A 57,671-nucleotide genomic window follows, 5' to 3' on the forward strand; every position below is an offset into this window, starting at 1 on the left:
GCGGCCCCACCATCGCGGCGAGCAACCGCGTGCGCAGCGCCAGCGCCGTGGCGCGGGGTTCAGCGCGCATGGGCAAGCGAAGGGCGATGCGTAGGCCGGCGCTCGCCGGGCGCGTCGCAATGCGGGTAAGCGGTGCGCACGCGTGCCTCAGCCGGCATCGAGCAGGTAACCGACGCCGCGCACCGTGCGGATATTGGGGCCGTCGGGCAGCAATTTGCCGCGCAGCCGCGTGATGTTGACCTCGATCGCATTGGGGCCGACCGGCTCGTCGAAGCCGAACACCTCGGCCTGCAAGGTTTCGCGCGTGACGATCTGCCCCGCGCGCGTCGCCAGCGCGTCGAGCACCGCCCATTCGCGCCGGCGCAGGTCGAGCGGGCGCGCGCCCACGCGCGCTTCCGCGCTGGAACGGTTGAGGACGAGTGCGCCGACGCTCAGTTCGGGCGTCGGATCGCCGCCGCGCCGCCGACCGAGCGCACGGATCCGCGCCTCGAACTCCTCGGGCGCGAACGGTTTGCGCAGGTAATCGTCCGCACCCAGGTCGAGCCCGCGCACGCGGTCGTCGAGCGCGTCGCGCGCGGTCAGCATCAGCACCGGCACGCGCTCGCCGCGCCGGCGGAGCGCCTGGAGCACCGCGAACCCGTCTTGCCCGGGCAAACCGACGTCGAGCACGACGAGCGCGTAGGGCTCGCCCTGCGTGACCATCAACGCGTCCTCGCCGCTGGACACGTGATCCACCGCATGCCCCGCGCCGCGCAGCAGTGCCACCAGGCTGCGCGCCAGCGCGGCGTCGTCCTCGACGATCAGGATGCGCATCGCGGGGCGTGAAAGGTTGCTGACAGGTTACGGGCGTAGCGCATGGTGGCGAGCTTACCCGAACGCAGAGGCGGGAAGCGAGAGGAGCTTTGGAATGCGTTTTCTCTTCTTTCTGCTGTTGTTCGCCGCCGCGCTGCCGGCGCGGGCGCAGCGTCCCGCCAATTACCCGCGTTCCTACGACGCGTTGATCGCCGACGCGCGGGCGGAAGCCGCCGTGCGCATCTACGGCAATGCCGATGCCGCGGCGATGGCGCCGGTCGTGGCCGCGTTTCGCCGCCGTTATCCCGGCGTCGCGGTCCGGTATTTCGATCTCGAATCACGCGAGGTGTTTCGCCGCGTGCTGCTCGACCGTCGCGCCCGCCGCGCCGGTGCCGACCTCGTCTGGTCGTCGGCGATGGACCTGCAGGCCAAATTGATCAACGACGGGTACGCGCAAAGCTACCAGAGCCCGGAAAAGCCCGCGCTGCCCCCGGCGGCGGTGTGGAAGAACATGGGCTACGGCGTCACCGCCGAGCCGGTCGCGATCGTGTACAACAAGCGGCTGGTGCCGCGCGCCGCGGTGCCGCGCACGCACGAGGCGCTGGAAGCGTTTATCCGTTCCAGCAAGGCGCGCGTTGCGACCTACGATCCGGCCCGGTCCAACGTCGGCTACCTGTATCTGGCGGAGGATTACGCGATCACCCGCGACACCCGCTCGCTGATCGGCGCGATCGCGGCGACGCGCCCGCTGCTCGCCGCCACCACCAGCCCGATGCTCGACGCGGTGGCGGACGGGCGCGCGGCGATCGGGTATAATGTCGTCGGCCCCTACGCGCTGACGCGGGCGAAGCGCGATCCCCGGATCGGCGTCGCGTTCCTGCGCGATTACACGATCTTCGCCTCGCGCATCGCCTTTATCGCGCGCGATGCGGCGCACCCGGCGGCGGCGCGGCTGTTTCTCGACTTCCTGCTGTCGCGCACCGGGCAGACACTGCTCGCGCGCGAGTGGCTGCTGCCGATCCGCCGCGACGTGCCCGCGCCGCACATGGCGCCCGAGCGGATGCGCGCGATCCGCGTCGGCCCGCAATTGCTCGTCAACCTCGACACCATCAAGCGCCGTCGCTTCCTGTCCGACTGGGACGCGATGCTCACGCAAGGAGCTTCTCAGTGAACCCGTATCGAAGCGGCTGCGCATTGCTCGCGCTCATCGCCGCGACCCCCGCGCTTGCCCAAACGCCCACGCCCCCGCCCACGTCCGCGCCCACATCAGCCGACCTGGCGGCGCTGGTCCGCGCGCAGGCGGCGGAGATCGCGACGCTGAAGGCGCGGCTCGACCGGCTGGAGGCGAACGGCGCCCCCGCGCTTGCGCAGGTCGCGCCCGATGCGACCGCACCCGCGGCCACGACGCCTGCCGCGACCACACCGCCGGTGCAGGTCGCGCAAGGGACGGTGACGCGCGGTCGCCCCAATGTCACCTCGCCCTACGCGCCGCAGCTGGTGCCGCCCGGTCCCGCGGAGCGCGACGTGGCACGCGCGCGCGAGGCGAACTCGGCCGGCGTGACGACCGAATGGGGATCGGGCCTGCCGGTGTTCCACTCCGCCGATGGCATCTACACCTTCAAGCCGCGCGGGCGCATCCTGGCCGACGTCAGCTCGACGTTCGGATCGCGCAGCGACACGCGCAACATCACCACGACGGGCATGCGCGCGCTGCGCCTGGGTGTTGAGGGCGGCGTCGGTGCGCACTTCTTTTACCAGTTCGAGACCGACTTCTCGGAAAACGAGGTCGACATCGTCACCGCGTTCATCGGCTGGCGCAACCGCATCGCGCCCGGGCTCGACTATGACGTGCGCGCCGGCCACCTGTTCAACGATCGCGCGTTCGAGGGCTCGACCGGGTCGGACTCGACGCCGTTCATGGAACGCAGCACCGTGTCGACCGCGATCATCCCGCAGCGCGGTTTCTACGGTATTGGCATCATGCCGCGCTTGTTCTGGAAAACCGGCCACGCTTCGCTGACCGTCACGGGCGACCGCGTCGACGGCAACCAGGCGGTCAGCGACAGCCGCACGATCCTGGCGCGCGCGCACTGGAATCCGATCAAGAGCGAGACCGGCGTGCTCCACCTGGGATTGTGGGGCTTCGATGAGTCGCTGTCATCGGCCGCGACGACGCTGACGCGCAACACGGTGATCGGCGGGCGCTTCAACGGCGCGCTGCGCGTCTCCACCGGACCGCTGCTGGGCGGCACCGGCACCACCGGCTACGGCGCCGAACTGGGCGGTTATGCCGGCCCCGTCTGGGTGATGGGCGAGGCCGGGCGGCGCAACGCGCGGCTCGACGGCGGTCGCCCCGATTTCGTCAGCAAGGCGTGGAGCCTGTCGGGCGGCTGGTTCGTCACCGGCGATCTGCCGCCGTACAACCCGCGGCTCGGCAGCTTCGGCCAGCCGCGCGTGCTCGATCCGATCTTCGAGGGTGGGTTGGGCGCGATCGAGCTGACCGCGCGCTACGAGGATCTCGACTACACCGACCTCGTCACCGGCGGGCGCGGCTGGGCGGCGACGGTCGGCGCCAATTGGTACCTGAACAGCTTCACCCGCATCCAGGTGAACGCGATCCACTGGAACACCGACAACCGCGTCGGCGCGGTCACCGGCGCGGACAACGGCCAGACCGTCAGCACGCGCGTCGCCGTCACCTTCTGATCCATCGGGAGCCTCACCCATGAACCTCGCCTTGTTCGGCTTCCTGATGGTCGCCACCTTCATGACGCTGATCATGACCAAGCGGATGACCCCGCTGGTCGCGTTGATCGTCGTCCCCACCGCCTTTGCGCTGATCGCCGGCTTTGCCGCAGGTCTCGGCGACATGATGATCGACGGGATCAAGAACCTCGCGCCGACCGGGGTCATGCTGTTGTTCGCGATCCTGTTCTTTTCCACCATGACCGACACCGGGCTGTTCGATCCGCTGGTCAACCGATTGCTGCGCATCGTTCACGGCGATCCGCTCAAGATCCTGATCGGCACGGTCGCCTTGTGCGCGATGGTCAGCCTGGATGGTGACGGGTCGACCACGTACATCATCACCATCGCCGCGCTGCTGCCGCTGTACAAGCGCTACGACATGAATCGGCTGTATCTGTGCTGCCTGTTGATGACGACCAGCGGCATCATGAACCTGACGCCGTGGGGCGGCCCGACCGCGCGCGCGGCGAGTGCGCTGAAGCTCGATCCCGCGACGCTGTTCCTGCCGCTGATCCCCGGCATGATCGCCGGGCTCGCCTTCCTGGTGGGCCTCGCGATCTGGTTCGGCCGCAAGGAGCGCGCGCGGATCGGGCACGTGCAGGCGAACGAGCCCGCGACCTTCACCGGCATGGCAGTGTCGCAATTCCCCGAAGCACGCCGGCCGCACCTTCGCTGGTTCAACGCCGCGCTGACGATCGCGCTGCTCGCGGGCCTCGTCTCGGGCATCCTGCCACTGTCGGTGCTGATGATGCTCGCTTTCGCGGTCGCGATGATCGTCAATTATCCGCAGGTCGCCGAGCAGAAGGAGCGGATCGCCGCACACGCGGGCAACGTGCTGTCGGTCGTGTCGCTGATCTTCGCCGCGGGCATCTTCACCGGCATCTTGTCAGGCACCGGCATGGTGGAGGCGATGAGCAAGGAAGTGGTCGGCATCATTCCGCCAGCACTCGGGCCGTACATGGCGCCGATCGCCGCCGCCTTGAGCCTGCCGTTCACCTTCTTCATCTCCAACGACGCCTTTTATTTCGGGATGCTGCCGATCCTGGCCGAGGCGGGGGCGCACTACGGGGTCGAGCCGATGGCGATTGCGCGTGCGTCGTTGATGGGTCAGCCGGTCCACCTGCTCAGCCCGCTGGTGCCGTCGACCTACCTGCTGGTCAGTCTCGCGGGGATCGACCTGGCCGATCACCAGCGCTTCACGCTCGTGCCCGCGATCCTGGTGTGCGTGGTGATGACGATCGTGAGCATGCTGGTGCTCGCCTTCCCGCTGGTGGGCTGAGGCGATGAACGAGCTGTGGCAGCACGTCGTCGTCGACTTCGCGAATATCGGCACGCCCGCCGCGCTCGCGGCTTTCGGCCAGGTGGTGGTGATCGACGTGCTGCTGGCGGCGGACAATGCGATCGTCGTCGGCGCGCTCGCCGCCGGGCTGCCGCCCGCGATGCGGCGACGCGTGATCCTGATCGGGGTCGCGGCGGCATTGTTGCTGCGCGTCGTGTTCGCGCTGCTCGTCACGCAATTGCTGCAAGTGACCGGGCTGGTGTTCGCCGGCGGCTTGCTGCTCGTCTGGGTCGCGTGGAAGATGTGGCGCGAGCTGCGCGCCGATGCGGGCGAGAGCGGGGAGCCGCTCGCCGCCGCCGCGCCGCGCCGGTTCTGGTCCGCGGCCGGGGCGGTCGCGGTCGCCGACGTGTCGATGAGCCTCGACAACGTGCTGGCGGTGGCGGGCGCGGCGCGCGACCATCCCGGCATCCTCGCGGTCGGGCTGATCCTGTCGGTCGCGCTGATGGGCCTCGCCGCCAATCTGCTCGCGCGCGTGATCGAGCGTTACCGGTGGCTCGCCTATGTCGGCCTGCTGGTGATCCTGTTCGTCGCCGGGCGGATGATCTGGGAAGGATTGTCCGATCCGGCGCGTGGCGTGCTGGCCGCGCTGGCGTGATCACCCGCCGTCCCGACGGCGACGCCGCGCGCGTCGTGCTGCGGTTTCTCGCCGCATTGCTGGTCGGGGCGGCGGGCGGCGCATCGTTTCACGCGGTCGGTGCGCCGCTGCCTTGGGTGCTCGGCTCGATGGCCGCCACCGCGGTCGCCAGCATCGCGCATTGGCCGATCGCCGCGGGTGCTGCGACCCGGCGTCCGATGGCGGCGGTGATCGGCGTGGTGCTGGGCAGTTCTTTCCACCCCGGCCTGTGGAGCCTGGCGCGCGACTGGTGGCTGCCGCTCGCGCTGCTGCCGGTGTTTCTCCTTACCGCCGGCCTGTTGTGCGTCGCCTGGTTCCGCCACGTCGCGAAGTTCGATCCCGCCACCGCTTATTTCGCCGGCATGCCCGGCGGGATCGCGGAAATGGTGCTGATGGGCGGTGAGCGCGGCGCGGACGAGCGCACGATCGGGCTGATCCACGGCGCGCGCATCTTTCTGGTGGTGTTCGCGCTGCCATTCGTGATCCGCCACGTTCGCACACCCGCGGCGGCGGTCGCGCTGCCGGTGACGGCGGCGGATGCCTGGCCCAGCCTCGCGCTGCTGCTGTGGGGCGGGGGCAGCGTGATCGCGGGGCTGGTGATCGGTCGCGCGTTGCGGCTGCCTGCCTGGCACCTGATGGGTCCACTCGCGGTCAGCGCGGCCCTGCACGCGAGCGGGGTGACCGACTTTCGCGTGCCCGCCTGGCTGCTCGCCGCGGCGCAGGTCGGGTTGGGCGCGACGATCGGCTGCCGTTTCGCCGGGCTGGAGTTGCGCGCGTTCCTGCGCATCCTGCTGCTCGCCGCCGGATCGACGCTGATCCTGCTCGCGCTCACCTTTGCCTTTGCCGCCGGGATCGCGCGGGCGACCGGGCTCGACCCCGCGCTGCTGGCGCTCGCTTACTCGCCGGGCGGGTTGGCGGAGATGAGCATGGTCGCGCTCAGCCTGTTGCTCGAACCCGGCGTCGTCATCGTCCACCATCTCGCACGCGTCGTCCTGGTGCTGGTCGCCGCGCCGCTGCTGTTTCGCACCAAAGAGGAAACACGATCATGAACCGCCGAACGGAGCCGTTGGTGCTGTTGCCCGCAATGGGCTGCGACGGGCAATTGTGGGCGCGGCAGGTCGTCGACCTGGGCGACATCGCGCATCCCGAACTGGGCGACCTGACGGTCGACGACACGCTGGAGGCGATGGCGGCGCGCGTGCTTGCCCATGCGCCGCCGCGCATCGCGGTCGCGGGCGTCAGCCTGGGCGGCTATGTCGCCTTGGAGATGATCCGCCAGGCGCCCGAGCGTGTCACGCGCGTCGCGCTGTTCGCGACCCGCGCGTCGATGCAGGTGCGCCCGCGCACGGTCGGCGAACAGGGTATGCTGGCGACCGCGCCGCATGCCGACCCGATGCTGAGCGGACTCGTCAGCGGTCCGGTGCAGGCGATGGCCGAGCGCGTCGGCGCGCACGTGTTCGAGCGGCAGCAGCGCGCATTGCTCGCCCGCCCCGACATCACGCCTGCGATTGACGCGGTGCGCGTGCCGACGCTGGTGGCGGTCGGCGACCGCGACCGCATCTGCTTGCCCGACGACGCGCGCGCACTGGCCGAGCGTATTCCGCAGGCGCGCTTCCACGAGCTGCGCCACTGCGGTCACCTCGCACCCATCGAGCGGCCGGGCGAGGTCACCATGTTGCTGCGCGGGTGGTTGCAGGACGCGCCGGCCGGCCGGAGCACGCGCTAGCGCGCGGCGGGCAGGTCGATCGTGGCCGAGGCAGCGGGATCGTCGCGCAACGCGAGCATTGCCTGGCCTGCGTGGGGAACGTCGATCGACGCGCCGGTGAAGCCGTCGGGCACGGCCACGCCGGCGACGCTGCGCAGCAGGAACAGCCCGCTGCCGCTCAGCGTACACGTCGCCCCCGTGCAGGTGACCGCGCGCAATTGCGGCAGGCGGACGAGCGTGGCGAGGGTGCGCCAGTCGCCCGCGACCTCGCCGCGGCGCACCCGGTAGTCGAGCGTGCCGTGCGCCGCGTCGCCGAGCGCCGCGGGATCGAGCGTCGCGAGCGCCACCGCTGCGTCCTGCAACCGCAGCGGCAGGTTTACGCTGGTCGCGCCCGCCCGGACCTCGACAACATCGCCCGCAGCGAAGCTGGTGCCCGCGTCGGCGCGCAGCGAGAAGGTGACGCGCGCGTCCTGCGCCACCAACGCGTCGCCGCGCAGCCGGATCGGCACCGCGCGCGTACCCGGCTCGACCGAGCGGCTGATCAGCGTTGCGGCCGGGCGCGGGGGCGCGACCTTGACCGCGACGACCGAACTGCGTCCGTCCGCCAGCGTCGCACGCCCGGTGAGCGACTGGCCGGCTCGGAACGGCGCCGTCCCTGCGTCCGCCGGCTCCGCGTCAAGCGTCAGCCGATCGACCTTTCCGTCGCGCGTGAGCGTGCCGGGGCGGAACGTCGTGCCGCCGACGTCGAGCGCGGCGACCTGATCGAGCCGCGTTCCGCTCAACACGCCCGCGCGATCGCCCTCGTGCAGCACGAAACCGTCGATCCGGCTCGCCTCGGCATAGCCCCGCAGCGACAGCCGCTGCGGCTCGGCCATGCCGTAGCTGCGAATGCTGAGCACCAGCGGACCCGGCTTGACGTCACTCAGCGGCACCTTGAGTGCGAGCGCGTCGCCCGTCACCTCGAACGGCACCGCGCGTTCCAGCCCGCCTTGCTCCGGTTTGTCGCGTTGCAGGCGCACCTCGGCGACGCAATCGGCCGCGCCGCCGGTCAGCGTCAGCGGCGTGTCGCGTCCGACCACCAGTGTCGCGTCGCCTGCGCTCCACGCGGCGGCGATGGGCGACACGAGCCTGAACTCGGGTCCCGCGAACGCGGAGAAACCCCACGATCCGTGCAGCCGCCCGGTCATCGCCGCGTCGGGCGTCATCGCGGGCCGTTCGTCGGTCACCACGAAGCCGCCGCGGCTCGCATCGGCGGTAACGGGCAGGTCGACCGCGCCCGCCTGCGTCTCCACCCGCAGCCGCATGTCGCGCGCATAATGGGTGGAGAACACCAGCGGCGCGCCCGTCACCGGCAACAGCAATCGCGGCCGCGCCAGGCACAACGCGTCGCGCGTGCCCGCTTCCAGCGGCGGGCGGGCAGGGGGTGATACCGTCGGCAGTGCGGTGACCAGCACCGACTGCGGCTTGCGGAACGACGGCACCGTGTTGAGCAGCAGGTCGGTCGCATCGCCGTGCTGCACGTTCAGCGCGGGTATGAACTGCAATTGCGCCGACTGGAACGCCCCCAGCATCCGCGCCAGATCGCGGAACACGCCGATGTACGCGCTGTAATAACCATAGCCCGCCTGCGGTGTGGCGGCGAGTTGCAGCGCGATGTTGGCGGGCGCGCCCGACAGCGTTTGCGCGATCGAGCTGGTCTGCGCATCGGCGAGCACCGCCGCGCTCTGCCCCAGCGTCAGACAGGCGGCGCGCGGGTCCTCGCCGGGTTGCAGGCAGGTGGGGTCGAGCTTCACCGCCAGGCTGCGCGCCAAGACCGGCGAGAGCTGCGCGACCTCCTCCGCCGAGCGCTGGCGCAGCCGCGACACGAACGCCTCGAGCCGGGTACGGTCGAGCATTGCCTGATTGAGGTCCTGCGACGCGCGCACGAACGCGCCGGGGCGCTGGCGCACTGCCGACTTGATCGCGGAGAAGGCGCCGCCGGTGTCGGGTACCAGGAACACGATCGCCTGCTGCGCGCCCGCGGGCACCGCGACGTCGATTGTCGCTTCTTTCGGCTTCCAGGTGCGCGCTTCGGTCAGCCACGTCTCGGGCGGCGGGTTGGTCGCGCCGCGCAGGAAGGCGAGCACCATGCGGTAATGCGCGCCCTGATCGACGGGCAGCGCGGCGGACACGCGCAACCGGTCGCCCGCCGACAGATTGGGCACCTGCGACAGCGGCAGGGTGGCGCCCGCGTGCGTGACCGTCACGCGCAGCGACGGGCCGGTCAGGTCGAACGCATTGCCCTGCGCCGCGGCAGGTGCGGCGGTGAGCAGCGCGGCGATGGTCAGACACGAGTGGAGGAAGGAGGCCACGCCGCCGCTTTAACCCGCACGCGCCGCCGCGCAATCACATGCTGGTGACGACACCGTGTGCGGCGAATAGTTCCTCCGCCGCGTCGACACTCGTCCCGCTACCCAGCGGCATCGCGATCGCGCGCGCGTGATCCTTCAACACCACCGCCTCGAACCCCTCGCGCCTTGCATCCAGCGCCGACCAGGCGACGCAGAAATCGTAGGCCAGCCCGACGAAGACGCAGCGCGTCACCCCGCGGTCGCGCAGCGCGCCGGCGAGCCCGGTGCGCGTCGCGCGATCATTCTCGAAGAAGGCGGAGTAGCTGTCGACCGCGGGGTTGCTGCCCTTGCGCACGATCAGGTCGGCACGCGCCACCGCGTCGGCGATCGCCGGGTGGAACTCGGCGCCGGACGTCCCTTGGATGCAGTGGTCGGGCCACAGCACCTGCTCGCCATAAGGCATCGCGATCGTCTCGAACGGCTGTCTGCCCGCGTGACTGCTCGCGAACGACGAGTGGCCGGCCGGGTGCCAGTCCTGTGTCACCACGACGTGCGCGAAGTCACGCGCGAGTGCCGCGATCGGGGCCATCACCGCGTCGCCGTCCATCACCGCCAGGCTGCCGCCGGGGCAGAAGTCGAGCTGCGGATCAATGACGATCAGCGCGTCGCTCGCGGCGGTCATTTGAACCCGACCACTGCGTGCGGCACATAGGGCGCTTCCAGTCGCGCGATCTCGCTTTCGGTCAGCCCTACCTCCAGCGCGGCGATCGCGTCGTCGAGGTGCGCCGCCTTGGACGCGCCGACGATCGGCGCGGACACCTCGGGTTTGGCGAGCACCCAGGCGAGCGCCACCTGCGCGCGCGGCACGCCGCGCTCCGTCGCGATCTTCGCCACTTCCTCCACGACGCGCCGGTCGGCATCGGCGGTATGCGCGTAAAGGGTCTTGCCGAACTCGTCGGTCTGCGACCGCTCGGTAGTGTCGTCCCAGTCGCGCGTCAGCCGCCCGCGCGCCAGCGGGCTCCACGGGATCACGCCGACGCCTTCCGCCTCGCACAAGGGCAGCATTTCGCGCTCCTCCTCGCGGTAGAGCAGGTTGAGGTAGTTCTGCATGGTGGAGAACCGCGTCCAGCCGTTCGCGTCGGCGACGTGGAGCATGGTCGCGAACTGCCACGCGTACATCGACGAGGCGCCGATATAGCGCGCCTTGCCCGCCTTCACGACGTCGTGCAGCGCTTCCAGCGTTTCCTCGATTCCCACGTCATGGTCGAAGCGGTGGATCTGGTAGAGGTCGACGTAATCGGTGCCGAGGCGGCGCAAGCTCGCGTCGATCTCGGTCATGATCGCCTTGCGGCTCAGCCCTGCGCCGTTCGGACCCGGCCGCATCCGGCCGTGGACCTTGGTCGCGATCACTACCTCCTCGCGCCGCGTGAACTCCTTCAACGCGCGGCCGACGATCTCTTCCGAAGTGCCGTCGGAATACACGTTGGCTGTGTCGAAGAAGTTGATCCCCGCCTCGACCGCGCGGCGCAGGATCGGGCGGCTCGCTTCCTCGTCCAGCGTCCAGGCGTGGTTGCCGCGATCGGGCACGCCGAAGGTCATGCACCCCAGGCACAATCGCGACACGTCGAGGCCGGTCTGGCCGAGCTTGGTGTAATCCATCGTCGTCCTCGCTTGATCGTGGGTGACCCACGCCGATCGCCCGCACCAACCGGTCGGGTTCACGCACTCAACGGTTGAACGGCCGAGTGGTTCGCCCGCACCGCGACAAGGTTAGTAACGGTAACGCAGCTCCGCGCGTCCGCCGGGCGGCAGCGTGACGGTCCAGGTCGCGACGCCGTCGACGCGGGTCAGCGCGGGGTCGTCGCTCTCGATCGCCTGCCCGGCGGTGCCGATCGGCACGTCGAGCACGGCAGGCGTGCGGCCGGCGTTGCTGGCGCGCAGCGTGGCGTCCTTCGACACGGTTGTTACCTGTTCCACCAGCACCTGCGCGCTGGTGCCCGCGGCGATGCGGAACGTCTCTCCCTCCGCACGGTCGTTCAGCGCGCCGAGCCCGAGCAGCAACCGCTCGCCGCCGGCTAGCGCGTAGGTCGCGGTGCTGCCCGACGGCAGCGCAATGCCGAGCCCATCGTCCTTGCTGTTGCGCACGCGCAGCACGATCGCGGTCGGCGACGGACCAAAGGTCTGCCACGGCGAGACGTTGCGGCGATACCGCCGCTCGAACGGCACCCCGGTGCGGGCGAGCAGCGCGACCTGCTTCTGCCCGTGCGGCGACACCGTCACGGCCTCTGGCACGCGGTACAGCTTCAGGTCGCCCAAGTCTTCGGGCGGCGGCGGGGGAGGGGGCGGCGCAGGCGGCGGAGGTGGCGGCGGCGGCGGCGGCGGGGGTGGCGCAGACGCGAACAGGCGCGACCCCGTCACCACGATCTCTTCGGCCGGCTCGAACTCTTCTTCGCGCAAGTCCGACGTGGTGGTGCCCAGCGGGTAACAGCGCAGCGACAATGCCCCTACCGCCTGCTGCAACGCCGGCGTGACGATCCGGTTGAGCCGCCCCGCCACCGCCGACACCTCGGCCAGCGCGAACGTTTCCGGGTTGGCGTTGGCGAGCGTCAGCCACGCGAACAGGTCCAGCGTGCGGCCACCCGCCGCCACGCTCGCGACGTAGCTCGCGCGCCAGTCGAAGCCCGAGGCGAGATAGCTCAGCCGCACCGTCACGGTGCGCGCACTCGCGCTGGTAGTGGCAACGCTCAGCACCGGCTTGCTCGACAGCCGCGCCGGCACCCCCGCGAACGTCACCCGCTCGGCCAGGCCCGAACAGCGCAACGTCTCGATCCCCGCCGGCGTGCGCAGCACCACGCCCGGCTCCGGTCCGGCGACGATCGTCGCCTGCTCGCTGGTGGTACGGCCAGTCGCGCGGTCGGTGCGGGTCAGCGTCACCTGCCGACCCAGCGTTCCGTCGACCAGCGCGGCGGGCGACAGCAGGCGCGCGTCGCGGTTCTTCTCCACCACGCCGCCGGGCAGTCCCTCCGCCACCGCGCTGACCGGCACGATCCCCTCGGCCACGCCCTCGAATCGCACCACCGCGCGCCCGCGCGGCAGCCGCACGCGCCGCGTCTCGGTCACCAATGCGAAGCCGCCGAGGTAGCGCAGGTCGATCGCGCCGCGCGCGTAGGGCGCGCGGTAGACCGTCAGCGCGACGCGATCGGGCGCGGGCGAGGTCACCACCACCGGGGCTGGTGTTACCGAGGCTGGTGCCGCTGGGGTCGGCGTTGCCTGCGCACCCGCGACGCCTGGCAGCAGCACGCCGATCAGCGTCGCTAGGCTGATTGCGCTCGCGAGCAGTGACGAGTGCACCGGCGGGTATCGCCGCTGCATCAGTAGCGCGTGTCGAACGTCGCGGTCACCACCGCCTCCCCGTTGGCGGGCACCGGCACCTGCCACATGGCGCTGTTGGCGTTCGGGCGCTCGCTCTTGCGGTTTTCCTCGATCACGCGCGTGTCGGACCATTCCAACCCGTTCTGCACCAGGTCGACCGTCACCGCCTTCGCCCGCGCGTTGGTCAGCCGGTAACGCACCTGCGTGCGCCAGCGCGAGCCGGAGATATGCGTGCGCGACAGCGTCGTCGGCTGCACCTTGACGTCGAACGCGTCGCCGGTCGGCAGCGCGATCGTCGAGCCCTGCGGCGTGTGGTCGATGCGGTTCTCGCCGATGAACTGCGGCTGGCCGCGGGCGTCGCGGACGTAGACGCGCACCACCCCGGCGGGCAGCGCGTCGCCCAGCCCCGCCGCGCCCGAATTGGCGAAGCGCAACACACTCTGCGCGCTGCGCGGCTCCTCGCTGCTGCCGAGCCACGCGTTCTCGAACCGGTAGCCCGAACTCGCGCTCGCGCCCTTCACGTCGAGGAAGCTGACCTGCTTGGTCTGCTTGTCGGCGATCGTGGTGCGTTCGGCGAGCGGGTAAAGGTAGAAGTCGCCGAGCTGCTCGCGCGTCGACGTCTCGGTGCCCGCCTGCATCCGGACCGCGCGGCGCGGGCGCGGCTGGTAAGTCTCGCCGTCGTCCGCCCCGCCGACCTCGCCCGCGACCAGCAAGGTGCGCGCGTTGTTGAACGTCGTGCCGCTGGTGTTGCGCAGCGTGACCCAGCCCTGCACGTCGATGCGGCCGCTCTTGTCGTCGAACAGCGCAACGTAATCGGCGCTCCACCCGAGCCCACGGCTGAGATACGACAGTCGCGCGGGCCGCGCACCGGCGCGCGTGCTCGCCAGCGTCACCGACAGGGTCGGGCGCGCGCGCAGACTGTCGGGCACGCGGTCGAACACCGCGCGCACGGGCAGACCGTCATCGCGCAGCACCTCAATCCGCCCCGCGATGTCGAGCACCACGCCGCCGTTGACCGCCAACACCCGCGCGCGCTCGCGCGTTTCCGCGCCGGTTGCGGGGTTGGTGCGCACCAGCGTGATCGTCTCGCCGACCGCTTTCTCCATCAAACTCGACGGGCTGAGCAGGTCGAAGTCGAAATTCTGCTCGACGATGGTGGCATCGGGCACGGTCAGCGACACCGTCTCCGCGCGGATCTGCGCCGACACGTCGGGGAAGTCCTGCCGCACGCGTCCGTTGGCGAGGGTGAGCGTCCGCACGTCCTGCACCAACGCGACATCATTGTTGTAGATCGCCACCGACACGTCACCTTGCGCACTGCCCGCGGTCGGTGCGGCGGCGGGGGGCGGAACGGTTGCGGGCGGCTGCTGCGCTTGGGCGATCAGCGGCCAGGCCAACACCACCGCACCCGCCCAGATCGCCCGCATGTCGTATACTCCCCCGTGTCGGTGGTATCATGCGAGGCTTTGCCGGGCGGCGCAATCGCGGGCGTGCCAGTGTTACGTTGGCGAAGCAGCGTGCCGCTACCCCACCGTCATGCCGGACCTGATCCGGAATCCCGCTCTCTTCAACCGCCCGGAGTAGAAGCGGGACCCCGGATCAAGTCCGGGGTGACGAGAAGGGGAAGGGAGCGCTGCCTTCGGAGGGCAGCGCTCCGACGTCACCTAGTGATTGTCGCGCGGCAGGCCCGCGGTCTGCGCGATGCGCTGAAACTGTTCCGCGCCTTCGAGGATCGCGCCGGTGTTGAGCTGGCCCACCACCGCGCGCTGCATCGCCTGCCACGGCGTCTGCGAGGCGGGATAGGCGAAGCCGCCGGCTTCCTCCAGCGCGCGCCGCCGCTCGGCCAGTTCCTCGTCGCTGACGAGCACGTTCACCGTGCCGGCGTTCAGGTCCATCCGCACGCGGTCGCCGCTGCGGATCAGCGCCAGCGCGCCGCCCGCCGCCGCCTCGGGGCTGGCGTTCAGAATCGAAGGCGAGGCCGAGGTGCCCGACTGCCGCCCGTCGCCGATGCACGGCAGCGCGTGAACGCCCTCGCGGATCAGATAGGCGGGCGGGCGCATATTGACGACCTCTGCCGCGCCCGGATAGCCGATCGGCCCCGCGCCGCGCATGAACATCAGCGTGTCGGCGGTGATGCCGGTTGCCGGATCGTCGATGCGGTGGTGATAATCCTCCGGTCCGTCGAACACCACCGCCGGCCCCTCGAACGCATTCGGATCGTCGGGGTTGGACAGGTAACGTTCGCGGAACTCAGGCCCGATCACGCTGGTCTTCATCACCGCGGCATCGAACAGATTGCCGCGCAGCACGATGAAGCCGGCTTCCTCGACCAACGGCTGCTCGAACGGCCGGATCACGCGCTCGTCCTCGATCGGCACGTCGCGGCAATTTTCGCCCATGGTACGGCCGTTGACGGTCATCACGCCTTCGTAGATCAGCCCGTGGCGCATCAGCTGCGCGACCACCGCGGGCACGCCGCCGGCGCGGTAGTAATCCTCGCCCAGATACTCGCCCGCGGGTTGCAGATTGACCAGCAGCGGCACCTTGTGGCCGTGCGTCTGCCAGTCGTCGAGTGCCAGCTCCGCGCCGACGTGACGCGCGATGGCGGCGAGGTGGATCGGTGCATTGGTCGACCCGCCGATCGCCGAATTGACAACGATCGCGTTCAGGAACGCCTCGCGCGTCAGGATGTCGGAGGGCTTCAGATCCTCATGCACCATGTCGACGATGCGCTTGCCGGTGCGCCACGCCACCTCCTGCCGATCGCGGTAGGGCGCGGGGATGGCGGCCGAGCCGGGCAGCATCATGCCCAGCGCCTCGGCGAGGCTGTTCATCGTCGTCGCGGTGCCCATCGTGTTGCAGTAACCGGTAGACGGCGCGGACGACGCGACCAGCTTGATGAAGCCCTGGTCGTCGATCTCGCCCGCCGCCAGCATCTGCCGCGCCTGCCACACGATCGTGCCCGAACCCGTGCGCTCGCCCTTGTGCCAGCCGTTGAGCATCGGCCCGACCGACAGCGCGATCGCGGGCAGGTTGACGGTGGCGGCCGCCATCAGCAGCGCCGGGGTCGTCTTGTCGCAGCCGGTGGTCAGCACCACGCCGTCGAGCGGGTAACCGTAGATCGCCTCGACCAGCCCCAGATACGCCAGATTGCGGTCGAGCCCGGCGGTCGGACGCTTGCCCGTTTCCTGGATCGGGTGAACCGGGAATTCGAGCGCGATGCCGCCCGCCTCGCGGATGCCCTCGCGCACGCGCTCGGCCAGCACCAGGTGATGCCGGTTGCATGGGGACAGGTCGCTGCCGGTCTGCGCGATGCCGATGATCGGCTTGCCCGAGCGCAGTTCCTCCAGGCTCAACCCGAAGTTCAGGTAGCGTTCGAGGTACAGTGCCGTCATGTCGATGTTATCGGGATTGTCGAACCACGCTCTTGAGCGCAGCGTGCGGGCAGGCTTGTCGGTCATCGGAATACTTTCGCGGAAAACGGTTCGGATCAGCGCGCGACGGAGACGCGGTAGATCATGCGGTGATGGTACGGTTTGCCGGGCGCGACGCGCGCCGACCCGAAGGCGGGCTGGTTGGGCGTGTCGGGGAACAGCTGCGGCTCCAGCGCGACGCCGTCGCCCATGCGGTACAAGTGCCCGCTCTTGCCCACCAGCGCGCCGTTCAGGAAGTTGCCGGTATAGACCTGCACGCCCGGCTGGTCGGTCAACACCTCCAGCACGCGGCCCGAGCCCGAGTCCTCCAGCCGCACCGCCAGCTTGGGCTCCGCGGTGCGTCCGGCGTCGAGTACGAAATTATGGTCGATCCCGCGCCCGGCGACGATCTGCGGATCGCGTCCGTCGCGCACCACCTCGTCGATCGCGCGGGCCGTGCGGAAGTCGAACGGCGTGCCCGCCACGGGCGCCAGCGCGCCAGTCGGGATCAGCGCGGCGTTGACGGGCGTGTAGCGGCTCGCCGCGATCGTCATCCGCTGCGCCAGCGCGCCGGGCTGACCCTCGCCGGCCATGTTGAACAAGGCGTGATTGGTCATGTTGACGATCGTCGGTGCATCGGTCGTAGCATCAAAGTCGATGGTCAGCGCACCGCGGTCGTCCAGCGAGTAGGTGACGGTGACGTTGAGCGTGCCGGGATACCCCTGGTCACCCGCCGGGCTGGTCAGCGTCATCGCGACGCGCGCGATGCCGTTCTTCTGCGACACGTCGCTGATCCGCCACACGCGCTTGTCGAACCCGGTGGTGCCGCCGTGAAGCGAGTTGGTCTTGTCGTTGAGCGGAAGCTGAACCTGCTTGCCGTCGAGCATGAAGCGCCCGCCCGCGATGCGATTGGCGTAACGCCCGACCGTCTGGCCCCAGAAGTTCGGCCGATCGATGTAGCTCTTGGCATCGTCGTAGCCGAGTGTGACGTCCGCGATTCTTCCCGCGCGGTCGGGCGCGTTCAGCGCCTGCAAGGTCGCGCCCAACGTGATGACGCGCGCGCTGACGCCGTTCTTGCCGGTCAGCACCACCGCCTCGATCCGCGTGCCGTCCGACAGCGCACCGAACGCTTCGCGCTTCGCGGTCGCGGCCTGCGCGGCAGTGACCGAGCGACTTGCGAGTAGGGGAAGCGCGCACGCGGCGGCCACAAAACGGATGAACAGGCGTGCGTTCCGGCGCATAGGATATCCCCTCCAACGACGTTGACGCGCCGCTTCGGCTTTATATAGTCGGACAAACACAGCCGGAGCAACCGCCACTTCGCCCCGGTCAAGAGATGTTCACAGGAGAGGTTCATGGCAGTTACGCCGACCGCGGTGTCGAGCGCAGGGGGTGCGGCGATGCACGGCACCGCAGGTTCGACGAGCTACCGTCCCGCGCTGACCCTGCTCGCCAGCCTGTTCTTCATGTGGGGCTTCATCACCGTCATCAACGGCACGCTGCTGCCGCACCTGCGCAGCGTGTTCGAGCTCAGCTATTTCCAGGCCGCGCTGATCGAGAGCGTGTGGTTCATCGCTTACTTCGTCGCGTCTATCCCCTCGGCCAAGCTGATCGAGCGGATCGGCTATCAGAGATCGCTCGTCACCGGGTTGCTGGTCATGGCGGCGGGTGCGCTCGGCATGATCCTGGCCGCCAGCCTGCCGTCCTACGGCATCACGCTGCTGATGCTGTTCGTGATCGCCAGCGGCATCACCTTGTTGCAGGTCGCGGCCAACCCGTATGTCGCGGTGATCGGGCCGAGCGAAACCGCCTCGTCGCGGTTGAACTTGGTGCAGGCGATGAACTCTGCCGGCACGATGCTCGCACCATTGTTCGGTGCCTATCTGATCCTCGGCCGCTCCAAGGGCGGCACCGCGAGTGCCGGCACCGTGCTGACCCCGGCGGAGCGGCTGGCCGACGCGCAATCGGTGATGCTGCCTTATGCATTGGTCGCGGGCGTGCTGATCGTGCTCGCGATCGTGATCGCGCGTTTCCCGCTGCCCGCGATGGGCGCGGCGACCAGCCGGTTGGCAAAGGAGGAGCGGCGCGGCCACTCGCTGTGGCGGCACCGCAATCTGGTGTGGGGCATCCCCGCGATCTTCATCTACCTGATCGCGGAAATCGGCGTCGGCAATCTGTTCGTCAATTTCGTCAGCCGCCCCGACATCGGCAACATGACCAACGAGCAGGCTGGGCGCTACCTGACCCTGTTATGGGGCGGGATGATGGTCGGGCGCTTCGTCGGCTCCGCGATCATGCAGAAGGTCGACGCCGGGCTGGTGCTGGCGGTGTTCTCGGTCGGCGCGTTCGTGACGATGGCGGTGACGGTGGTGGCGAGCGGACCGGTGGCGATGTGGGCGTTGATCGCGGTCGGGCTGTTCCACTCGATCATGTTCCCGACGATCTTCACGCTCGGCATCAAGGGGTTGGGTCCGTTGACCGAGGAAGGCTCGGGCCTGCTGATCATGGCGATCGCGGGCGGCGCGTTGGTTGCTGTGCAGGGCTGGCTCGCCGACGCTTATGGGTTGCAGGAATCGTTCATCCTGACCGCGATCTGCGAACTCTACATCCTGTTCTACGCGTTGTGGGGATCGAAGCCGGTGGTGTCGGGCGCACCCGCCGCGCGTTGAACCGGTGTCGCGCGGCCGGCCAGCGCGACTTCCTTGACGCGCCGGGTGCCACGTGCGACCCGGCGCATATATCTTGTCTGACTTAATAGGTGAGCGATGCAGATCACGGGCGCAATTCTGGTCGGCGCGAACGACCGCACCGGCGGTTCCACCTTCCAGGCGGTCGACCCTGCCAGCGGTGAAACGCTGTCCCCTGCCTTCCACGAGGCGTCACCCACCGATGTCGACGCCGCCTGCGCGCTCGCCGCAGAAGCATTCCCGACCTTTCGCGATCTCGCCCTCGACGTGCGCGCCGCGTTTCTGGAAAGCATCGCCGAAGAGATCGCCGCACTAGGCGATGATTTGATCGTCCGCGCGATGGCCGAGAGCGGCCTGCCGCGTGCGCGGTTGGAGGGCGAGCGCGGGCGCACGATGGGGCAGTTGAAGCTGTTCGCGTCGGTGCTGCGCGAGGGCAGCTGGATGGACGTGACGATCGATCCCGCCATGCCCGACCGCGCGCCGCTGCCGCGCCCCGATCTGCGCCGCCTGAACGTCGCGCTCGGCCCCGTCGCGGTGTTCGGCGCGTCGAACTTCCCGCTCGCCTTCTCGGTCGCGGGCGGCGACACCGCCTCCGCGCTCGCCGCCGGTTGCCCGGTCGTCGTCAAGGGGCACCCCGCGCATCCCGGCACCGGCGAGCTGGTCGCGCGCGCGGTCCGCGCCGCGGTGGCCAAGGCGGGGCTGCCCGCGGGCGTGTTCTCCTACCTGCCGGGTACCACCAACGAACTGGGCGGTGCGTTGGTCGCCGATGCGCGGATCAAGGCGGTCGGCTTCACCGGCTCGCGCGGCGGCGGCTTGGCGCTCGTGAAGATCGCGAGCGAGCGGCCTGAGCCGATCCCGGTCTATGCCGAGATGTCGAGCGTCAATCCCGTCGTCCTGTTCCCCGCCGCCGCGCGCAATCGCGGTGCGGCGCTGGGCGAGGCGTATGTCGCGTCGCTGACGCAAGGAGCCGGGCAGTTCTGTACCAACCCCGGTCTCGTCATCGCATTGGAGGGCAGCGATCTCGCCGCGTTCGAGGCATCGGCCGCCGCCGCGATGGGCAAGACGCCCGCCGGGCAGATGCTGACCCCTGCGATCCACGGCCTTTACAGCAAGGGCGTCGACGCGCTCGCCGCGCACGCTGCCGTCGAGACGGTCGCGCGCGGCCCGGTGGGGGAGGGCGTCAACCAGGCGCAGGGCGCGATCTTCGCCGCCAGCGCCGACGCCTTCGCGAGCGATCCCGTGCTCGGCCACGAGGTGTTCGGCTCGTCCTCGATCGTGGTGCGCGCGCGCGACATGGACGAGGTCAAGCGCATCATCCGCGGGCTGGAGGGGCAGTTGACCGCAACCGTGCTGTTCGACGAAGAGGACGAGGAGCTCGTCGCCGAGATCGTGCCGCTGCTCGCCGAGCGGTCTGGGCGCGTGCTCGGCAACGGCTGGCCGACCGGCGTCGAGGTTAGCCACGCAATGGTCCACGGCGGGCCGTTCCCCGCGACCAGCGACGGGCGCACCACCTCGGTCGGCACGCTGGCGATCGCGCGCTTCCTGCGCCCGGTCTGCTATCAGAATTTGCCCGACCGCGTGCTGCCGCCCGCGCTGCGCAGCGACAACCCATACGGCGTCGCGCGGCGCGTCGATGGAACAATGACGCAGGCCTGACACGGCCTGCGAACGCGCCGGCTGATACGTGAATGGAGAGGATGGCATGACGCTTTCGCTGGTTCAGTTCCGCGCGTCCGGCGCCGTACGCGGCGTCGCGTTGCTGCACGACGGCGCGGCGCGCGTGGCTGAGGGGGCGGAAACCGTGCTCGAACTGGCCGAGCGCGCGCTCGCCGCCGGGCAGACGCTGGCGGCGACGGCGCAGGCCGCGGCGGGCGCGGCGATCGACCTTTCCACCGTTACCTTGCTCGCGCCGATCGACCATCCCGACAGCGCGCACCTGCTGCTGACCGGCACCGGCCTCACCCACCTCGGCTCGGCCGAGGGGCGCGACAAGATGCACCGCGCGATCAACGACGCCGCGCAGCAGACCGATTCGATGAAGATGTTCCTGATGGGCGTCGAAGGCGGCAAGCCCGACGGCGAGGCCGTCGGCGCGCAGCCCGAATGGTTCTACAAGGGGGACGGAACGTCGCTGGTCGCACCCGGCGACGCGCTGCCGTCGCCCGACTTCGCGCTCGACGCGGGCGAGGAGCCGGAGATCGCAGGCGTGTACCTGATCGACGCCGACGGTACGCCGGTGCGGCTCGGCTATGCGCTCGCCAACGAATTCTCCGACCACGTGACCGAGCGCGGCAATTACCTGTGGCTCGCGCATTCCAAGCTGCGCCCGGCGGCACTCGGCCCCGAACTGCTGCTGGGTGATCTGCCGCACCACGTCGAAGGCACCAGCCGCATCGTCCGCGATGGCGAGACGATCTGGGAGAAGCCGTTCGTGTCCGGCGAGGCGAACATGTCGCACGCCATCGCCAACCTGGAACACCATCACTTCAAATACGCGCTGTTCCGGCGTCCCGGCGACCTGCATGTCCACTTCTTCGGCACGGCGACGCTGTCGTTCAGCGACGAGGTGCGCACGCGCGACGGAGACGTGTTCGAGATCGAGGCCGCGCCGTTCACGCTGCCGGTGCGTAACCCAATCGGCCGCGCGCGCGACGTCGCCGCCAGCGCCAACGTCCGCGTCAGGGCGCTATAGGCCAATGACGATCCGCATCGCCATTGTCGGCCTGGGCAAGATCGCGAACGACCAGCACATTCCCGCGATCCTCGCTTCCGACGCGTTCGAGTTCGTTGCGGGTGCCAGCCACGAGGGCAGCTATCCCGGCATAGCGATGTTCCGCGACGTGGACGAGCTGCTCGCTGCCGACGTGCGCGTCGACGCGGTCGCGATGTGCCAGCCGCCGCAGGTGCGTGTCGACGCCGCCGCCAAGGCGATCCGCGCCGGCAAGCACGTGCTGCTCGAAAAACCGCCTGGTGCGACGCTGGCCGAGGTCGAGGCGCTGGTGCAACTGGCGAAGGGCGCGGGCACCACGCTGTTCGCCGCCTGGCACTCGCGCTTCGCGCCCGGCGTCCACGACGCGCGCGCCTGGCTGGCCGAGCGACGCATCGATTCCGCCCGGATCGTGTGGAAGGAGGATGTCCGCCGCTGGCATCCCGGACAGCAGTGGATCTGGGAGCCGGGTGGGCTGGGCGTGTTCGACCCCGGCATCAACGCGCTGTCGATCGCGACCGCGATCCTGCCGAACCACTTCTACCTCGCCAGCGGCACGCTGGAGGTGCCCGCCAACCGCGCCGCGCCGATCGCGGCCGAGCTCAACATGGTCGGCATGAACGGCGAGCCGGTTCACGCGGTGTTCGACTGGCGACAGCAAGGGCCGCAGACGTGGGACATTGTGGTCGAGACCGACGACGGGACGCTTTCGCTGACGCACGGCGGCGCGCAACTGGTGATCGACGGCACCGCGCGCGAGGTCGGACCCGAGCGCGAATATTCCGACCTCTACGCGCATTTCGCGCACCTGATCGCGCAGGGGCTAAGCGACGTCGACCGCACCCCGCTGCGCCTCGTCGCCGACGCCTTCATGCGCTGCCGCCAAGTTCAGGTCGACGCGTTCGAGGATTGAGTATCGCTTGCCGCACCCATGCGGCATAGCCGGGAGCATGGCAGGACGTTCGGTCGTCCCCAATCCGTCATCCCGGACTTGATCCGGGGTCCCGCTTCTTGGTGGTGCAGCACCTGATCGTGGATCAAGTGAAAGGATCGAGCATCGCATTGGGTACGGTGCAAAGTGCGACATCTCCGGCCATGCCTTCAGATCCAGACCCATACCCAGACCTCGCTTCTTGCGTCATCCGGAACTCGATCTGTAAATCCTACTCGATCGTACCGTCGCAGCGATCGTGTCCACGGGTGACGGGAGCGTGCGTCGCGCCGGCCGAACAGCCTCCCCAACCAAGCCGCCTCAGCGCGCCATGGCGGTGCGCGTGTCGGCGAGCGCCAGGTCGACCAGCACGCGCATCGCTTCGCTCGCGGCGGCCGCGTCCTGCGCGGCGATCGCGTCGAACACCTTGACGTGGTCGGGAATGGGGTTGCGCGGTAGCGCGCGTTGCCGATGCTTGAACTGCGTGGTCCAGTTCACCGCCGCACCGATGCTGGCGCTGAGCACGATCAGCGCGTCGTTGCCGGTGGCGCGCAGCACCGCGCGGTGGAAGTCGCGGTCGCCCGCGCGCCCCGCGTCGGTGGCGAGCGTGTGGCGGCGCATCGCCGACAGCGCGTCCTTCATCAGTTTCAGGTCCTGGCGGCTGCGGCGTTCCGCGGCGAAGCCGGCCGCCGCCGGCTCCACCACCGCGCGCAATTCAAACAACGACCGCACGAACTGCACGTCGGGCTCGCCGGTGAACACCCAGGCGAGCACGTCGGGGTCGAGCAAATTCCAGCGTTCGCGCGGCAGCACGCGCGTGCCCGCCTTGGGCCGGCTCTCCACCATGCCCTTGGCGGCGAGCACCTGCATTGCCTCGCGGTACGCGCTGCGCGACACGTTGAGCGCTTCCGAAAAGGCGACCTCGCCGGTCAAGATGTCGCCCGGCGCATATTCGCCCGAGACGATCGCGGTGCCCAACTTGTGTGCGATCGCGCCGTGCAGGCGGCGGCCGGTGCCGCGCGGCGTGCGCGCGCCGGCGGCGGCGACCGCCGTCATCCCGGTGTCGTCACCCGTCACGCCATCTCCCCCGTCTTCGCTCGCCATGCACGCTCCCGGCTCTTGTTGGCCGAACTGTAGCAAGCCCGGTCGGCGGGGGTAACAGCAATCGTTGAGCGAGGCGGAGGCTCGTTCGCGCTTGCCATCGCCGTGCTGCTCGTCCTGAATGCCGCGTCGCGGAGCGGATGGGGCACCGGCGCGTTTCGTGAACGCCAAAAAGGGAGTGAAGTGTGCGTATCACCTGGGGAAAAGCACCGGCGATGGTGTTGCTGCTGGCCGGTTGCAGCGTCGAGGTCGCGCCCGACAATCAAACGTCCGCCAACACTAGCGAGCCGGCCGGTCCTGCGCGCTGGAGCGACGCGACCACCGAGCAATTGCGCGACGCGATCAACGCGCGCGGCGCACACGGGCTCGACCAGATGGCGTTCGACGCCTCGGCGAGCGACGAGGCGGGGCTGACCAAGCAGGCCCTGACCTATGCCGCCGCACTGGCACGCGGTGCGACCGACCCGACCAAGCTGTACGAGGTGTACACCGTGCCGCGGCCTGACCCCGACCTGCGCGCCGGGTTGGCAGGGGCGCTGCGGTCGGGCGACGTGCGCGGCTGGTTGAACAGCCTCGCCCCCGCCGACGACAATTACCAGCGCTTGTCCAAAGCCTATGTCGCGCTCCGCACCGATCCGGCCACGCGGCACGCGAACATTCCGGTGACCGGCGACGCGATCAAGCCCGGCGCGACCGATCCGCGCATCCCGACGATCGCGCGCGAACTGGTGATCCTCGACTATCTCGACGAGGCAGCGGCACAGGGGCAGCAATATACGCCCGCGATGGTGAAGGCGGTTCAGGGCATCCAGGCCGATTACGGCATGAAGCCCGATGGCGTGATCGGCGAGGAAGCGCTGGCGATCCTCAACATGTCCGACGTCGACCGCGCGCGCGCAGTGGCGGTCGCGATGGAGCGGCTGCGTTGGCTCGAACGCACCCCGCCCGCGACCCGGATCGACGTCAATCTGGCCGCAGCCCGACTGACCTATTGGCGCGACGGCAAGATCGCCGACAGCCGCAAGGTGGTGGTCGGCGAGCCCGACACCGAGACGCCGCAGCTCGGATCGCCGATCTTCCGCCTGGTCGCCAACCCGACCTGGACCGTGCCGCGCTCGATCCAGGAAAAGGATCTCGCCAGCAAGGGCGCCGGCTATCTGAAGGCCAACAACATGAAGTGGGAGAACGGCTGGATCGTCCAGCAGCCGGGACCCAAGAACTCGCTCGGCCTGGTCAAGTTCGACATGCAGAACGACCATGCGATCTACCTGCACGACACGCCGGCCAAGGCGCTGTTCGCGATGATCCAGCGTCAGCGCAGCCACGGCTGCGTCCGCGTCGAGGATGCGCTCGGTTTCGCCGAGATGCTGGCGCGCGACGGCGGCGTGGTCGACGAATGGCACCAGGCGCGCGGCACCGGCAAAGAAACGTTCGTCAAGCTGCCCAAGCAGATCCCGGTGCGGATGCTCTACCAGACGGTGTTGTTCGACGACGCGGGCGGGCCGATCGTGCGCAACGATCCTTACGGCTGGGACGACCGCGTCGGCGCGGCGCTCGGCTTCAAGGCCGGCCGCGCGCTGCGCGTCGAGAGCGGCGCCACCGACGTCGGTCCGTGATCGCGGCGAGCCGCGCCGTTCACCGCGGCGCGGTTCGCAGCGTCGCCGATCTGGCCTGATCGCGGTCGAGGACGTTGGGGGCAGGGCGTCCGATCAGATAGCCCTGCACCTGGTCGCACCCCCAGCGGCGTAGGTCGGCGAGCTGCGCTTCGGTTTCCACGCCCTCGGCGACGATGCTCGAGCGCATGCTGCGCCCCAGCCCGATGATCGCGCGCACGATCGAGGCGGATGGCGGATGATCGCGCATCGCGGCGACGAAGCTGCGATCGATCTTGATCGCGTCGAACGTGAAATCCTGCAGGTTGCTGAGCGACGAATGGCCGGTGCCGAAATCGTCCATCACCACGCGCGCGCCCTGTGCCTGCAACGCCTGCAACGTCGCGAGCACCGCGTCGCGTTGATAGCCGAGCAGCGTCGTGCTCTCGCTCACCTCCAGCTCGATGCGGGACAAGGCGATGCCGTGCGCGGCCGCCGCACGCTCGATCTGCGCCGCCAAATTGGTGTCGCGGAACTGCAACGGCGACAGGTTGATCGCCAATGACAACGACCGATCCCAATCGGCCGCGGTGGCAAGCGCGCGCCCGATCACCCAGCCGCCGATCGGCGTGATCAACCCCGTCGACTCGGCGATAGGGATGAAGGTGGCGGGAGCGATCTCGCCCATATCGGGGTGACGCCAGCGCAGCAGCGCTTCGTAGCCGGTTATCCGCAAACTCGCCGCATCGGCGATCGGTTGAAAGACGAGGTGGAGCTGGTCGCGCGCGAGCGCTTGTTCCAAATCGCGCGACAGCCGCAGCCGCAGGCTCTCCTCCTCCTGCAACCGCGCGTTGAAGAAGCGCGCGGTGTGCCGCCCGTCGTTCTTGGCGCGGTACAAGGCGATATCGGCGCGCTCGTAGAGATCGTTGCCACGCTCCCCCGCGTTTGACAGTGCGACGCCAACGCTCATGCGCAGCGCGGGCTCGTCACCGATCGCGCTCGCCTCGGCTTCCTTGAAGATGCGCGCGAGCAACGCTTCGGCGGCGGCGGGCTGCGCGGCGGCGACCTGGATGATGGTGAATTCGTCGCCGCCCATGCGCGCGACCAGATCGTCGCCGCGCACGCTGCTCGACAACAATCGCGCCGTGCGTTTCAGCGCCCGGTCGCCACCGGCGTGGCCCAGACGATCGTTGATCGCCTTGAACCCGTCCAAGTCGATCGCGAACACCGCCACCACGTCGCCGGTGCGCGCGCTGCGCGCCAGTTCGTGCGCCAGCCGGTTCTCGAACAACAATCGATTGGCGAGGCCGGTCAGCATGTCGTGGTGCGCCAGGAAGTCGGCGCGCCGTTCGGCGGCGCGGCGGCTTTCCACCGCGTCGCGATATTCGGACAATCCGCGCGCCAGATCGCCCAGTTCATCTCCGCGGGTCAGTCCCGGCACGTCGGCCTCGCTGCTGCCGGCGCGGAAATCGCGCAGTCGCGCAGCGATCAGGACGATCGGCCGGAGCAGGTGGCGCCGCAACCATGCGCTCAGCGCAGCAATAATGGCGACGATCAACAACCCGCCCAGCAGCACCGCGACGATGTTGCGCCAGCTCTCGCGCCCGTTGCGTTCCGCCGCCTGCCGGATCGCGCGGGTCAGCGCCTCGCGCGTCAGGCTGCGGCGTGCTTCCAACGTCTTCAGCGCCGCCACGAAGTGCGGCATCGTCTCGGCGATCATGGTCGGGCGATCGCGCGCCACGGCGATCAGCGTGTTCGACACCGCGGCAAAGGCATGGGCCGCATCCTGCGTTTGCGCGATCAGCGCCGCCTCGGCCGCATTACCCGCGAACGGCACCGGCAGCGCGGACAGTTCGGCGAAAGCGGCGGTCTGCCGCGTCAGCGCCCGCCACCGCAACGGTGGCAGCACGACGCCGTGCTCGGCCGCGCGCGTCGCGTCACCGATGACCAGGCGCAGACGCTGCTGCGCCTGGTCGTGCCGGCCCTGGGTGTGCAATGCCTGGCTCAGGCGTGCGATCTGCATGTCGGCGCTGTGCACCGCCCGGCCAACCGTGAAGCCGGTCGCGAGCACCAGCAATGCGAGCACGATAACGGTCGCGCAGGCGATCGAAACTCGTGCCGCAATCGATAATCGCACAGGCTGCTCCTCAAGCAGCCCTTTGCCGATGAACCCTTACTTTTCGGTTAGAAGCACGGCTGGAGCGGTGCGACCGACCCCAGCCGGCGCTTCATTGTACGGAAAGAAACGCGCCGATCGGGCGCGCGACCTTTGCCGTCAATCGTCACCGAGCAGCGAGGATTTGCGCGGGATCGTTTCATCGCTCGGTTGTCCCTTGTCGAGCGTGTCGCTGGGGCGGCGCGCGTCGCCGTCGCGCTGATGCTCGGTCGAGATGTTGGGGCGGTCGGTCTCGGTGGTCGGCTTGATCGCGTCGTCGTCCATGATCGATGATCCTTTAAGCGTCTGCGCCATCAACGACGTCGCCGGCCGCCACGTTCCGCACAGGGGATTGCGAAGCCGCCCGCACCGCCGTACACGCCGTCCAACGCGTCGCGCAGGCGACGGGCGCTTAGCTCAGCTGGTAGAGCGGCTCGTTTACACCGAGTAGGTCGGCGGTTCGAACCCGTCAGCGCCCACCACCATCGCTTCCATACAAGCGCCGCCGACCCGATCGCGGGGCGCAGGACTTCGCAGCGGTGTTCAGAATAGCCGTTCGTTGGTGTTGCGTTCTCGACAATGGGGTCACGTGGTCGGCTACGGTCCGGCAAGCGCACCCAACTTAAAAACGTCCGAAGTGACTCGCAGGTGGCCAACCGTGCAACCGTCGCCCGCGGCGCCGTGACATTCGGCAGGCGCGCGCGGCAGGTTCGATCCGAATGCCGCGCCGCTCGTGTTCGCGTCGGCAATCTTCCTGGCGCTGGTACTCGGGCGCTCCTTGATGGGGTGCGCCATAACCACCTTGGTGCGCTTGTCGTGGAGGACCGATATTCCGTCACCGCGATCAATCTGGCTTGCTGATGCTTGGCAACAAGGTGCCGAACGGGGGATTGGCCTCCGCGCCTTCCCCTTGAGCGAGAAACGTTTCCGGGTGGAACTGCTCGTCGCAACCTGCACGCTCGACGGTACGCACGAGTTGCACCATCCCGCGTCATTGCGAAGATGATGGCCGGCACGATGATATTGCGCGGACCCATCGCGCCGACGTTCACGCCCGGTACGCTTTATCGACCAGTACCGCGAGGCTGATCCTGGGCGGGATGACCTGACCGAGCTTGTCCTCGGTCGCGACGCTGATCTCGTCCTGAGCGGCGCAACACCCCCCGGCCAACGCTCGCGATGCGGGTGTGCGAGGCTGTCCTACACGCCACCACCCATGCCAGCCGCGCCGCACGAACAGGCACGGGGAAGCGACATGCGCGAGTTGGTGGAACAGGTGATAGACGCGAGCGGCCGCCGCAGCGCGCTCCCGCCGGGCACGCGCCTGCGCGGGCGCAGCGTGACGGTCAACGTGGCGGAATCGCCGCTGGCGTGGCTCGCCGCACGCGGGCTGGTGTCGCCGCGCCAGAGCGAGGCGGGGGAGCGATTGCGGGTGGACTATGAGATGGCGGCGATCGCGCCCGCCATCACGATGCGCTGGGAAGCGCGCGTCGACGGCGGCGGCGCGGGCAGCGGCCTCTCGCCGGCCGAGCGGAAGGTCGCGGCCAAGCGCCGCTTCGACGCGGGCGTGGCAGCGGTGGGGCGTGGTTTGTCCGACATCCTGTGGCGCGTGATCTGCGCGGGCGAGGGCCTGCCCGCCGCTGAGCGCGCGCTCGGCTGGCCAGCGCGCAGCGGCCGACTGGTGCTCGGGCTGGCGCTAGACCGGCTCGACGACCACTATGGGCTGCATTGAGGGGCTGCACCAGGCGGCGTAAAGACGACCGCGTGAGAGCGGTGTAGGGCCGGGCGTGGGGCAGGGCGCAACCAATAATGCGCGAGCCGGTTGTCCGTTCACGCCGGCAGGAGCCGCCATGCCCGCCGGCACGATCGACCGCGCTCCCGTCACCACTTGCGCGACGGTCGCCGTCACGTTGGACATACCCGCTGATGCTGCGCTGAAGCGGTGTGAGAGCAAAGCTGGAGAGCGCGGCTCCGAGCGTAGGGCGCGACCAACCCGGTTCGAACCGGTTGGCCGTGGACGCCGATAGGCGCGCCAGCCCCACCGCCGCCGCAATGATCGCTCGCGCCTCGGTCGCCGCTTCCGCCACTGCCGCCATCGCCACAGGCATACCCGCTGACGCCGGTGCATTGAGGCGGCGTGACGGCGATGGCGCAGGACGCGCGGCGTACAGCGCGGCTTCGGGCGCAAGGCGCAACCAACCCGGCTTGAACCGGTTGCCCGTTCACGCCGATAGGAGCCGCCATGACGCCTGCACCCACCACCGCCGCCACGACTAGCGTGGCCGTCGTCATTGTTGCCGGGCGCCCCCGCTGATGCTGGTGCGCTTCACCAAATGCCACGGGTCGGGCAACGACTTCCCGCTGGTCGATGCGCGCGACTGGCACCTCTCGGACGACGATTGGGCGCGGCTCGCGCGGGTGCTCGCGGCGCGCGATGGGCCGGTCGGCGGCGACGGCATCCTGGCGCTGGTTGCGGGCGACGGCAGCGCCGCGTTCGGGATGCGGATGTTCAACACCGATGGCTCGGAAGCGGAGACGTGCCTGAACGGCCTGCGCTGCGCCGCGCGCGCGGGCTTCGCCGCTGCCGAGGTCGAGACTGCCACCGTCCGCCTCAAGACCTCGCACGCGCAGGTCGAGCACGTGGGCGATCTCGCACCCGGCGTCTACACGGTGGCGGAAACCGCCAGCCCGGCGTCGCTCGTGACCGCCGACTGGCCGATCGCGGGCGTGCCCGAACGGTTGATCGACGCACCCATCGCCGCGCTGCCGACCACGCGCTCCTTCACCGCCGTATCGATACCTAACCCGCACCTCGTCGCGTTCGTGGACACGATCGACGAGGCCGAACTCGTCGCGATCGGTGAGCGGTGCGAGGCAGCGCCCGACTGGCTGCCCAACCGCGCCAACGTGTCGTTCGTCGAGCACCGCGACGCCGACACCTTGTTCGTGCGCACCTTCGAGCGCGGCGTCGGACTCACCAACAGTTGCGGCAGCGCGATGGCGGCATCGACCTACGCCGCCTGCCTGACGGGGCGGATCGAGTTCGGCCGGACGATCACCGTGCTCAACCGCGGCGGGCTGGTGCGCGCGCGTGCCGAACTCGACGCAACCGTGACGCTGCACGGCAACGCCACCTGGGAATGGGACGGCGAGGTCGAGGTCGATCTTTCCGCCGAACGCGCGGGCGCGGTGACGGTGATCCGCCGCTACGACAATGAGATCGCGGCATGGCGCGCGGTCGCCGACCAGGCGCGCGGGGGAGGCTGACGCAGCGGCGGCTGCGGCGTGGGCTGGTCCAGCTAGTGCGGTTTGGGCTGAGCCCGCCGCGAGTGCAGTTTGAACAAACCCCCCGCGATAACGGTCTACGCTGACCCAGGTGCGAGCGCGGCGTGGGTCGTTCGAGAGGCGAGCGCACTCTAGGCGAACCCAGTCGCTATTGTAGTCCGCGCCTAGCGAGCGGCGCCATTGCCCCCATCTCGTCATCCCGGGCTGAGCCCGGGATATTGCTGCCTTCCCGCTCGACGACGGCGCGAGCAACCAAGCAATCGTTCGCCCAGCCCGCACGACGCTCGCTGTCCTACAGCGTCACTGAAGGGTACGGTATCGAAGCTCTTTCTCATCGCTAAGCCACCCGACGGCAGAGCCCCACCCGCGACGCGCACGGGCCTAACCTTAGTCTGACCTTCCGCGCCAACTATTGCGAACAAAGACGTTCCCGCCCGTCATCCTGGACTTGATCCGGGATCCCGCTTGCACACCCGCCGAACGGCCAGGCAGAACTCTGAGACAAGACGCGGGTGCCACGACCTACCCGACCGCAAACGGTCGAAAACAGCGGCAGCCAACTAGCCCGACACGATCCGCACGCTCCTGCGCGCGACCGCATCGCCCAGCCACGACACGTGCAGCGCGACACAATGGCCTAACCTTAGCCTAACCTTCCGTTCGCGCGGGCGCTTCCCGCCTCGATCGGCGAGCGACAACGCGTTGGCCTGACCTTCGCCGTCCTTTCCGAACGCTCCGGTGCGCGGCATCCGCCTCAATTCGACGCGTGGCGATGCCTTGGTCTCACCTTAGCGTGACCTTTCGGTCGCACAGGCGCGTTGCCCCGCTTCGCTCCAGGGAACGACCCCGCATTGGTCTAACCTTCGCCGAACCTTCCAGTCGCGCAGGCACACCGCTCCGTCTCGACTCGGCGAACGGCACCGCGCCCCACCCTTAGCCTCACCTTCCAAGCGCGCTACGCCGGCCCTTGCGCGGCGGCGCGGTTCGGGCATGTTCGCGCTTCGCCTTCGATCATGGAGCCTGCCTTGCGTTCGACCACCGCTGCCTTTGCCGCTCTCCTCGCGACCGGCGCGCTGCTGCTCGCCCCCGCGCTCCAGGCGCAGGATCGGCCGGTGCCCGCCGCCGATGCCGCCAACCGCGCCTTTACCGGCAACGATTTGTTCGGGCTCCAGATGGCGGGCGATCCGCAGATCAGCCCCGACGGGCGCACGATCGTCTACGTCCGCCGCTCGGGCGACGTGATGACCGATCGGATGCAATCGTCGCTGTGGCTGGTCGACGTCGCGAGCGGCCGTCAGTCGCCGTTCGCTGCCAGCGGCTCGTCGCCGCGCTGGTCGCCCGACGGCACGCGGATCGCCTATGCCGCGGGTGACGGCGACCACAGCCAGTTGTTCGTCCGCTGGCTGGCGACCGGCGCCAGCGCGCGGATCACCGCACTGCCGGGCGATCCGGGCGCGCTCACCTGGTCCCCCGACGGCCGCCGGCTCGCCTTTACCGCGACCGTGATGGGTGACGGCGCGAAGCTGGGTCGCGCGCCCGACAAGCCCGAGGGCGCGAAATGGGCCGAGCCGCTGCAGGTGATCGACCGCATCACCTACCGCGCCGATGGTCCCGGCTACATCAAGCCGGGTCGTGACCACGTCTTCGTCGTCGCCGCGGACGGCGGTGCGGCGCGGCAGTTGACCTTCGGCGGCTACGACGATGCCGGCCCCTTGTCGTGGAGCGCGGACGGTTCGCGCATCCTGTTCGCGGCAATCCGCGGCAAGGACGCCGACCGCCGCGTCATGGACAGCAACCTCTACGCGGTCGACGCTAACTCGGCCGTGCTGACGCAGCTGACCACGCGCGACGGCCCAGACGCTTCCCCGCGCTTCTCGGGCGACGGCTCCCGCGTCGCCTGGCTCGGTTTTGATGACAAGCGTCGCGGCTACGAGAACAGCGAAATCTGGGTCGGCGATCGCAACGCCGCGGGCGGTCGCTCGCTGACCCGCGCGCTCGACCGCTCGGTGGAGGACGTGCAGTGGGTGGGCAACACGCTCTACGCGACGTACGACGACCGCGGCATGCGCAAGGTCGCGCGCGTCGGTGAGGGCGGCGGCATGACCGTGCTCGCCGACAATCTGAAGGGCGGCGGGCTCGACCGGCCGTACACCGGCGGCGACTTCTCGGTCTCGCGCGGCGGGGTGGTCGCCTATACCGGCGGCGATGGCAGCGCGCCCGCCGACATCTGGGTCGCCTCGGGCGGCAAGCAGCGGCGGTTGACCAACCTCAACGCGACGATGCTGGAGGCAAAGGCGCTGGCACCGATCCGCAAGCTCGCGGTCACCGCGCCCGACGGTCGCGCGATCGACGCCTGGCTCGCGACCCCGCCGGGCTGGCAGCCGGGCACCCGCGTGCCGCTGATCCTGGAAATCCACGGCGGGCCGCACTCGGCCTACAGCCCCAGCTTCGCGAGCGACATGCAACTCTACGCTGCGCACGGCTACGCGGTGTTGTGGACCAACCCGCGCGGCTCGACCAGCTACGGCGCCGAGTTCGCCAATCTGATCGACAAGGATTACCCCAGCGCCGACTATAACGACTTGATGGCCGCGGTCGACGCTGCGATCGCCGACGGCACCGCCGACCCCAACAACCTGTTCGTCACCGGCGGGTCGGGCGGCGGCGTGCTGACCGCGTGGATCGTCGGCAAGAACAACCGCTTCAAGGCCGCGGCGACGCAGAAGCCGGTCATCAACTGGATCAGCGAGGCGCTGACGATGGACGCGACATTGTTCACCTCGCGCTATTGGTTCAACAAGCTGCCGTGGGAGGACCCGATGGATTATTGGCGTCACTCGCCCTTGAGCCTCGTCGGCAACGTCAAGACGCCGACGCTGGTCGTCGTCGGCAGCGAGGATTACCGCACGCCGGTGTCGGAGGCGGAGCAATATTATGCCGCCTTGCAAATCCGCGGCGTGCCGACCGCGCTGGTCAAGGTACCGGGTGCGAGCCACGGCGGCTTCACCGCGCGGCCGAGCCAGTCGGCGGCGAAGGCGTCGGCGATCCTCGCCTGGTTCGATCGCTATCGCGGGACGGGCGCGCCGGGGCAGGCGACGCCCGCGCAATGAGGTGAGCGGCCCGACGCTATAGGTGGGGCAACACCTGATCGGAGACGCCCCAACCCGACAGCGCCGGCGCGTTGGCGCGCGCGATCAACTCGGCCGCATCGCCGACGTGCCAGTTCGCCGCGGTGTCGAGGTCGCGCAGCTCGCTCCACGTCACCGGTGCCGCGACCGGCGCACCGGCACGGGCGCGCGCCGAATAGGGCATGATCGCGGTCGATCCGCGCTGGTTGCGCAAATAGTCGATGAAGATGCGCCCCTTGCGCTTCGCCTTGCTCATGGTGGCGACGAAGCGGTCGGGATCGGCCTGCGCCAATGCCTTGGCAAAGCGCTCCGCGAAGTCGCGCACTGCGGGCCACTCGGCTTGTGGGGTGAGCGGCACAACGACGTGGACACCCTTGCCGCCCGACAGCAACGGAAAGCTGGCAAGCCCGATCTCGCCCAGTTGGTCGCGCACGAACTCGGCCGCCTTCTTGGTATCGGCGAAGGCGAGCCCCTCGTCGGGGTCGAGGTCGAAGATCATCCGGTCGGGCCGCTCTAGCGCGTCGACGCGCGATCCCCAGCCGTGGAACTCGATCGTCCCCATCTGCACGCAGGTCAGCAGCCCGGCGGCATCGTCGACCCACAGATACTCCTCGCTGCCGCCGTCCTTCTCGGGAATAGCGACCTTGTGCACGGCGTCGCCGAACGAGCCGGCGTCGTGCTTCTGGAAGAAGCATTGGTTCGCGCGTCCCTGCGGGCAGCGCACCAGGCTGATCGGGCGATGCCCGCTCCACGGCAGCATGATCGCGGCAACCGCGGCATAGTAATCGGCGAGGTCGCCTTTGGTCACTTCGGCATCAGGATCGATCACGCGATTGCGGTTGGTGATCGCGACGTTGGGCGCTGGTGTTTCGGCAACCGACTGGGGCTGTTCCAGCACGACCTCGCGCGCGGACTTGTCGCCGCGCAGGCCCAGGAAGCTTGGATGGCGCAGGAGACCGTCGGGCGTCGTCTCGGTAAAGGCGATCTCGGCCACCAGGTCAGGCTTAACCCATTGCGCGCCGCGCACGGTCGCGCGTGGCGCGTCGACCGGCGCGGTCTTGCGCGCGCGGGTGTCGAGCTTGGCGCGCAGCTCGGTCATCAGCGCCTGCGTGAAGCCGGTGCCGACCTTGCCCGCGTAGCGCAGCTTCCCGTCCTCGTGCACGCCGAGCAGCAGCGACTTGAACCCGCGCTTCTTGTCCGAGGGTAGCCAGCCGACGATCACGAATTCCTGCCGCCGCGTGCACTTGATCTTGAGCCAGTCGGACGTGCGCCCAGCGCGATACGGCGCGTCGGCGCGTTTCGACACCACGCCCTCCAGTCCCTCGGCGCACATCCCGTCGAGCAGTTGCTCGCCGCTGCCGACGACGTGCTCGGCATAGTGCAGCCGCGCGTCGTCGCCGATGATTGCCTGCAACCGCGCCTTGCGCGTCGTCGTCGGCAGCGCGCTCAGATCCTCGCCGTCCTGCGCGAGAAGGTCGAACGCGAACATCGTCATGTCGCCGCCCGACGAGATCGCGTCCTTGAGCGTCGAGAAATCGGGCCGCCCGTCCTTGAACGCGACGATCTCGCCGTCGATCAGCGCGGAAGTGACATCGAGCGTGGCAGCGGCCTCGGCGATCCCGAGAAACTTGTCGCTCCAGTCGAGCCCGTTGCGCGTGAACACCTTGGCCGTGCCGCCCGCGACCGCGATCAGCGCGCGGTAGCCGTCATATTTGACTTCGTGCAGCCACGCCGATCCGGTCGGCACGGCGTCGACCAGCGTGCACAGTTGCGGCTCGGTGAAGGCGGGCAGAGTGGCGGATTTGGTCGCCTTCTTGCGCACAGGCTTGCGCTTCTTGGGCGCCTTCCCTTCCGCGATTTCCTGCATCGTGCGCCCGCTCGACACGCTGGTCAGCGCGGTCTCGACCAAGGTGTCGGTGCCGCCTGCCTCCGCGTCGCCGATCTTGCGCAGCAGCCAGTTCTCGCGCTTTTCCTTCGCGCGTGGTTTCAGCCGGATCAGCAGCCACTCGCCGCGCATCCGCTCGCCCTCCAGCACGAAGTGGAGGTGCCCGGCGTCCAGATCCTTCGCGCTCTTGCCCTTGATCGGCGACCAGGTGCCGCGGTCCCACAGCATCACGGTGCCGCCGCCATATTCGCCCGAAGGGATCGTCCCCTCGAACGAGCCGTAGTCGAGCGGATGGTCCTCGGTCCTGACCGCCAGCCGTTTCTCATTCGGATCGAGGCTCGGACCGCGCGTCACCGCCCAGCTTTTCAGCACGCCGTCGACTTCGAGCCGGAAGTCCCAGTGCAGCCGCGTCGCGTCGTGCTTCTGCACCACGAAGCTGTTGCCGTGACCTTTCGCCAGCGTGCCCGCGGGCTCGGCGGTGCGCGTGAAGTCGCGCTTGGCATTGTAGCGGGCGAGGGGATCGGCAGCGGCCATCGCGACGTCAGGCGCGCTTCTTGGCCGGGGCTGGCTTTTTGGCCGCCGGCTTCTTGGCAGCGGGTTTCTTTGCTGCGGGTTTGGCCGGTGCCTTTTTCACCGGCTCGCCGCCTGACTTGCCCTCCATCGACTTCTTGAGCGCCGCCATCAGGTCGACGACGTTGGAGGCCGAACGCCCGCCCTCATCCTTGTCCTCGATGATCTTGGTCTTGCCCTTCGCCTTGCGCTTGCGTTCGATCAGTTCCTTCAGCGCGTCGACGTAGCGATTGTGGAACTCCTGCGGATCGAACGCCGCGGTCTTGCGGTCGATCAGCGCTTCGGCGAGGTCGAGCAGCTCGGGGTCGGGCTTGGTGTCGGCGATCTCGCGGAAATAGCCCTGCGCCTTATTGACCTCGTCGGCGTAGCGCAGCGTCTCCAGGATCAGCCCGCGCCCGCACGGTTTCAGGCTCACGATATATTCGCGCCCGCGCATCGCTAGCTGGCCAAGCCCGACCTTCTTGGTCCGCCTGAGCGCCTCGCGCAGCACGATGAACGCTTCCTCCGCCAGATCGTCGGCGGGCACGACGAAATAGGGCTTTTCATAATAAAGGACGTCGATCTCCGATTGGTCGACGAATTGCGTCAGCTCGAGCGTCTTCTTCGACTCGAGCTTCACCGCGTCGATCTCGTCCTGTTCGAGCAGGACGTACTCGCCTTTCTCGACCTCGAACCCCTTGATGATCTCGTCGGCGTCGACCGGGCCGATGCCCGGCGCGACCTTCTCATACTTGATCCGCTCGCCCGACGGCTCGTGGATCTGGTGGAACGCGATCTGCGCGCCGGACTTGGTGGCGGAATAGATCTCGACCGGGATCGAGACGAGCGCGAGGCGGATCTGCCCCTGCCAGTAAGCGCGCGCGGCCATGTTCCACCTCTGTCATTTGCGTAAGCGATTCAAATCACGGGCGAAGGAGTCGTTCCGCGTGCCTGATGACGCGGATGTTCCGCACTGATGCAGGTTGCGCTATGGGGGGCGGATGAGTGACGATCCCTTCGCGCTGTTTGACGCCTGGTATGCCGAGGCGCAGGCGAGCGAACCCAATGATCCGAATGCGATGGCGCTCGCCACCGCTGATGCCGCCGGTCGTCCGTCGGTGCGGATGGTGCTGTTGAAGGGCCACGGCCCGGACGGCTTCGTGTTCTACACCAACCGCGGCAGTCGCAAGGCCGAGGCGTTGGCCGAGAACATGCAGGCGGGGCTGCTGTTTCACTGGAAGTCGCTGCGCCGCCAGATCCGCATCGACGGCTCCGTCAATCTGGCGAGCGACGCGGAGAGCGACGCTTATTTCGCCACGCGCGGCCGCGACTCGCAGCTCGGCGCCTGGGCATCCGACCAATCGCGCCCGCTCGATGCGCGCGAAACGTTCGAGGCGCGGTTCGAGGAGATGAAGACGCGTTTCGACGGGCAGGATGTGCCGCGTCCGCCCAATTGGGGCGGTTACCGCGTGACGCCCGAGCGCATCGAATTCTGGCAGGACCGCGCGCACCGCCTACATGAACGCCGCCTGTTCACGCGAGAGGGTGACGGGTGGAGCGAAGGATTGCTGTTCCCATGACCGAGAGCGAACGCCGCCGGGTGATCCCGATTGCGATGCGCGCCGCGCTGGCGAGCGTCGCGATGGCGCTGAGCCTGCTCGTCGTGAAGGGCTATGCCGCGTGGCATACCGGATCGGTCGCGATGCTGGGGTCGCTCGCCGATACCGGGCTCGACCTGCTCGCCAGCTTGGTGACGCTGTATGGCGTCAAGCTCGCCGCCGAGCCTGCCGACCACGACCACCGTTTCGGTCATGGCAAGGCGGAGGCGCTGGCGGCGCTGTTCCAGGTCGTGCTCATCACCGCCTCGGCGATCGGCATCGCGTGGCGCGCGGTGGAGCGGTTCTCTAGCCCGCAGGTCAACGAGGATGCGGGGCTCGGCATCGGCGTGTCGGTGCTGGCGATTGCCGCGACGCTGGTGCTGCTCGCCTATCAGCGCAGCGTGATCCGCAAGACCGGCTCGGTCGCGATCCTGGCCGACAACGTGCATTACCAGTCCGACGTGCTGTTGAACGTCGCGGTGATCGCGGCGCTGGTCCTCGACCAATATGTCGGTGTGAAGGGCGCGGATCCGGTATTCGGCATCGCGATCGCCGCCTGGCTCGTCTGGGGCGCGTTCCAGGCGTCGAGCCAGGCGATCGACATGCTGATGGACAAGGAATGGTCGGAGGATCAGCGCTCGGCATTCATGGAGGTCGCCGCGCGCCAGCCCGGCATCCGCGGCATCCACGATTTCCGCACCCGCCGCGCGGGCAGCCACGACTTCGCGCAATTTCACATGGAGGTCGACCCCGACCTGACCGTGCGGCAAGCGCACGACATTGTCGAATCGGTCGAGATTGCGCTGCGCCGCACCTTCCCCAAGGTCGAGACGCTGATCCACCTCGATCCTGAGGGGCATGAGGATACCGACAATCCGCTGGTCGAGGCCGAGGCAACGCCGCACTGGTTCGGCAAGCGGCTGTAAGAACCCTGTCGCCGAGCGGCTGTAAGGACACACAATGCGCATCCCCTTCACCCAGGTCGACGCCTTTGCCGAGGAAGCCTTCAAAGGTAATCCCGCGGCGGTGATGCCGTTGACGAAGTGGCTCGACGACGACACGCTGCTCAAGATCGCGGTCGAGAACAACCTGTCCGAAACCGCCTTCCTCGTTCCCGACACGAGCGGCGAGGCGGATTACGAGCTGCGCTGGTTCACGCCGGGCGCGGAGGTCGCGCTATGCGGCCACGCGACGCTGGCGAGCGGGCACGTCGTGCTGTCCTCGGATACCGACCGCGCGAGCGTCCGCTTCCGCACGCGCCAGGCCGGCGTGCTCGAGGTCGCGCGCGACGGGCATCGTTACGCGATGGCGCTGCCTGCCTGGGCGCCGCACGCGAAACCACTACCCGAGATTGTCGCGGGGCTCGAACTGCCTGATGGGGCGGTGCAGGAGACGCTGTGGCACGACAAGGGCTACGCGCTGGTGGTGGTCGAGAACGAGCGCCAGGTGCGCGACTGCGCGCCCGACATGCGCGCGCTCGCCCCGCTCGGCCCGTACGTCATCATCGTCGCCGCGCCGGGCGAGACGACCGACATCGTCAGCCGCGTCTTCGTGCCTGCGTTCGACATCGACGAGGACCCGGTGACGGGCAGCGCGCACGCGGTGATGGTGCCTTATTGGGCCGAGCGGCTCGGGCGCGACCGGATGAGCGCCTATCAGGCATCGGCGCGCGGCGGGCGGCTGTTGTGCCGGTTGGAGGGCGACCGTGTCGTGCTGGGCGGCGCGTGCGTGACCATTATCGAAGGTACGTTCCTGCTGCCGTGAGGAGGGCGGCAGGGTCTAGCACGCTCCCGACAGCTTAACCCAAACGTCCCGATACGAGGAAGGCCAGATCCCACAGGATCGTGCCGCTTCCGCTCCGACCTTCGTGGTCCATGCCGCGCTCGAGTTCATCCACATCTATCTCGTCGGCGCGTATGGCGCCGCACGCGATCATGCGCGGCAGCATGATCCGCATCAGCATCGGCAGGAAAGATTCATGCCACGGCTGGATCAGCACGCCCTCGCAGCGGGCATGATCGATCTGGAAACCGGCACCGCGGATGAGGTCGGCCAATCGATAGCCGATCGCCACGTCACCCTGCTCCGCCGCGATCGTGCGCCACATCAGCTCGTAACACCGTTGATGCATCGGCAATGCGGCGAGGCCCGTCGGCAGATCGGCGCGGGCATGTTCCTGAAATGCCAGGATCGTGTCGCGCTTCGCCAGTCGCGCGAGCCGGTGCAGCGTTGCGGCGGCATCGGGCAGGTACATCAGCACTCGTCTGCCGACGATGGCGTCGAACGAGCCGAGGTCGGGCAAGTCCGTGCTCAGATCGGCAAACTGATAGCGGAGCGGCGCGCCCGTCGCATCCGCCGGCGTAGCTCGTGCCGCCGTCAGTGCCGCTTCGCTGCTGTCGATCCCGATGACCTCGCCGTCCGGGCCGGCCAGCGCCGCCACCGTTCGACTGAGATCGCCGTTGCCGCACCCGACATCGAGCACGCGCATGCCCGGCGTGATCCCGATCGACGCGAAGAAGCGTGCACTCGGCGCATTGGCGGGGTTGGCTGGTGCGAACTGGCTATGTGACATTGTTACATGATAGCCGGCGCGCAAGCGGCAGACAAGTCGCGATCCCTGTGACGCAGGGTCTCGGCCGAGCGTCACCGCTCGGTCAGATCGACCATCCGTTCCGCGGTTACTCCACCTTCAACTGTTGCAACACGAACGCCTGCCATTCCGCTGCCTGGCGATAACGCTCGAACCGGCCGGACTTGCCGCCGTGCCCGGCTTCCATGTTGACGCGGTAGAGCAGGGGATTGGTGTCGGTCTTCATCTCGCGCAGGCGGGCGACCCATTTGGTGGGTTCGTAATATTGCACCTGGCTGTCCCACAGCCCGGTCGAGACGTACATCGCCGGATACGCCTTTCTCGCGACATTGTCGTAGGGCGAGTAGCTGAGCATGTAATCGTAGAAGCGCTTGTCCGCCGGATTGCCCCATTCGTCATATTCGTTGGTGGTGAGCGGGATCGAGGCGTCGAGCATCGTCGTCACCACGTCGACGAACGGCACCTGCGCTACGAGTACCGCGTAATCCTGGGCTGCGAGGTTGGCGACGCCGCCCATCAGCAGCCCGCCGGCGCTGCCGCCCATTGCGGCGACGCGGCCGGGCGCGGCGTATTTCTGCGCGACCAGATACCGCGTCACGTCGATGAAGTCGGTGAAGCTGTTCTTCTTGTTGAGCAGATGCCCCTGATCGTACCAGTCGCGGCCCATTTCCTGTCCGCCGCGGATGTGCGCGGTCGCGTACACAACGCCGCGGTCGACCAGCGCGAGATTGCCGGCGCTGAACCCCGGATCGCTCGATATGCCGTAGCTGCCATAGGCATATTGGAACAACGGCGCGGTGCCGTCGCGCTTCACGCCGCGACGGTACAGCAGCGACACCGGCACGCGCGTGCCGTCACGCGCGGTCGCCCAGACGCGCTCGGTAACGTAATTCGCCTTGTCGTAGCCCGGTACCGGCTGGACCTTGAGCGTGCGGCGCTCGCCCGTCCGCGCGTTGATCTCGAAGGTGGTGGCAGGGGTGACCATCGAGGTGTAGCTGTAGCGAACCCAGGGCGTGTCCACTTCCTCGTTGACCGACAATCCCATCGTGTAGGCGGGCTCGTCGGCGGCGACCGGGATCGACTTGCCCGCGTCGGTCAGCAGCCGGACGCCCTTGTTGCCGCCAGCGCGCTGCTCGATCGCGACGAAGCCGGCGAACGGCTTGAAATTCTCGATAAAGGTGGTGGTGCTGGCGGGCACGAGGTCGCGCCACGCCGCGGTGCCTTTCGCCGCATCGGCGTCGGCAACGGTTGCGAGCTTGTAGTTCTTCGCGCCGCCGGCATTGGTGCGGATGATCCAGCGGTTGCCGAGGTGGTCGGCCGAGTAGCGGAACTCGCGTGCGCGCGGGGCGACGACCGCGAAGGCGGTCGGGCGGGCGGCGGGGGCGCAGCGCTGTTCGTCGCTGACGGTGCTTTGCAGTGCGATGCAGATATATTGGCGGTCGCTGGTCTGGCCGACGCCCATGTAGAAGCTGTCGTCGCGTTCCTCGTACACCAGCCGGTCGGCGCTGGCGGGCGTGCCCAGCACGTGCGCCTTGACCCGTTTCGACAACAGGGTGACCGGGTCCTTCTCGACGTAGAAGATCGTGCGGCCGTCGGCTGACCAGACGAGGTCGCCCTCGACGTTGGCGACGCTGTCGGCGAGCATCCGCCCGGTGGCGATGTCCTTTACCTTGAGCACGTATTGGCGGCGGCCGACCGTATCCTCAGCCCAGGCGACGCGCGTGTTGTCGGGGCTGACCTGCCAACCGCCGATCTGAAAGAAGCTGCGGCCCTTCGCCATCGCGGGCTGGTCGAACAGCGTCTCGGGCGCAGCGGTCGCCGCACCCTTGCGGCGGATCACCACCGGGTAATCGGCGCCCGCCGTCCAGGTCGTCTGATACCAGTAACCGTTCTCGCGATAGGGGACCGAATTGTCGTCCTGTTTGATGTGCGCGATCGTCTCGGCGTAGAGTTTCGCCTCCAGCGGTTTCAGCGGCGCGAGTTGCGCGTCGGCATAGGCGTTCTCGGCCTTCAGATACGCCAGCATGTCGGGGTTCTGGCGCTTGTCGTCGCGCAGCCAGTAATAATCGTCGGCCCGCGCGCCGTGCGGGGAGGTGACCTGATAGGGGCGCTTCTCCGCGCGTGGCGGCTGCGGCGCTTGCGCGAGCGCGCCAGTCGATGGCATCAGCCCGGTCGACAGCATCAGCATCGTGCCGGCGAGCAGCAGCTTCTTCATGGTAATCCCTCTCGTGTCGCCGCGCACGATACGAGCGCGTGAAGCCAGCGCAAGGGGCAGGTGCGGTGGTCATCTCGACCTCCGTCATCTCGGATCAGGTCCGAGGTGACGTAACGAGGGGTCGCTCAGCCGCGCCGGCGCGCCTGGGCGTAGGTGCCGAGCACGCGCACCCATTTCGAATGAAACCCAAGTTCCTCCATCGCGCGGTCAAAACCGGGCTCGCCGGGTTTCCCCTCGACGTCGCAGAAGAATTCGGTCGCGGCGAAGCTGCCGCCGCGCTGGTAGGACTCCAGCTTGGTCATGTTGACGCCGTTGGTCGCGAACCCGCCCATCGCCTTGTAGAGCGCGGCGGGCACGTTCTTCACCTCGAAGATGAAGGTCGTCATCCACGTCGCCTCACCCACTGGTGGACGGCCGCCGCGCGCAAGCGTGACGAAGCGGGTCATGTTGTGGTCGGCGTCGGCGATGTCGCTGGCGAGCAGGTTGAGCCCGTAGAGCGCGGCGGCGCCCGGCGGGGCGAGTGCCGCGACGCGCGGGTCGGCCAGTTCGGCGACGATCGCGGCGGCACCCGCGGTGTCGGGATAGTTCACCGGCTGGATGCCGTGCGCCTTCAACCAATGGCGGCATTGGCCGAGCGCCTGCGGGTGGCTCATCGCCTCCGCCACCTCGTCGCGGGTGCCGACGCCCATCAAAGCGTGGCGGATCGACAGAAAATGCTCGCCGGTGATGACCAGTCCCGATTCGGGCAGCAGAAAGTGGATGTCGGCGACGCGGCCGTGCAGCGAATTCTCGATCGGGATGATCGCGCAATCGGCCTGGCCCTGCTTCACCGCGTCCAAAGCATCGTCGAACGAGAAACACGGCAGCGGCAGCGCGTCGGGAAACGCCTCGGTCACCGCGACGTGGCTGTTGGCGCCGGGTGCACCCTGGAACGACACCGCGCGCTCTGGCTCGGCGGCGGCGGCGGCGATCATCGCGTCAACGATCGGGCGGGCGGGGGCGGCGTAGTTCTGCATCGGCGTCGCGGTCGCGGGTAGGGCGCGGGGGCGCAGCGCTCAAGTGCGCTTGCAGCGCCGCAGATGCTTTTCTATGGAATGACCACAATTAGGGGCGGTTTCAGAACATGGACGATCGGAACAACACGATTGCGGGCTGGGTGCTGGCGGGCTGCGGTGCGGCGCTGGGGCTCTCGATCGTGGGCGGCATGATCTTCCACGGCGAGCGTCCCGAGAAGATGGGCTATGCGATCGAGGGCGTCGAGGAAGCCGGCGGCGGCGGTGAGGCGAAAGCCGTGCCGATCGCGTCCTTGCTGCCGACCGCGGACCCGGCAAAGGGCGCCGAGGTGTTCAAGAAGTGCGCCGCCTGCCACACGATCAACCAGGGCGGCGCGAACGGCGTCGGCCCGAACCTGTACGCCACGCTGGGCGAGGGGATCGCGCAAGGGAAGGGCGGCTACGCCTTCTCCGACGCATTGAAAAGCGTCGGCGGCAATTGGGATTTCGAGCGCATGAACGCGTGGCTGACGTCCCCGCGCAAATTCGCCAACGGCACCAAGATGACCTTTGCCGGTCTGTCCAACCCCGAGGACCGCGCCAACGTCATTGCGTACTTGAACCAGCAGGGATCGAACCTGCCGCTGCCGGCCGCACCCGCGCCGGGTACCGATCCGGGCGCGAACGATGCCGCGGTCGCGAATGTCACCGACGCGGTGAAGGGCAACACTGCCGACATCGCCAATACCGGCACGCCGGCGTCGGGCGCGCCGTCGATCGATCCGAATGCCAAGAAGGACAAGGATCTGGCCATCATTCCGCCGACCGGCGAACGCTGAGCCGAACGATGCGCCGCCGGCCGATGATCGCAGCGGCTGCCGACGTGACAGAGGCGGCGACGGCGAAGATCGGGACGGTACGCGGCCGGCGCGCCGCGCATGTGGCGATCGCGGTGGCGCTGTTCGGCCTGCCGACCGCGGCGGGCGCGGACGAGTTGCAGCAGCGATTGCTCGCCGGGATGCAGGCGACGCGCGCCGACGGCTTCGCGTTTCGGCAGACGACCGCGATCGAGCGGACCGGTGCGGCGCGCAAGACGTTGGTGGAGCAGTTCGACCCGCGCCGTGCGGCGGCCGAGCGCTGGTCGCTCATCTCGGTCGACGGGCGCGCGCCGACCGAGAAGGATTTGGCGGGGTGGCGCAAGATCAAGCGCGAGCGCGTGCCGTCCTATGCCGAGAACGCGAAGTGGTTCGGAACGCCCGCGACGCGCGTCGACGCTGACGGCGTGACCACCTATCGGTTCGCGCGCCTGCCGGCGGGAACGCTCAAGATCGGCTCGCACGATGCCTCGGCCGACGCGCAGGCCGAGGCGGTGGTGAACATGCGTGGCCGCGTACCGTTCGTCGAGCGAGTCCGTTTCGTGACGACCAAGCCGTTCCGCATGATGCTGGTCGCGTCGGTGCAGGCGATCACGGCCACCGCGCGCTACGCCGCGCTGCCGAGCGGCGCCGTGGTGCCGGCCGAGGTCGCCAGCCGCACCACGGGCTCGCTGATGGGGAAGTCGGGCGTGCTGACGACGCAGACGACGTACGCGGACGTGCAGCCGGTCAGGTGAATCTGCTCCCCTCCCTGACCAGGGAGGGGCTGGGGGTGGGTAGGTTTGGTGGGCAACCGCCGTGTTCCGCGTCAAGCCGACCCACCTCCGACCCCTCCCTTCCAGCGAGGAGAGTAGGTTGCGCCCGCGTTAGCTTCGGGCGCTGCTCACCTTACTTCGGCGCGTTCTTCTCCTGCCGCTCGCGGTAGAATTGCTGCACCACCGCCCAGCCTTCCGCCGCGCTCTCGACATAGCGAAAGATGCCGAGGTCGCGCTCCGAGACGACGCCCTCCTCGACCAGCGCGTCGAAGTTCACCACCCGCTCCCAGAACTCGCGCCCGAACAGCAGCACCGGCATCGGTTCGATCTTGCCGGTCTGGATGAGCGTCAGCAGCTCGAACAATTCGTCGAACGTGCCGAACCCACCCGGAAACGCCGCCAGCGCGCGCGCGTGGAGCAGAAAGTGCATCTTGCGCAGCGCGAAATAATGAAATTGCGTCGACAAGGACGGCGTGACGTACGGATTGGGCGCCTGCTCGTGCGGCAGCACAATGTTGAGCCCGATCGACTCGGCATGGACGTCGGTCGCGCCGCGGTTGGCGGCTTCCATGATCGAGGGGCCACCGCCCGAACACACGACGAAGTGGCGCTTCCCCGCCTCGTCGCGCGGGAAGTTGGAGCAGAGCTGCGCGAGTTCGCGCGCCATGTCGTAATATTTCGACTTGGCGACCAGGCTCTCGGCAATGCGGCGGCTCTTGTCGTCGGTGGCCATGTCGAGCAGCGCCTGCGCCTTGGCGGGCTCGGGGATGCGCGCCGAGCCGTAGAAGACGAAGGTCGAGCCGATATGCGCTTCCTCCAGGATCAACTGCGTTTTCAGCAGTTCGAGCTGGAAACGGACCGGGCGCAAATTCTCGCGCAGCAGGAAGTCCATGTCCTGGAACGCCAGCTTGTAGGCCGGACTCTCGGTCTGGGGAGTGGAGACGCTCTGTGCGGCGGCGTCGGCGTCTTGCTTGGCGCGCGGGAAGACGCGGCTGGGTACGCGGGTTTCTGTCATCCCGGGGCGATAAGCCGCACACGTGACGGCTGCAAGACGCCCGCGCTGTCAGCTGATGCGGAAGGCGCGAAACGGCGAGCCGGCCGGCAGCGGCACGGACTCGAGCCAGTCGAACGTGCGGCCGTGCGCGAGCTGGTCGTAGAAGCCGCCGCGCGCCTTGGCGCGGTAGTTGGTCGATTCCGCCATGTTGGGGCAGACCAGCAGCAACGTGGCACCGTGCCGCCGCATGATCGCGCGTGCCTCGGCGGGCGAGCGGCTGAAGGCGTGCTGCACGTCGAGGATCGCGTCACCGTTGCGGTGGTACGGCCCTGCGATCGCGTCGTGGTGCGTCAGCGTGATGAGGCGTGGGCCGAGGTCGACGAAGGTGAACACGGTCTGGCGCGGAAGTGCGTTCAACGAGCGCATCGCGGGGATCGTGAGGCAGCGCCCGGTCGCGCGGTTGACGCGCGTGACATAGGCGTTGGGGCGGTCAATCGGCAGGTAGCGGACCGCGAGCGTCATGAACCAGCCCGAGACGAGCACATAGGCCATGCCTGCGGCGGCGAGCTTCGCCGGCCACCAGCGCGGCGATGCGATCCACGGCAGCATCGCGAGCGCCAGCGCGACCGCGCCGGGCACCGCCATCAACTGCGCCGCCGGACCCGCGCGCGCCTGCCACAACAGCATGAGGCATGAGAACGCGGTGAACAGCGCGACGCAGGTCCACCCTAGCAACGCGGGGGTGCGGCGCGCGCGCCAGGTGGCGAACAGCGCTCCGATGAGCCCGATGATCGGCAGCGCGACGATCGGCGCGGCACTGCGCAAGGGGTGCTGGTAGATCGGCTTCGCCTCGCGCACGTTGGCGAGCCAGCTCTTGTACAATTCGGGCGCGACCTGTTCCGGGCGCCCGAGGCATTGCGGGAAGGCGAGCGCGAAGAAGCTGGCGACGGCGGCGCCGGCAGCGAGCGCGGCGACGATGCGGACCGCGCGGCTGCGCGGCGACCAGAAAGCGAGCGCGAGCAGCAATGCCGCGGCGACGGCGACGGTCGACAGGTACACCGGGGTCAGCGCGTCGCAGCGCATCACGCGATTGGCATAGGAGGCGAAGCCTGCGAACCCCGCCGCGGTGCCGCCGCCCAGCGCGAGCGCGTAGGTGGTGAGCCGGATGCGCTCATCCGCATCCCACACCCAGCGCAAGCCGATGATCGCGCCCGCCGTCGCCGCGAAGGGCAGCAGTTCGAGGCCGATCGTGAGCGAATAGGCGCTCGCCAAGCCGACGATCAGCCCGCCGCGCGCACCCTGGGGATCGCACAGCCCCGCGACCGTCAGGCAGAGCATCGCGAGCTGCCAGCCGTGGTGGTCGATCCGATCGGGCATGTACATGCCGAGCGCGACGTTGGTGACCAGCACGATCAGGATCGCGAGTGGCCAGGCGAGCGGCGACACCAGCCGTCGCACCGTCGCGCCGAGCCCCAGCAAGGCGAGCGACAGCGGGATGAGTGGCGCGATGCCGCACGCCAGCCGCTCCGCCTCCGCCACCTCGACAAAAGGGCGGAACAGCAGGATTAGCGCGGCGATCGGCAGGTCGACCAGCCGGCTCCAGTGGATGTTGAAGCCGATAGGTGGATTGAGGCGATGATTGGTGAGGTCGAACCAACCCTGTCCGGCGAGCAAGCCGCGTACCTGCATTAACCGCATGTTGTCGTCGGTGTCGCCCAGGCTCAGCCACTGGATCGCGGTCCAGCGTTGCCCGATGTACCAGGCCGCGATCATCACCCAGGCAATCAGCGTCAGGTTGATCCAGCGACGGTCGAGCGTGACCGCCAGGCGCGAGGACACGGCACGGGGCAGGATGGTCAAAACGCTTCCTTCATCGGACGGGAGCTAGTAGGTCCGCCGCCGCGCTCCTGACGCGGGGATGCACAAAGGGCAAGATGGTGGCGGCAGGCAGCAACGGGGCAAGCGGGTACCTGCGGTCGGACCACCGCGAGATATTCTGGCAGCTCGTCCGTTTCGGCATCACCGGCGGGTTGGTGACGGTGTTCTACGCCGCCGTGTATTGGCCGCTGGCGACCTATGTGATGAACCCCAATCTGGCGGTGGTGATCGCGTTTCTGGCCGCGACGGCGGTGGGGCGGTTCGCGCACGGCGCGGTCAGCTTCAAGGGGCATGGCACGCGATCGGCGCGGACCGCACGGCGCTTCTTCGTCGTGCAATTGTTCGGCTTCGTGCTCCAGCAACTATTTACCTGGGTGCTGGTGACCGGACCGTTCTTTCATGGACCGACGTGGTGGCCGCTGGTGCCCGCCGTCAGCGTGGTGCCGCTGCTCACCTTCGGCCTGCAACGCAATTGGGTTTTCAAATAATGGATCGCCGCGTCTACGATCGCATGGCCGAGCATGATTCCACCCATTGGTGGTACCGTGCGCGCCGCGACATCCTGTCCGATTACGTGACGCGCGAGGGGCATCTGCCCCAGAACGCGCGCATACTGGAGATCGGCTGCGGCACCGGGCACAATCTGCCGATGTTGGCGCAGTTCGGCCAAGTCGACGCGATCGAGATCGATCCGGCGGCGCGCGACATCGCCAGTGCGCGGTTGGGCAAGGCGGTGGGCGATGCACCCTTGCCGGTGCTGCCGGGGGTTGAGCGGGGCGCGTACGACATGGTCGCGGTGCTCGACGTGGTGGAGCATATCGCGGACGACGTCGGCGCGCTGAAGGCGATGCGTGCGTGCCTGGCGCCGGGCGGCAAGATCCTGATCGCGGTGCCCGCGCATCAATGGATGTGGAGCGCGCACGACGTGGTGAACCACCACGAGCGGCGCTATTCCAAGGCGACGCTGGTCAAGGCGATCCACGCGGCGGGGCTGCGCCCGCGCAAGCTGGGTTACTTCAACTCGATCCTGTTTCCGCTCGCCGCCGCGGCGCGGATCGCGGGGCGATTGACCGGGCGCGACGACAGCGATGATTCGCCGCCCGCCAAGCCGGTCAACGCACTGTTCGAGCGTATCTTCCGTGTCGAGCGGCATCTGGTTGGCCGCGTGCCGATGCCGATCGGAGTGTCGATCCTGTGCTTCGCGGAGCCGGTTTGAGGTAACCCGTTCTGGTCGCTAACAGGGTGGGTCTGAGTGGGCGAGGCGCGGTGCGATCCGCGGCGTTCCGCGCGTAGCTGGTCCTGTCATGCCCCCCTCCGGTCAGCGAGAGGGAGGTAGAAAGGGAGCGAAGCGCGGCGCCCCCTTGCACCACGCCCGCGAAGCCGTCACGGCGCGGCGCATGTCCGATCACCTGCCGCCACCGCCCGTCGACCTGCTGCTGGACGCCAGCCTGTTCCTCGATTTCGACGGCACCCTGGTCGAGATCGCCGCCACCCCCAACGCGGTGCGGGTAACGGAGACGCTTCGGCAATTGCTGCGCGACCTGTCCGCGCGGCTGGAAGGGCGGGTGGCGATCATCAGCGGACGATCGGTGGCGGAGATCGCTGCGCTGCTCGATCCGGTGACGCTGAGCGTGGCCGGCAGCCACGGGCTGGAGATCGCAGGCGCCGGGCAGCCGAGGGTGGTGCCCGCGCGCACCGCGGGCGTCGACGCGGCCCTGGCCGAACTGCATGATTTCGCCGCCGATCGTCCGGGCGTGCTGGTGGAGGACAAGCCGTTCGGCGTCGGCCTTCATTATCGTCAGGCGCCCGACGAGGAGGCGCAGGCGCGCGATCTGGCGGCACGGCTGGCGGACGAGCACGACCTGCACCTGCAACTCGGCAAGATGGTCGCCGAATTGCGGTTGCCCGGCGCCGACAAGGGTAGCGCATTGAGAACGTTGATGGCGGAACCCGGACGTGCGCCCACGCGTCCTGTGTTCATGGGGGATGACGTAACCGACGAGGCGGCGTTTGCCGCCGCATGCGAGCTTGGCGGAGCAGGTATCCTGATCGGCCCGGCGCGTGAAACGCACGCGCGCTACCGGCTCGACGATGTGCCCGCGGCGCTCGCATGGTTGCGTCGCTCCGCGGAGACATTGGCATGAGCGATCTGGATCTGTGGCCCATCGGCAATTGCCAGGTCAGCGCGCTGGTGGATCGCACCGGTCGTTTCGTCTGGGCGTGCGTGCCGCGCGTCGACGGCGATCCGTTGTTCTCCGCGCTGCTCGGCGGCGACGCGCCAGATAGCGGGTTCTGGGACATTGCGGTCGAGGACTCGATATCGGTCGAGCAGCATTACATCCGCAACACGTGCGTGCTGGTGTCGCGCCACACCGACGCGCACGGCGGCGTGATTGAGGTGACCGATTTCTGCCCCCGGTTCGAGCGGACCGGGCGGACCTATCGCCCCGTTGCCTTTGCCCGCATCGTGCGCCCGATCTCGGGCAGCCCGCGGCTGAAGATGCGGTTGCGCCCGACCTGTGGCTGGGGCGGGACGTGCCGCGAGCAGGTCGGCGGATCGAACCACGTTCGCTTCCTGCTCGACGCGATGGCGATGCGGCTGACTACCGACGCGCCGATCGGCATGGTGCAGCAGGAACGCTCGTTCCGCGTCGAGCGCCCGCTGCATTTCTTCCTCGGTCCGGACGAGAGTTTCGCGGGCGATTTCGCCAGCACGCTCGACCTGATGCTCCACCAGACGATCGCGGAATGGCAGCAGTGGGTACGCGGGCTCGCGGTGCCGCTCGAGTGGCAGGAGGTGGTGATCCGCTGCGCGATCACGTTGAAATTGTGCCAGCACGAGGAGACGGGCGCGATCGTCGCCGCGCTGACCACCTCGGTGCCCGAGCATGCGGGGTCGCAGCGCAACTGGGACTACCGCTACTGCTGGATCCGCGATGCGTATTATACGGTGCAGGCGCTCAACCGGCTCGGCGCGCTCGACGTGCTCGAAGGTTATCTCGGTTACCTGCGCAACATCGTTGATGCGTCGGGCGCGGGCGAGCACGACGGTCATATCCAGCCGCTCTACGGCGTGCTGGGCGAGCCCAACCTGCCCGAGCGCGAGGCGGCGCACCTGCCCGGTTATCGCGGCATGGGGCCGGTGCGCGTCGGCAATCAGGCGGCCGAGCAGATCCAGCACGATGCCTACGGCCAGATCGTGCTGTGCAGCGTCCACGCCTTTTTCGACCAGCGCTTGCTGCGCCCCGCCGACGCGGCTGACTTCGCGTCGCTGGAGCATGTCGGCGAGCGCGCGTGGAAGTTCTACGATCAGCCCGACGCGGGGTTGTGGGAGCTGCGCACGCGCCAAAGCGTGCACACTTATTCGTCCGCCATGTGCTGGGCGGCGTGCGATCGGCTGGCGAATGCGGCGCAGCGGCTCGGTCTGGGGGAGCGCCGCGCATTGTGGGCCGGTCGCGCCGACACGATCCGCGACGTGATCGAGCGATCGGCGTGGCGCGAGGACACGCGGCGGATGTCGGCGACCTTCTCGGGCGACGACCTGGACGCCAGCGTGTTGCAATTGCTCGACCTACGCTTCTTCGCGGCGGACGACCCGCGCTTCGTCGACACGCTGACCGCGATCGAGAAGGGATTGCGGCGCGGCTCCACCATGCTGCGCTACGACACCGAGGACGATTTCGGGCTGCCCGAAACCGCGTTCAACGTCTGCACCTTCTGGCTGATCGAAGCGCTGTACCTGACCGGGCGCCACGACGAGGCGCGCAGCTTGTTCGAGGAAATGCTGTCGCGCTGCACCGCGGCGGGTCTGCTGTCGGAGGACATTGATCCCACCACCGGCGAATTGTGGGGCAATTACCCGCAAACCTACTCGCTGGTCGGCATGATCAACTGTGCCGGGATGCTGAGCAAACCGTGGAGTGCGATCCGATGACGCGTTCGACCGAGAGCCGCCTGATCGTCATCTCCAACCGCGTCAGCGCGCCCAAGGGGTCGAATTCGGGATCGCAGGGCGGGCTGGCGGTCGCGCTGGCGGCGGCGCTGCGCGAGAATGGCGGCATCTGGTTCGGCTGGTCGGGTGAGGTGACCGAGCAGTTCACCGGGCAGATCAACTTTCAGCGCGAGCAGGGCGTGACCACCGCGGTGGTCGACCTGGAAGAACAGGACGTCGAGGAATATTACGAAGGCTACGCCAACCGAACGCTGTGGCCATTATTCCACTACCGCATCGATCTGGCGGAATATGAGCGCGAGTTCGCGGGCGGTTACCAGCGCACCAACGAGCGGTTCGCCGACACGGTGCGCCCGCTGATCGAGCCTGACGACCTGATCTGGATCCAGGATTATCACATGTTCCCGCTCGGTGCCGAGTTGCGCCGCCGCGGGTGCCAGAACCAGATCGGCTTCTTTCTGCACATCCCGTGGCCGCCCAGGCGTCTGCTCGGCACGCTGCCGGGCGCGCAGGCGCTGGTCGAGTCGATGTTCGAATACGATCTGATTGGCTTTCACACCGAGGAATGGCTCGAATCCTTCTGCGATTACGCGACGCACGAAATGGGCGCGAAGATCGAGAATGGTGTCGCGACGCTCGGCGATCGCTGCGTCCGGTTGATCGCCGATCCGATCGGCATCGACGCGAAGGAATTTGCCGAAGCCTCCGCAGGCGTGCAGGCGCGGCTCGCGTTTCGACGGATGCGCGATTCCGCCGACGGGCGCGACATGATCGTCGGCGTCGACCGGCTCGATTATTCCAAGGGGCTGGAGGAGCGTTTCTCGGGCTACGAACGCTTCCTGATCGAGCATCCGGAGGAGCGCAAGGAAGTGTTCCTACTCCAGATCGCGCCGCCCAGTCGCGTATCGGTGGAAACGTACCGCCGCATCCGCAACTCGCTGGAAGGACTGTCGGGGCGGATCAACGGCGAATATGCCGACGTCGACTGGGTGCCGATCCGCTACGTCAACCAAGGCTATCCGCGCGACGTGCTGGCCGGCATCTACCGCGCGGCGAAAATCGGGCTTGTCACGCCCCTGCGCGACGGCATGAACCTGGTGGCGAAGGAATATGTCGCGGCACAGAATCCGGAGGACCCCGGCGTGCTGATCCTGTCGAAATTCGCGGGGGCGGCCGAGCAGATGCAGGAAGCGCTGCTGATCAACCCGTATAGCGCGGAGGAGATCGCCGACGCGATCCAGCAGGCGCTGCGGATGTCGAAGGACGAGCGCATCCGGCGCTGGACCGTGCTGATGGATGGCGTGCAGCGTGAGGATGTGACGTGGTGGGCGACGCGCTTCCTCGACGCGCTCAAGCAGGCGCGGCCGGTGGTGACGGCGCCGGAGAAAGCGGGGATGTGAGCGCCACGTCGGCGCGGCGGCGCAGGATCGCCTCGGGCATCTCGCGCTTGATGTAGTCGAGCAACGCCTCGCGCACGTCGCAGCGCAGGTCGAACGCGGTGCTGGCGTCCTTGGCAGTCATCAATCCGCGCAGTTCGATCGATCCGTCAAGCTTGGTGTCGGTCACCTGCAGGTTCCAGAAACGGCCGTCCCAGCGCGGGTTGGCGGTGATGATCGCGCCCGCCTGTTCGCGCAGCCGCGCGATGTCGGCGGCGGGATCGAGGTACCAGAACACGCTGCCCATCAGCCTGGCGGACTGGCGCGTCCAGTTCTGGAAACTGTCCTCCAGGAATTTGGAGACGGGCACCACCAGCCGGCGCTCGTCCCACACCTTGATGACGACGTAGGTCAGGCGGATCTCCTCGACGCGGCCCCATTCGCCATCGACGATCACCACGTCGTCCAGGCGGATCGGCTCGGTAAACGCCATCTGAATGCCGGCGATCAGGTTCTTGAGCGCGGGCTGTGCGGCGGCGCCGACCGCGATGCCGGCGACTCCGGCCGAGGCGGCGAGCGTGACGCCGAGCGCGCGGACGCTGGGAATGCTCATCAGCATCATGCAGATCGTCACCAGCACGATCACGAAGGCGCCGATGCGTTGCAGGATGCCGAGCCGGGTGCGCCGCCTGCGCGCACGCAGATTGTCCTCGACGCTGATGTCGGCCTTGCGCGACAGGATGTCGACCACGTTGCCGAGCGTCACCACCGCGAACCAGCCGACGAGCCCTGGAATGACGAGCCCGGCGACGCGGCCCCACAAGGTCGCCTGGCCGCGCGTCAGGTGCAGCAGCGGTTGGATCGAGGCGAGCGCGACCGCGACCAAGATCCAGCGCGCTAGCCCGCGGGTACGCTCGACCATCGCAGCGCCGCCCTCGCTGTCGTGGCGGAGTGCGGCGCGCGCGAGCAGTGCGAAGGCGAGCGCGTGGAGCAGGATCGCGCCGAGGACCGCGGCCGCGACGATGCCGACGTTGGCAAGCCAGGTCGGGATGTCGGGCAGGTCGCGCCAGTGATGGGCCAGGTAACGAGCCCAGTCGCGCGGAAGGTTCGCGTCTCTCATGGTGGCGCGAACGGTGCATGGGCGGGGGCGTTCCGGTGGCGGCGCTAGGGCGGGGTGGGCCGTGAGTGGTGCGGGGTGGGGGCCGGCACCGGAGGCTCGGGGGGGGGGGCGAGCGCCGTGCTGCGGAAAGGAAGGGGTGGGGCGGATGGGGACGAAGCGGGTCGTATTCAGCTGCCCTCTCGCCGACGTCTCACCTCTAGGGAGACAGTAGATTGGCCTGGTGGGACCCTGCCCGTCATTCCGGCCTTGAGCCGGGATCCCGCTGCCTTTTGCTGACCGCCGGACAAGCGGGACCTCGGATCAAGTCCGGGGTGACGAGGGCGGTAGCGGGGTGACGGATTGAGGCAGGAGGCGACCTCGCCGCCTTGACGCGAGGAGGCGTTTACCCGCAGGCCGCGGCGCGGAAGTTAATCCCGCGCCGTCGAACGTGGCGCTTGGCGCGCCACGTCGGCCGAGCCTTTGCGTCCGCGTTCGCGGACCAGCGCGTAGCTGGGCTACGCGCCTCGCTCGGCTACCAAATCTTTACGCGCTGCTCGGGCGCGAGGTACATCTTGTCGCCCGGCTTGACGTTGAACGCATTGTACCAGGCATCGACGTTGCGCACGACGCCGTTGACGCGGTTGTACGGCGGCGAGTGCGGGTCGGTCAGCAGGCGGCTGCGCAGCGCATCCTCGCGGATCTTCGACTGCCACGCTTGCGCGTAGGAGAGGAAGAAGCGCTGATCGCCGGTGAGGCCACCGATGACGGGCGCCTTGCCGTGGGCCGCCTGATACTTCTGGTACGCGGTGTATGCCGCCTCAAGCCCGCCCAAGTCGCCGATGTTCTCGCCCAGCGTCAGCGCACCCTTCACGTGCGTGCCGGGGATCGGCTCATAGGCGTCATACTGGCTGACGAGCACGCTGGTCCGCTTGGTAAAGGCGGCGCGCGTTTCGGGCGTCCACCAATTCTCGAACTTGCCGGTCGGGCCGAACTGGCTGCCCTGGTCGTCGAACCCGTGACCCATTTCGTGGCCGATGATCGCGCCGATTGCACCGTAATTGACCGCGGCGTCCGCCTTGGGATCGAAGTAGGGCGCTTGCAGGATCGCCGCCGGGAAGGTGATCTGGTTCGACAGCGGGTTGTAGTAAGCGTTCACCGTCTGCGGCGTCATGCCCCACAGCGTGCGGTCGACCGGCTTGCCGAGATACGACAGGTCGAGCTGGTGCTGGAATTCACCCGCGCGCATGTTGTTGCCCAGCGGATCGCCGCGCACGACCTTCATCGCCGAATAGTCGATGTACTTGACCGGATGACCGACGCGCGGATCGAATGCGGCGAGCTTGGCGAGCGCCGCCTGCTTGGTCTTGGCATCCATCCAGGTGTTGCCGGAAATACGCTCCTGGTAACCTGCGCGCAGGTTGTCGATCAGCTCGGCCATCTTTGCCTCGGACTCGGGCGGATAGTGGCGAGCGACGTAGACTTGGCCGACCGCCTCGCCCATCGCGTTGTTGACCAATGCGATGCCGCGCTTCCACCGCGCGCGCTGCTCCTGCTGACCGGACAGGGTGCGGCCGTAGAAGTCGAAATAGGCGGTGTCGAACGCCTTGGGCAGTACCGAGGCATTGTTGCTGGCGAAGCGGAACTTCATCCAGTCCTGCCACGTCGAAACCGGCGTTGCGGCGTAGAGCTTGCCGAGCGCGGTCAGCGCAGTCGAGGTGCCCATGATGACCACGGGGAACCGCTCATACCCTGCGGTGCGCAGCATCAGCGGCCAGTCGAACTCGGGCGCAAGCGCCTTGCGCTGCGCGGCGTCCATCGGCTTGAGCATCGCTTGCAGGTCGCGCTGCTGAACCGGCGTCCACTGCACCTTGGCCATCGCGGTCTCGAGCGTCACGATGCGGTCGGCCTTGGCGGAGGCGTCAGCGACGCCCGACAGCGTCAGTACCTGCTCGACGTATTTGCGATAGGCGGCGCGGTAGGTGTCGTACTTGGCGCCCGGCAGCAGGTAATAATCCTGCGGCATGCCGAGCGAACCCTGGCTGGCGATCGCGATATATTGCGTCGGGTCGGACGGGTTCGGCAACTGCCCCACCTCGACCGGCGAGGCGTAGCCGACGCTGGCGAACAGCGTCTGGAGCTTGGTCTTGTCGTTCGCCGCGTCGATCTTGGCGAAATAGGGCTTCAAGGGCGCGGTGCCGGCGCGCTCGATCGCGGCCTCGTCCATGAAGCTGCCGTAGAGGTCGCCGATCTGCTTGCCCCCGGCGCCGACCGCGTTCGGGTCGCGCGCGGCATCGCTCAGGATGTCGCGTACCTGACCCTCGGCCTGATCGGCGAGCGTCACCATGTAGCCGGCCGAGGTGCGGTCGGCGGCGATCTGCGTCCGCTTGTCCCAATTGCCGTTGGCGAAGGTCCAGAAATCGTCGCCGGGCTTGACCGTCTTGTCCTCGGCGGTCAGATCGACGCCGAACGTGCCGTAACGCGGACCCGCCTGCGCAGCGCCCGAGGCGGTGGCAGGAGCGGTCGTCTGCGCGAGCGACGGCGCGGCGATGGCGAGTGCGGCGACGCCGAGCGACAGGCGCGTATATGCAGAGATGTTCATCGATCCCCTTCCCCAACAGTGTGTCATCAACTTAGGACACCAACGTAACCGTTGCAACTATCCGCTGACGCGATTGGCGACGAGGTCGTCGACCACCGCCGGGTCAGCGAGCGTCGAGGTGTCGCCGAGTGATGTCGTGTCGCCTTCGGCGATCTTGCGCAGGATGCGGCGCATGATCTTGCCCGAGCGCGTCTTGGGCAGGCCCGGTGCGAATTGCAGCGCGTCGGGGGTGGCGATCGGGCCGATCTCCTTGCGCACCCACGCCTTCAGCTCGGCGGCGAGCGCGTCGGATGGCTCCACGCCGGCCTTCAGGGTGACGTAGGCGTAGATGCCCTGACCCTTGACGTCGTGCGGCATGCCGACGACCGCGGCTTCGGCAACCTGGTGATTGAGCACCAGCGCGCTCTCGACCTCGG

General features: G+C 68.6%; 47 protein-coding genes and 1 tRNA gene (2 of these 48 cut by a window edge). 25 read left to right on the top strand and 23 right to left on the bottom strand.

Annotated elements, in window-relative coordinates; translation table 11 throughout:
* Positions 1-70 carry the 5' portion of a sensor histidine kinase gene (locus HRV97_RS09465; RefSeq protein WP_174194017.1) on the bottom strand. It extends 1,322 nt beyond the left edge of the window, so only the first 70 of its 1,392 coding nucleotides appear in the window; it begins with the start codon at positions 68-70; the stop codon falls past the left edge of the window.
* A 77-nt stretch (positions 71-147) separates the two neighbouring features.
* Positions 148-813 carry a response regulator gene (locus tag HRV97_RS09470; RefSeq protein ID WP_174194018.1) on the bottom strand — a complete coding sequence of 222 codons (666 nt, stop codon included), beginning with the start codon at positions 811-813 and terminating at the stop codon, positions 148-150.
* A gap of 94 nt (positions 814-907) precedes the next feature.
* On the opposite strand from HRV97_RS09470, the gene HRV97_RS09475 reads away from it, so the two are divergent.
* Genes HRV97_RS09475 through HRV97_RS09500 form a run of 6 tightly spaced genes read left to right on the top strand, consistent with a single transcriptional unit; the run spans position 908 to position 7,218 of the window.
* Positions 908-1,963: an ABC transporter substrate-binding protein gene (locus HRV97_RS09475; RefSeq protein WP_174194019.1), complete on the top strand. Its 1,056-nt coding sequence runs from the start codon at positions 908-910 to the stop codon at positions 1,961-1,963.
* A complete protein-coding gene (locus HRV97_RS09480) occupies positions 1,960-3,498 on the top strand; it encodes an OprO/OprP family phosphate-selective porin (RefSeq protein WP_343044476.1) in 1,539 nt (512 codons plus the stop codon). Before HRV97_RS09475 ends, HRV97_RS09480 begins: the two co-directional genes overlap by 4 nt.
* 19 nt (positions 3,499-3,517) lie before the next feature.
* Positions 3,518-4,819: a CitMHS family transporter gene (locus HRV97_RS09485; RefSeq protein WP_174194020.1), complete on the top strand. Its 1,302-nt coding sequence runs from the start codon at positions 3,518-3,520 to the stop codon at positions 4,817-4,819.
* A 4-nt stretch (positions 4,820-4,823) separates the two neighbouring features.
* On the top strand, positions 4,824-5,474 hold the full coding sequence (locus HRV97_RS09490) for a YjbE family putative metal transport protein (protein WP_174194021.1): 651 nt from the start codon (positions 4,824-4,826) through the stop codon (positions 5,472-5,474).
* A complete protein-coding gene (locus tag HRV97_RS09495) occupies positions 5,471-6,541 on the top strand; it encodes an AbrB family transcriptional regulator (RefSeq protein WP_343044477.1) in 1,071 nt (356 codons plus the stop codon). Before HRV97_RS09490 ends, HRV97_RS09495 begins: the two co-directional genes overlap by 4 nt.
* Complete coding sequence (locus tag HRV97_RS09500; protein ID WP_246248635.1) at positions 6,538-7,218, top strand: alpha/beta fold hydrolase; 681 nt, start codon at positions 6,538-6,540, stop codon at positions 7,216-7,218. Before HRV97_RS09495 ends, HRV97_RS09500 begins: the two co-directional genes overlap by 4 nt.
* Here the strand turns inward: HRV97_RS09500 and HRV97_RS09505 are convergent.
* The 7 genes from HRV97_RS09505 to HRV97_RS09535 all read right to left on the bottom strand — a co-directional run bounded on the left by HRV97_RS09505 (position 7,215) and on the right by HRV97_RS09535 (position 17,553).
* Positions 7,215-9,548, bottom strand: a complete 2,334-nt coding sequence (locus tag HRV97_RS09505) for a hypothetical protein (RefSeq protein ID WP_343044478.1) — start codon at positions 9,546-9,548, stop codon at positions 7,215-7,217. The genes HRV97_RS09500 and HRV97_RS09505 overlap by 4 nt on opposite strands.
* Before the next feature lie 34 nt (positions 9,549-9,582).
* Positions 9,583-10,209 (bottom strand): bifunctional nicotinamidase/pyrazinamidase, encoded by a 627-nt coding sequence (pncA, locus tag HRV97_RS09510; RefSeq protein ID WP_174194022.1) that lies wholly within the window; start codon positions 10,207-10,209, stop codon positions 9,583-9,585.
* Positions 10,206-11,186: an aldo/keto reductase gene (locus HRV97_RS09515; RefSeq protein WP_174194023.1), complete on the bottom strand. Its 981-nt coding sequence runs from the start codon at positions 11,184-11,186 to the stop codon at positions 10,206-10,208. Before HRV97_RS09515 ends, pncA begins: the two co-directional genes overlap by 4 nt.
* A 111-nt stretch (positions 11,187-11,297) precedes the next feature.
* Positions 11,298-12,899 carry a DUF4139 domain-containing protein gene (locus tag HRV97_RS09520; RefSeq protein ID WP_246248636.1) on the bottom strand — a complete coding sequence of 534 codons (1,602 nt, stop codon included), beginning with the start codon at positions 12,897-12,899 and terminating at the stop codon, positions 11,298-11,300.
* Entirely contained in the window at positions 12,899-14,326 is a 1,428-nt protein-coding gene (locus HRV97_RS09525) for a DUF4139 domain-containing protein (protein WP_174194024.1), read from the bottom strand. Before HRV97_RS09525 ends, HRV97_RS09520 begins: the two co-directional genes overlap by 1 nt.
* Before the next feature lie 237 nt (positions 14,327-14,563).
* Complete coding sequence (locus tag HRV97_RS09530) at positions 14,564-16,360, bottom strand: IlvD/Edd family dehydratase (protein ID WP_174194025.1); 1,797 nt, start codon at positions 16,358-16,360, stop codon at positions 14,564-14,566.
* Positions 16,361-16,389: 29 nt separating this feature from the next.
* Entirely contained in the window at positions 16,390-17,553 is a 1,164-nt protein-coding gene (locus tag HRV97_RS09535; RefSeq protein WP_174194026.1) for an aldose epimerase family protein, read from the bottom strand.
* 159 nt (positions 17,554-17,712) lie between these two features.
* On the opposite strand from HRV97_RS09535, the gene HRV97_RS09540 reads away from it, so the two are divergent.
* The 4 genes from HRV97_RS09540 to HRV97_RS09555 all read left to right on the top strand — a co-directional run bounded on the left by HRV97_RS09540 (position 17,713) and on the right by HRV97_RS09555 (position 22,619).
* On the top strand, positions 17,713-18,981 hold the full coding sequence (locus HRV97_RS09540; RefSeq protein ID WP_246248662.1) for a sugar MFS transporter: 1,269 nt from the start codon (positions 17,713-17,715) through the stop codon (positions 18,979-18,981).
* Positions 18,982-19,077: 96 nt separating this feature from the next.
* Positions 19,078-20,655, top strand: coding sequence for an aldehyde dehydrogenase (NADP(+)) (locus HRV97_RS09545; protein WP_174194028.1), 1,578 nt, complete (start codon positions 19,078-19,080; stop codon positions 20,653-20,655).
* 46 nt (positions 20,656-20,701) lie between these two features.
* Positions 20,702-21,691 (top strand): AraD1 family protein, encoded by a 990-nt coding sequence (araD1, locus tag HRV97_RS09550; RefSeq protein WP_174194029.1) that lies wholly within the window; start codon positions 20,702-20,704, stop codon positions 21,689-21,691.
* 4 nt (positions 21,692-21,695) lie between these two features.
* Positions 21,696-22,619 carry a Gfo/Idh/MocA family protein gene (locus HRV97_RS09555; RefSeq protein WP_174194030.1) on the top strand — a complete coding sequence of 308 codons (924 nt, stop codon included), beginning with the start codon at positions 21,696-21,698 and terminating at the stop codon, positions 22,617-22,619.
* Positions 22,620-22,958: 339 nt separating this feature from the next.
* Here HRV97_RS09555 and HRV97_RS09560 read toward each other — a convergent pair whose 3' ends face one another.
* Entirely contained in the window at positions 22,959-23,693 is a 735-nt protein-coding gene (locus HRV97_RS09560; protein WP_246248663.1) for a FadR/GntR family transcriptional regulator, read from the bottom strand.
* 230 nt (positions 23,694-23,923) lie between these two features.
* Between HRV97_RS09560 and HRV97_RS09565 the strand changes: the two genes are divergently transcribed.
* The gene (locus tag HRV97_RS09565) at positions 23,924-25,354 is read left to right on the top strand and encodes a L,D-transpeptidase family protein (RefSeq protein WP_343044479.1); all 1,431 of its coding nucleotides are present in this window, start codon (positions 23,924-23,926) and stop codon (positions 25,352-25,354) included.
* A 19-nt stretch (positions 25,355-25,373) separates the two neighbouring features.
* On the opposite strand, the gene HRV97_RS09570 is transcribed toward HRV97_RS09565, so the two are convergent.
* Positions 25,374-27,467, bottom strand: coding sequence for an EAL domain-containing protein (locus tag HRV97_RS09570; protein WP_174194032.1), 2,094 nt, complete (start codon positions 27,465-27,467; stop codon positions 25,374-25,376).
* Positions 27,468-27,605: 138 nt separating this feature from the next.
* Complete coding sequence (locus tag HRV97_RS09575) at positions 27,606-27,770, bottom strand: hypothetical protein (RefSeq protein WP_174194033.1); 165 nt, start codon at positions 27,768-27,770, stop codon at positions 27,606-27,608.
* 121 nt (positions 27,771-27,891) lie between these two features.
* On the opposite strand from HRV97_RS09575, the gene HRV97_RS09580 reads away from it, so the two are divergent.
* Positions 27,892-27,967 (top strand) — tRNA-Val (locus HRV97_RS09580).
* Between the two features lie 362 nt (positions 27,968-28,329).
* Here HRV97_RS09580 and HRV97_RS17665 read toward each other — a convergent pair.
* Positions 28,330-28,458 carry a hypothetical protein gene (locus HRV97_RS17665; protein ID WP_281356800.1) on the bottom strand — a complete coding sequence of 43 codons (129 nt, stop codon included), beginning with the start codon at positions 28,456-28,458 and terminating at the stop codon, positions 28,330-28,332.
* 282 nt (positions 28,459-28,740) lie between these two features.
* Here HRV97_RS17665 and HRV97_RS09585 point away from each other — a divergent pair, with 282 nt between their 5' ends.
* The 3 genes from HRV97_RS09585 to HRV97_RS09595 all read left to right on the top strand — a co-directional run bounded on the left by HRV97_RS09585 (position 28,741) and on the right by HRV97_RS09595 (position 33,880).
* Positions 28,741-29,217 carry a DUF6456 domain-containing protein gene (locus HRV97_RS09585; protein ID WP_174194034.1) on the top strand — a complete coding sequence of 159 codons (477 nt, stop codon included), beginning with the start codon at positions 28,741-28,743 and terminating at the stop codon, positions 29,215-29,217.
* A 581-nt stretch (positions 29,218-29,798) separates the two neighbouring features.
* A complete protein-coding gene (dapF, locus tag HRV97_RS09590) occupies positions 29,799-30,752 on the top strand; it encodes a diaminopimelate epimerase (RefSeq protein WP_174194035.1) in 954 nt (317 codons plus the stop codon).
* 1,043 nt (positions 30,753-31,795) lie between these two features.
* On the top strand, positions 31,796-33,880 hold the full coding sequence (locus HRV97_RS09595) for a S9 family peptidase (RefSeq protein ID WP_246248637.1): 2,085 nt from the start codon (positions 31,796-31,798) through the stop codon (positions 33,878-33,880).
* 16 nt (positions 33,881-33,896) lie between these two features.
* Here the strand turns inward: HRV97_RS09595 and ligD are convergent, their stop codons facing one another.
* Together ligD and ku are read right to left on the bottom strand one after the other, a co-directional pair.
* Positions 33,897-36,317, bottom strand: a complete 2,421-nt coding sequence (gene ligD, locus HRV97_RS09600) for a DNA ligase D (RefSeq protein WP_174194037.1) — start codon at positions 36,315-36,317, stop codon at positions 33,897-33,899.
* Between the two features lie 7 nt (positions 36,318-36,324).
* Positions 36,325-37,221 carry a non-homologous end joining protein Ku gene (ku, locus tag HRV97_RS09605; protein WP_174194038.1) on the bottom strand — a complete coding sequence of 299 codons (897 nt, stop codon included), beginning with the start codon at positions 37,219-37,221 and terminating at the stop codon, positions 36,325-36,327.
* A gap of 112 nt (positions 37,222-37,333) precedes the next feature.
* Here ku and pdxH point away from each other — a divergent pair, with 112 nt between their 5' ends.
* The 3 genes from pdxH to HRV97_RS09620 are packed head-to-tail and all read left to right on the top strand — an operon-like array spanning position 37,334 to position 39,694.
* Positions 37,334-37,912: a pyridoxamine 5'-phosphate oxidase gene (gene pdxH, locus HRV97_RS09610; protein ID WP_174194039.1), complete on the top strand. Its 579-nt coding sequence runs from the start codon at positions 37,334-37,336 to the stop codon at positions 37,910-37,912.
* Positions 37,909-38,856 carry a cation diffusion facilitator family transporter gene (locus HRV97_RS09615; protein ID WP_174194040.1) on the top strand — a complete coding sequence of 316 codons (948 nt, stop codon included), beginning with the start codon at positions 37,909-37,911 and terminating at the stop codon, positions 38,854-38,856. The genes pdxH and HRV97_RS09615 overlap by 4 nt, the downstream gene beginning before the upstream one ends.
* Positions 38,857-38,890: 34 nt before the next feature.
* The gene (locus HRV97_RS09620) at positions 38,891-39,694 is read left to right on the top strand and encodes a PhzF family phenazine biosynthesis protein (RefSeq protein ID WP_174194041.1); all 804 of its coding nucleotides are present in this window, start codon (positions 38,891-38,893) and stop codon (positions 39,692-39,694) included.
* A gap of 34 nt (positions 39,695-39,728) precedes the next feature.
* Here the strand turns inward: HRV97_RS09620 and HRV97_RS09625 are convergent, their stop codons facing one another.
* The 3 genes from HRV97_RS09625 to HRV97_RS09635 all read right to left on the bottom strand — a co-directional run bounded on the left by HRV97_RS09625 (position 39,729) and on the right by HRV97_RS09635 (position 43,751).
* On the bottom strand, positions 39,729-40,502 hold the full coding sequence (locus HRV97_RS09625) for a methyltransferase domain-containing protein (RefSeq protein ID WP_281356801.1): 774 nt from the start codon (positions 40,500-40,502) through the stop codon (positions 39,729-39,731).
* Between the two features lie 106 nt (positions 40,503-40,608).
* Positions 40,609-42,735 (bottom strand): S9 family peptidase, encoded by a 2,127-nt coding sequence (locus tag HRV97_RS09630; protein ID WP_246248638.1) that lies wholly within the window; start codon positions 42,733-42,735, stop codon positions 40,609-40,611.
* A gap of 125 nt (positions 42,736-42,860) precedes the next feature.
* Positions 42,861-43,751, bottom strand: coding sequence for a prephenate dehydratase (locus HRV97_RS09635; protein WP_174194043.1), 891 nt, complete (start codon positions 43,749-43,751; stop codon positions 42,861-42,863).
* Between the two features lie 107 nt (positions 43,752-43,858).
* Here HRV97_RS09635 and HRV97_RS09640 point away from each other — a divergent pair, with 107 nt between their 5' ends.
* Positions 43,859-44,566, top strand: coding sequence for a c-type cytochrome (locus HRV97_RS09640; protein ID WP_174194044.1), 708 nt, complete (start codon positions 43,859-43,861; stop codon positions 44,564-44,566).
* Between the two features lie 8 nt (positions 44,567-44,574).
* Positions 44,575-45,339, top strand: a complete 765-nt coding sequence (locus HRV97_RS09645; protein ID WP_246248639.1) for a hypothetical protein — start codon at positions 44,575-44,577, stop codon at positions 45,337-45,339.
* A gap of 151 nt (positions 45,340-45,490) precedes the next feature.
* Here HRV97_RS09645 and HRV97_RS09650 read toward each other — a convergent pair whose 3' ends face one another.
* Both HRV97_RS09650 and HRV97_RS09655 read right to left on the bottom strand, forming a co-directional pair.
* Positions 45,491-46,372, bottom strand: coding sequence for an LOG family protein (locus tag HRV97_RS09650; RefSeq protein WP_174194045.1), 882 nt, complete (start codon positions 46,370-46,372; stop codon positions 45,491-45,493).
* Positions 46,373-46,420: 48 nt separating this feature from the next.
* Positions 46,421-48,211, bottom strand: a complete 1,791-nt coding sequence (locus tag HRV97_RS09655) for an AcrB/AcrD/AcrF family protein (protein ID WP_246248640.1) — start codon at positions 48,209-48,211, stop codon at positions 46,421-46,423.
* A 74-nt stretch (positions 48,212-48,285) separates the two neighbouring features.
* Between HRV97_RS09655 and HRV97_RS09660 the strand changes: the two genes are divergently transcribed.
* The 5 genes from HRV97_RS09660 to otsA all read left to right on the top strand — a co-directional run bounded on the left by HRV97_RS09660 (position 48,286) and on the right by otsA (position 53,581).
* The gene (locus HRV97_RS09660; protein ID WP_223176725.1) at positions 48,286-48,717 is read left to right on the top strand and encodes a GtrA family protein; all 432 of its coding nucleotides are present in this window, start codon (positions 48,286-48,288) and stop codon (positions 48,715-48,717) included.
* On the top strand, positions 48,717-49,445 hold the full coding sequence (locus HRV97_RS09665) for a class I SAM-dependent methyltransferase (protein ID WP_174194046.1): 729 nt from the start codon (positions 48,717-48,719) through the stop codon (positions 49,443-49,445). The genes HRV97_RS09660 and HRV97_RS09665 overlap by 1 nt, the downstream gene beginning before the upstream one ends.
* 181 nt (positions 49,446-49,626) lie before the next feature.
* Positions 49,627-50,373: a trehalose-phosphatase gene (otsB, locus tag HRV97_RS09670; protein WP_174194047.1), complete on the top strand. Its 747-nt coding sequence runs from the start codon at positions 49,627-49,629 to the stop codon at positions 50,371-50,373.
* Complete coding sequence (locus tag HRV97_RS09675) at positions 50,370-52,163, top strand: glycoside hydrolase family 15 protein (protein ID WP_174194048.1); 1,794 nt, start codon at positions 50,370-50,372, stop codon at positions 52,161-52,163. Before otsB ends, HRV97_RS09675 begins: the two co-directional genes overlap by 4 nt.
* On the top strand, positions 52,160-53,581 hold the full coding sequence (gene otsA, locus HRV97_RS09680) for an alpha,alpha-trehalose-phosphate synthase (UDP-forming) (protein ID WP_174194049.1): 1,422 nt from the start codon (positions 52,160-52,162) through the stop codon (positions 53,579-53,581). Before HRV97_RS09675 ends, otsA begins: the two co-directional genes overlap by 4 nt.
* On the opposite strand, the gene HRV97_RS09685 is transcribed toward otsA, so the two are convergent.
* The 3 genes from HRV97_RS09685 to acs all read right to left on the bottom strand — a co-directional run.
* Positions 53,532-54,677 (bottom strand): mechanosensitive ion channel family protein, encoded by a 1,146-nt coding sequence (locus tag HRV97_RS09685; RefSeq protein WP_174194050.1) that lies wholly within the window; start codon positions 54,675-54,677, stop codon positions 53,532-53,534. The genes otsA and HRV97_RS09685 overlap by 50 nt on opposite strands.
* Before the next feature lie 511 nt (positions 54,678-55,188).
* The gene (locus tag HRV97_RS09690) at positions 55,189-57,255 is read right to left on the bottom strand and encodes a M13 family metallopeptidase (protein WP_174194051.1); all 2,067 of its coding nucleotides are present in this window, start codon (positions 57,253-57,255) and stop codon (positions 55,189-55,191) included.
* 57 nt (positions 57,256-57,312) lie between these two features.
* On the bottom strand, positions 57,313-57,671 hold the 3' end of the coding sequence (gene acs, locus HRV97_RS09695) for an acetate--CoA ligase (protein WP_174194052.1). Its footprint extends 1,582 nt past the window's final position; only the last 359 of its 1,941 coding nucleotides appear in the window; its start codon lies beyond the right edge, outside the window — the gene reads right to left on this strand; its stop codon occupies positions 57,313-57,315.

The organism is Sphingomonas hominis, assembly GCF_013328205.1.
GTDB lineage: Bacteria > Pseudomonadota > Alphaproteobacteria > Sphingomonadales > Sphingomonadaceae > Sphingomonas > Sphingomonas hominis.

Excerpts from the sequence above, each read along its gene's own strand:
- HRV97_RS09470 (WP_174194018.1), bottom strand. The coding sequence starts at position 813 with ATGCGCATCCTGATCGTCGAGGACGACGCCGCGCTGGCGCGCAGCCTG.
- HRV97_RS09475 (WP_174194019.1), top strand. The coding sequence starts at position 908 with ATGCGTTTTCTCTTCTTTCTGCTGTTGTTCGCCGCCGCGCTGCCGGCG.
- HRV97_RS09485 (WP_174194020.1), top strand. The coding sequence starts at position 3,518 with ATGAACCTCGCCTTGTTCGGCTTCCTGATGGTCGCCACCTTCATGACG.
- HRV97_RS09490 (WP_174194021.1), top strand. The coding sequence starts at position 4,824 with ATGAACGAGCTGTGGCAGCACGTCGTCGTCGACTTCGCGAATATCGGC.
- HRV97_RS09500 (WP_246248635.1), top strand. The coding sequence starts at position 6,538 with ATGAACCGCCGAACGGAGCCGTTGGTGCTGTTGCCCGCAATGGGCTGC.
- pncA (WP_174194022.1), bottom strand. The coding sequence starts at position 10,209 with ATGACCGCCGCGAGCGACGCGCTGATCGTCATTGATCCGCAGCTCGAC.
- HRV97_RS09515 (WP_174194023.1), bottom strand. The coding sequence starts at position 11,186 with ATGGATTACACCAAGCTCGGCCAGACCGGCCTCGACGTGTCGCGATTG.
- HRV97_RS09520 (WP_246248636.1), bottom strand. The coding sequence starts at position 12,899 with ATGCAGCGGCGATACCCGCCGGTGCACTCGTCACTGCTCGCGAGCGCA.
- HRV97_RS09525 (WP_174194024.1), bottom strand. The coding sequence starts at position 14,326 with ATGCGGGCGATCTGGGCGGGTGCGGTGGTGTTGGCCTGGCCGCTGATC.
- HRV97_RS09530 (WP_174194025.1), bottom strand. The coding sequence starts at position 16,360 with ATGACCGACAAGCCTGCCCGCACGCTGCGCTCAAGAGCGTGGTTCGAC.
- HRV97_RS09535 (WP_174194026.1), bottom strand. The coding sequence starts at position 17,553 with ATGCGCCGGAACGCACGCCTGTTCATCCGTTTTGTGGCCGCCGCGTGC.
- HRV97_RS09540 (WP_246248662.1), top strand. The coding sequence starts at position 17,713 with ATGCACGGCACCGCAGGTTCGACGAGCTACCGTCCCGCGCTGACCCTG.
- HRV97_RS09545 (WP_174194028.1), top strand. The coding sequence starts at position 19,078 with ATGCAGATCACGGGCGCAATTCTGGTCGGCGCGAACGACCGCACCGGC.
- araD1 (WP_174194029.1), top strand. The coding sequence starts at position 20,702 with ATGACGCTTTCGCTGGTTCAGTTCCGCGCGTCCGGCGCCGTACGCGGC.
- HRV97_RS09555 (WP_174194030.1), top strand. The coding sequence starts at position 21,696 with ATGACGATCCGCATCGCCATTGTCGGCCTGGGCAAGATCGCGAACGAC.
- HRV97_RS09560 (WP_246248663.1), bottom strand. The coding sequence starts at position 23,693 with ATGACGGCGGTCGCCGCCGCCGGCGCGCGCACGCCGCGCGGCACCGGC.
- HRV97_RS09575 (WP_174194033.1), bottom strand. The coding sequence starts at position 27,770 with ATGGACGACGACGCGATCAAGCCGACCACCGAGACCGACCGCCCCAAC.
- HRV97_RS09585 (WP_174194034.1), top strand. The coding sequence starts at position 28,741 with ATGCGCGAGTTGGTGGAACAGGTGATAGACGCGAGCGGCCGCCGCAGC.
- dapF (WP_174194035.1), top strand. The coding sequence starts at position 29,799 with ATGCTGGTGCGCTTCACCAAATGCCACGGGTCGGGCAACGACTTCCCG.
- ligD (WP_174194037.1), bottom strand. The coding sequence starts at position 36,317 with ATGGCCGCTGCCGATCCCCTCGCCCGCTACAATGCCAAGCGCGACTTC.
- ku (WP_174194038.1), bottom strand. The coding sequence starts at position 37,221 with ATGGCCGCGCGCGCTTACTGGCAGGGGCAGATCCGCCTCGCGCTCGTC.
- pdxH (WP_174194039.1), top strand. The coding sequence starts at position 37,334 with ATGAGTGACGATCCCTTCGCGCTGTTTGACGCCTGGTATGCCGAGGCG.
- HRV97_RS09615 (WP_174194040.1), top strand. The coding sequence starts at position 37,909 with ATGACCGAGAGCGAACGCCGCCGGGTGATCCCGATTGCGATGCGCGCC.
- HRV97_RS09620 (WP_174194041.1), top strand. The coding sequence starts at position 38,891 with ATGCGCATCCCCTTCACCCAGGTCGACGCCTTTGCCGAGGAAGCCTTC.
- HRV97_RS09625 (WP_281356801.1), bottom strand. The coding sequence starts at position 40,502 with ATGTCACATAGCCAGTTCGCACCAGCCAACCCCGCCAATGCGCCGAGT.
- HRV97_RS09630 (WP_246248638.1), bottom strand. The coding sequence starts at position 42,735 with ATGAAGAAGCTGCTGCTCGCCGGCACGATGCTGATGCTGTCGACCGGG.
- HRV97_RS09635 (WP_174194043.1), bottom strand. The coding sequence starts at position 43,751 with ATGCAGAACTACGCCGCCCCCGCCCGCCCGATCGTTGACGCGATGATC.
- HRV97_RS09640 (WP_174194044.1), top strand. The coding sequence starts at position 43,859 with ATGGACGATCGGAACAACACGATTGCGGGCTGGGTGCTGGCGGGCTGC.
- HRV97_RS09645 (WP_246248639.1), top strand. The coding sequence starts at position 44,575 with ATGCGCCGCCGGCCGATGATCGCAGCGGCTGCCGACGTGACAGAGGCG.
- HRV97_RS09650 (WP_174194045.1), bottom strand. The coding sequence starts at position 46,372 with ATGACAGAAACCCGCGTACCCAGCCGCGTCTTCCCGCGCGCCAAGCAA.
- HRV97_RS09660 (WP_223176725.1), top strand. The coding sequence starts at position 48,286 with ATGGTGGCGGCAGGCAGCAACGGGGCAAGCGGGTACCTGCGGTCGGAC.
- HRV97_RS09665 (WP_174194046.1), top strand. The coding sequence starts at position 48,717 with ATGGATCGCCGCGTCTACGATCGCATGGCCGAGCATGATTCCACCCAT.
- otsB (WP_174194047.1), top strand. The coding sequence starts at position 49,627 with ATGTCCGATCACCTGCCGCCACCGCCCGTCGACCTGCTGCTGGACGCC.
- HRV97_RS09675 (WP_174194048.1), top strand. The coding sequence starts at position 50,370 with ATGAGCGATCTGGATCTGTGGCCCATCGGCAATTGCCAGGTCAGCGCG.
- otsA (WP_174194049.1), top strand. The coding sequence starts at position 52,160 with ATGACGCGTTCGACCGAGAGCCGCCTGATCGTCATCTCCAACCGCGTC.
- HRV97_RS09685 (WP_174194050.1), bottom strand. The coding sequence starts at position 54,677 with ATGAGAGACGCGAACCTTCCGCGCGACTGGGCTCGTTACCTGGCCCAT.
- HRV97_RS09690 (WP_174194051.1), bottom strand. The coding sequence starts at position 57,255 with ATGAACATCTCTGCATATACGCGCCTGTCGCTCGGCGTCGCCGCACTC.